The organism is Roseixanthobacter pseudopolyaromaticivorans, from assembly GCF_043195145.2.
Classification (GTDB): domain Bacteria; phylum Pseudomonadota; class Alphaproteobacteria; order Rhizobiales; family Xanthobacteraceae; genus NCEH01.
In genome coordinates this window covers 2825060-2882730 of sequence record NZ_CM195539.1, presented here as the reverse complement: position 1 = coordinate 2882730, position 57671 = coordinate 2825060, and the positions used below count along the sequence as shown (strand labels likewise).

The window sequence follows — 57671 nt, the reverse complement described above, 5'->3', positions numbered from 1 at the left end:
TTCCGCCTTGGCGAAAGCTTCCACCCCGCGCCGCCCGCATGCGCGGTGGCTTATCGTCGGCGCAGGCCGGCTTTGCTGTCCGCGGAATCCCAGGCGCGATGCCGCACGGCGCGGTTGCTCGCCGCCGCGTTCGTCCATGTGCAGCCGCAGGATTTGGATGGGCCGCGCGGCTGCGCGCCGGTGACGTTGGGGCGGCACGTGGCGCTCTATGTCGCGCACGTCACGCTCGGGGTACCGCGCGGTGCGGTGGCCGTCCATTTCGGGCGCGATCGCACCTCCATCGGCTATGCCTGCGCGCGCATGGAACAACGCCGCGACGTGCCGGAGTTCGACCGCGCCTTGTCCGCGCTGGAGGCCTGCGCCGCCCATGCGGTCGCGCATGGCCTGGCCGGTCCGGCTCCGTCCGCCGGCCGTGCCGGCGCTTTCATTGCGGGAGGTCTGGCATGAGCGCGCATGTCCAATCCCGGCCGCAAGGCCCCGCCGCTTCGCGCCGCGATGGGTCTCCGCGTGTGGCGGTCCATCGCGTGCTGGTGGACGGGCGCGAGCAGGAGGTGGCGCTCGATCTCGCGGAGAGCCCGCTCGGATGGCTGGCGCGCCGCAAGGGCAAGGACGGGCGGCCGCTGATCGACCCGGTGCAGGCCCTCGCGGGCGAGCGGTTGCGGGCGGATTTTACCCGCGCCCAGCTCACCCCGCGCGTCACCACGGACTGGAGCGCGAACGGAAGCGGCGGTGGCGCGGGACGGGAGGGCTTCAACGATGCGGTGATTGAGGCCAAGTGCCGCGTGGATCGCGCGGTTGAGGCCGTCGGGCCGGAGCTTTCTGGCGTGCTGCTGGATGTGTGCTGCTTCCTAAAGGGGCTGGAGAGCGTGGAAAGCGAACGCGGCTGGCCGTTGCGCACCGCCAAGGTGGTGCTGGCGCTCGCGCTCGATCGCCTCGCCGCCCATTACGGGCTCGCCTCCGCCGCCCAGGGCCGCGCCCATGCGCCGAGCCGGGCCTGGCGCGCGCCACCCGTCGAGCCTGAGCGATGCGGCAAGGGGGGCAGGCGCACCGGCTGAAAGGCGATGGCAGACCCATGCGTCCGGCGGGGGCCGGGCGCCTCCGCCGGTTGCTTGCCTCGCCCTTGACCCGGCGCCGGCATCCCCTCAAATGGCTGGGGCGATGCAGGCGCGCCGGGGCAATGGGGTGGCGGGATGATCAATTCCTATCTGAAGGCGATGCGCCAATACGCGACCTTCACCGGACGCACCAGCCGCAAGGATTTCTGGTTCTATGTGCTGGCCGTCATCCTGCTGAGCCTCGTGGCGCAGGTGCTGGATCTGGTGCTGTTCGGCGGCGAGATTGCGAGCGGCGACGGCATGGTCGAATTCGAGAGCTACGGCATTCTCATCGGCATCGTGCATCTGGTGCATTTCGTGCCGGGGCTCGCAGTCAGTGTGCGTCGGCTTCACGACACGGACCGCACCGGCTGGTGGCTGTTGTTGGAGCTCACCGGCATCGGCGCACTGGTGATCCTGATCTTCAACCTGCTCGCCGGCACGCGCGGCCCGAACCGCTTCGGGCCCGACCCGCTCGCTTATGGCGCGCCCGCAGCGCCGACGCCCACGGGCACGATCCTGCCCGGCCGGTAAGCGGGCGGGCGCTTGCGCTCAGGCCTCGGCGAGCGCGGCGCGCGCATCGGCGCGGATGCGTTCCACCATGGAGCGTAGGCCGTTGGAGCGTTGCGGCGTGAGATGGCCTTCCAGGCCGATGCGACGGAAAACCGCCAGCGGATCGGCTTCCAGGATTTCGCGCGCGCCCTTGCCGGAGAGGATGGTGAGCAGCACCGCCACCAGCCCGCGCACGATATGCGCGTCGGAATCGCCCTTGAACTCCAGCACCGGCCCGTCCGGTCCGTCGCGGCGCCCGCTCACCAGCCACACTTGGCTGGTGCAGCCCTGCACCTTGTTCGCCTCGGTGCGCTCGGCCTCGGGGAAGGGCGGCAGGGCGCGGCCCAGCTCGATGACAAAGCGGTAGCGGTCTTCCCAATCGTCGAGAAGTTCGAAATCGGCCACCAGGGCCTCGATATCCTGATCCGCTGCCATCGCACCTGCCCGTAAGACGCCGCCGACGCCGCATCGGCGTCGCTGGTTGGTCGGTTCTGCGCCATATAGGCTGCGCGCAGCCCCGGCAAAAGTCGAGACAAGCAAAAAATGCGCCGCACGCGGTGCGGCGGCGCGCCTTTTCTTCCGAAAGGGGGGCGCGCTCAGGCGGGGCGCTTGAGTGGCGTGGGGACGCCGGGTGCGGACGCGGGGATGGCGGAAGGCTCGCCGCCCCAGCCGGGAACCAGATCCTGCGGGGTCAGGCCGTGGCTTGAGGCCGTTCCAGCGGGCGCGGCGGCGTCGGTGCGGGCATGGCCGAGGGCGTCGGCTACCCATTTGATGCCGACCTGGGCCTTTTCCGTCAGGTTCACCAGCATGTCGCCGCCCACGGCGCAGGCGTCGGGCTGGCGCTGGCAGAAGCCGCGCGCGTCCGCCACCGCCGACTGCACCGCGACGAAGGCCTGCCACGGGCCGACCTCGCGCCCGTCGACGGACGTGCCGATGGGCAGCAGAAGCAGGATCAGTCCCAGCCAGAACGTCATGCGGATCAAAAAGAACATGGAGCGCCTCGCTTCAAGCTCCCCCGGGCGGCCCCCGAACCGGCGGGCCTGGAACCATTCCCCGGCTGAAACCGGCCCTCGCCAGCCTCAACCTTTGGATAACCATAGATACCAGAACCGGGGGCCTGCCGCAGCGCCCGCGCCGCCCCGCGCCCCCCGACTTTTCAAGACATCGTTAACGCTGGGCGGGCTGGCGGAGCGGCCTTAGCAGTTCGTTTAAGGGCGCCGTGCAAGCTTGCGTGGGATGAACGAGGGGGCGCCGAAAGGCGCTGTGGGCAGCCATTGCGTGTCGCGAATGTGATGAGACACAAGCTTGGGCCGGATGAAAGACCGCCCTATGCGTCCGATCCTCGGGGCAGCCTTGCCGATATCGGCACCCTGGCGTGGCGCAGCACCCAGGCGCTGGGCGCGCTGTCGCTGCTCTGCGCTGGCGCGGGCGGCGCGGTATTGCTGGTGGAAGCGGCGGGCTTGGCCTCCGGTGCCGCGTCCGACGGGCTGTGGCTGCTGGCCTGCGGCCTCGTTTCGGCCGCGCTGGCCGGGGTTTCCGGTGGACTGTCGCGCACTGCGGTGCGCCTGCGCGGCGCCGGGCCGGCGGCCGACATGGCCTTGATCACGCATCACCTGCGCTCCGGCGAAGTCATCACCATCGCCCATGCGCAATCTCCCTTCGCCGCCCTTCCGGGCGCGCAACTGGTGGGGCACGGCCTGTTCGAGCGCATCCTGGTGGCGGACCGGCCGGCCTTCCTTGCCGCCGTGTCGGGGGCGGCCGGACTGGCGCACGATGCCCACGACCTGCGGTGCGAACTGCGGCTGCGCTGCGAGGCGGACGGCCTCTCGCCGGAATTCGTGTGGATGGAGATGCGCGCGTTTCCGCTGGAAGGCGGGCGCGTGCGGGCCTGCTGGCGCGATATCGGCGCGCAGAAGGCCCGCGCCGAGGAGGAAGCCGCCGCCCGCCAGGAGGCCGAGCGCGCCAATGCGGCGAAGAGCCAGTTCCTCGCCGCCATGAGCCACGAGCTTCGCACACCGCTCAACACCATCCTCGGCTTCTCGGAAATGCTGCTGGGCGACGCGGCCGGCCGCATGGACGGCGAGAAGCGCGCCGAATACGCCCGCATCATCCATGACAGCGGCCAGCATCTGCTGGGCGTGGTGAACGATATTCTCGACCTCTCGCGGGTCGAGGCCGGCGCCTATGAACTCCTGGTCGAGCCGGTGGACGTGCGCCGCCTCGCCCAGACCTGCCACGACATGATGGCGATCGAGGCGGTGCGGCGCGACGTGCGCATCACGCTCGGCCTGTCGAACCGGGTGCCGCCGATCCTCGCCGACCAGCGCGCATTGAAGCAGATGCTGCTCAACCTGCTGTCCAACGCCCTCAAGGTCAGCGCGGCGGGCACGCGGGTGGACGTGTCCGCGCGGGCCGAGGGCGGCAATCTGCTGATCGCCGTCGCCGACCAGGGGCCTGGCATGTCGGCGGCCGACGTGGCGCGGCTCGGCGAACCCTTCTTCCAGACCGGCGACATGGAGCGCCGGCGCACCGGCAGCGGGCTCGGCCTCGCGGTGGTGCGGGCCCTGGTGCGCCTGCACGACGGCACGTTCGAGGTGGCGAGCGTGCCCGGGCGCGGCACGACGGTGACGCTGAGCCTGCCGCTGACCCGCCCAGCGGTCGTGGTCGCGCCGTTCACGCGCGCCGGTGCTGCCGCTCAAACGGACGGGGAGCGTCTGCGCGCATGAGGATAGATTATGGCGAAAGCCCCGTCTCCGTCGGCGGGCCGGACGATACGCTATTCGCGCAAGCCCCGCGCGGACGGCTCGGGCTGCGGTTCGCCGACGGGCTGGCGGCGCTGGTCGCCCTGGCCATGACCGGAGCCGTGCTGGCCAATGTGTTCGTGATGCAGAGCGGCACGCGCCCCGGGCCGCTGCCGGGCGGCACCGCAGTGCCCATCGCCCCGGTGCCAATGCCGAAGCCCCAGGCCGCCAATGGCGGGGCCGGCAGCACCCATGTGCCGGCGGCTGCGCTTTCGCCCACGCCCATGGCGAGCACGGCGGTGCCCATCACCACCGCTCCGGCCGGCGGCATCCTCGGCACGGTCAATATTTCCGGCGCCACCAATGCGCCCGCCACACCCGCCGGGGCCGGCGCGCCCATGAACATCGCCCCGACCCGCGCCGCCGCCCCTGCCGCCCCCGCCCAGAGCGCGGCCGCAGCCGCCGCAGCCGCCATTCTCATGCCGCCGGCTGCCGTGCCGGGCGGAGCGGGCACGGCCAAAACCGGCGCCGCCGCCGTCCGCCCGCCCGCCCGATTGCCCGGTGTCGCCGTATCCGGAACCGACGCCGTCACCGGCTCGGTGCGCCCGCCGGCGGAATTGGCGCCGTCGCCGCGCATCCTCGGCGTGCAGAAGACACTGGCGAAGCTCGGCTACGGCCCGTTGAAGCCGGACGGCAAGCCGGGCCTGGAAACGCGGCTCGCCATCCAGCGCTTCGAACGCGACCGCAACCTGCCGCCCGACGGCGAGATTTCCGACCGGGTGGTGAAGGAGCTGATCGCGGTCTCCGGTACGGTGATCGACTGACATGCGCCTGAAGAGCGCCATTTTCGCCGCCGCCATCGTGCGCACCGCCAATGGCGCGGGCGCATTCGCGGCGGTGCGCCGGCGCGGCTCCGAGGAGGCCGGTGCGGTGTTTGTGAAAGTGACGACGCTGGACGGGTGCGCGGCGCTCTATGGGCCGGCGCCGCAGAGCGCCTTCGATGCGGAAAATTCCGGCGCGCGCCTGTTTGCCGTCCTCGTGCCGCCCGGCTCGCCGGAGGAGGCGAGCGAGGCGCGGATGGTCAAGGAAATGCGCTTCGACCCCGATTTGTGGCTGCTGGAAATCGAGGACAAGGCCGGGCGCTCCTTCATCGATGTGGTGCCGGCCGACCGGGATCAGATGTAGCCGAGCCGCGCGAGATCCGGCCGGAGCAGCGCTTCGATTCCCGGCGGCAGGCCGGGACGCTCGTCCGCCTTTTCCGTCATGATTCGGCCGTGGCGATAGTCCTGCGGCATGATCGGGCTGAGCGCGCCTTCCAGCATCCGCGGATCGAACGCGACGCCGATGCTCTCCGCCACCTTGCGGAGCGTGGCTTCGGGGTCGGCCACCAAATCCTCATAGCGAAACGTGCCGATCAGCGCGCCGCGTGCTTCCAGCTCTTCCAGCATCCATACCGAGGCGCGCCAGCGCCGGGCCGCCTCCACATGGGTCAGCCCGGCGCGCCGCACCTTGGAATCCACGCAGCTGCGGCCATCGCGCACGATGAACAGGAATCGATAGCCCGCCATGGCGGTGACGAACCGGTCCAGGACCGGTTCCTCGTCTAGATTGTAAAGATCGTCGTGCTCGCTGAACCCCAGCACCTGCTCGGTGGTGATCTTGTTGCCCCAGATGCACTCCGGATGCGCCCGGCGATCCGCCTCGCAGGCCGCGCGGAAGCGGGCGAGGCGATAGTCCAGCGGCCGCGTCTTGGAGGGGGGCGGCGTCTGCGCCTCGTCGCCGCCCATCAGATGGGTGACGCTGCCGAATTCGGCGCGGATCATCAGCGCGGGGTGGCGCTCCAGGCAGCCGGCCAGCAGCGAGGTTCCCCCTCGGCCCGGTCCGAGCAGCAGAAAGGGAGAGGGGGCGCCGATCGCACGAGGGGGCATTCCGCTTTATCCGCATCGCGCCGGGAAACAGGGGTCAGAGCGGGCAATGCCCTGACGATAAGTTGCGCATATTTAGGTGTGCAATCGCGCAAGCGCAATCAATCTATTTGCACAGCCCCAAGAAACTTCCGGAGCCTATCTGCGTTGTAGGGGTCACGGTGGCCCACGAGGAGCAGCCAAATGGGAACGGTGTTATCGTTCTCCGCAACGCGGGGAGGGCGCGCACGAAAACTGACGGCGCGTCAGCATTCGGACGAGGCGCCCACGCGCGCCGGAACTGCGCAGATCTATATTCTGCCGGTGGTGCGCATCGAGCGCCATGGCGAGACGGCGGTCGCCGCCGGCGCAAAGGCCCGGCGTCGGGAGGATGGCCCGTCCCAGTGTCAGGCGTGACGCCGACGGCCTGAGAGGACGGCACGGAAGACGCGCACCGCGCGCCCGTGCCCGTCTGATTTCTTAAATCATTGCGTGGCGGCGCAGCTCGCAGCTTCCAGCTGCTTGCGCACGGCATCGCGCACATCGCCATAGCGGGCGAACGCGCGGATCAGGACAATGCCCGTCGTCGTCGGAGATTCCACCACGAGGCGGTCCGCCGCCGTGATTTCCTCATCTTCCGGCAACGCCGCGCGCTGGGCCTGCGAGAGCAGATCGAGCTCGATCACGCGCCCGGCCGCCTGGTCGTTCAGGGCGTAAAAGGCGAGGCCCCGGTTCGTATAAAACGAGACCGAGGTGTAGTCGCCGGTCTGCGGCACGCGCACCTTCAGCGGCCGCTCGCGCAAATCATACCGGCAGACCGCGCTGACGAAGGCGGGATCTGTCATGGGCAGCACGGTTTCTCCGCTGTCCGGCAGCAGCACCAGCGTATTCACCGGCGCCAGCGGCACCAGCCGCTGATAGGCGGAGGCCTGGGCGAGCCGCGGCATCGCCAGCACCGACACCAGATGGACGATGCCCGCGAGCACCAGCACCATGGCAAGCGGCAGCAGCAGCAAACGCGGGGCAGCGGGCACCGCCTGGAAAATCGCGGCGAGCCGCTCCACGGGGCCCGGCGCGCGGGCGGTGGAGCGATAGGCGGGACGGGAGCGGCGGAACAGGGAAGCGAAGGTCATGGGCACCGCTCCGTGACGATGCGCGGCAACTGGCCCTCGTCCTGCGCGCCCGAGGCGAAGCTGAACGGCGCGTCGTAGAGGCGCAGCGCCACCCGCAGGCGCCCGCGAGCGCCGGTGGGCAGCCAGTTTCCCGCCCGCGCCCGCGGCGAGAGATGCACATTGATGCTGCCGTCGGGTTCATACACCAGCTCGGCGCTGGTGAAGCCGTGGCGCTCCGCCTCGTTCGGTACCAGGGCGCCCTTGTCGTCCGTGAGCGTCAGCGTCCACAGGCGCGACTGGGGCAGGGGGCCGGAAATGCGGATGTCGCACCGCCCGTCCAGTGGCGCGCCTGCGGAATCTTTGTCGGCGAGGAACAGCAGGCCGTCGGCCAGTTCCAGCGGCAGCTCGCCGGTGCGGGCGAAGGCCGCTACCGCATAGGGGTCGGCCTGGGTGGTGCCGGAGCGCGGCCAGCCCTGCCATGCGCCGAGGCGCACGATGTCCATGCCGCGCGAGTGCGTGACCGCGAAATAGGTGGCTCCAAGGCCGATCGCCGCCGCCGCGGCGAGCGTGGTCGCTAGGGTCACGAGGCGCACGGCAGGTCCAGCTTTCCGGCCAAATGTCGGGCTGCGGCCAAGGGATGGGCTCCGGTCAATTGGTGCGCGTCGGCGCCGCCGGGGCGCCGGCAGTGGGCGTTCCCATGGCGGTTGGCCCGGGCAGAGGCGGCAAGGGCGGCGCAGTGCGGAAGATCTGTTCCAGGCGGATCAGGCGTTCGGTGCTGCGCGGCGAGAGGGTGATCGGGCGCTGGATCGAATCCAGCTCCGGCACCTCGATGGGCGAGGGCTTGTCGTCAAGCTTGGGGGCGGGCTGGTCGCCCACGCCGGGAATGAATTTACGCTCCACGCCCTGGTGGGCATAGGCCATGATTTTCTGCCAGGTCATCGCCGGCAGGGTGCCGCCGGTCATCTTGTTCATGGACGTGTAATCGTCATTGCCGAACCAGACGCCGCCGACATAATTGCCGGTGAAGCCCATGAACCAGGCGTCGCGATAGGCATTGGTGGTGCCGGTCTTGCCGGCGACCTTGATGTTCTCGAGCCGCGCCCGGCGGCCGGTGCCGTTCTCCACCACGTTGTTCAACATGGGGTTGATCATGTCGATGACGTTCGGCGAGATCACTTCCACCGATTTCGGCGCGTCGCGGTCGAAGCGCCACACCACTTCGCCATTGGCGACGCGCATCTCCACCACCGCGTGCGGATAGACGCTCTTGCCCCCGTTGGCGAACACGCTGTAGGCGGTCACCATGTCCACCACCGTGACCTCGGCGGCGCCGAGCGGCAGGGGCGCGCTGGGCACGAGGTTCGAGGTGATGCCCATCTTGTGCGCGAGATCGATGATCTTGGCGCGGCCGAACTTCTCCGCGAGCCGCACCGCCACCGTATTCAACGAGTGCTGCAGCGCCACGATCAGCGGGATCGAGCCCATATAGGAGCGGCCGTAATTCTGCGGGCACCAATTGCCGAGGCAGATCGGCGCGTCCTGCACGATGGTGGTGGGCTTGTAGCCGTTCATCAGCGCGACCGTATAGACGAACGGCTTGAACGAGGAGCCGGGCTGGCGCAGGGCGTCGGTGGCGCGGTTGAACTGGCTCTCGCCATAATCGCGCCCGCCCACCATGGTGCGCAGCGTGCCGTTGGGCTCCATGATGACCACGGCGCCCTGGCTCACCTTATAGTCCTTGCCATACTGCCGCAGCGACTGGTCGAGGGCGGCTTCCGCCACCTTCTGGATATTGGGGTCGAGCCCGGTGCGCACCACGAAGCTGCGCTCGGTGACGCTCTTCGGCAGCGCATCCACCAAGCGGCGCACCTCGGCGAAGGCGTAGTCGAGATAATAGTCCGGCACCGCCATGTCGCTGCGGTCCACCGGGGTGGCGGGATTGCGGCGGGCGCCGAACACCTGACCTTCGGTCAGGAAGCCGGCATCCACGAGATTGTCCAGCACCGTGGAGGCGCGGGCGCGGGCGGCCGGCAGATTGACGTGCGGGGCATATTTGCTCGGCGCCTTGAACAGCCCGGCGAGCATGGCGGCTTCGGCGAGGTTCACCTCGCGCACGGACTTGCCGAAATAATATTGCGCCGCCGCGTCCACCCCATAGGCGCCGCCGCCCAGATAGGCGCGGTCGAGATAGAGCTTGAAGATCTGGCTCTTGGTGAGCCGGCTTTCCAGCCAGAGCGCGAGGAACGCTTCCTTGATCTTGCGCTCGATGGTGCGCTCGTTGGAGAGGAACAGGTTCTTGGCGAGCTGTTGGGTGAGCGATGAGCCGCCCTGGCGCACGCCCCCGGCCTTGGCATTGGTGACCACGGCGCGGAATGTGCCGGCGATGTCGATGCCGAAATGCTCGTAGAAGCGCCGGTCCTCGGTGGCGAGCACGGCCTTCAGTAGGTAATCGGGGAAATCGGCCAGCGGCACGGTGTCGTTCTGGCGCACGCCCCGCTCGCCCAGCACGTTGCCGTAGCGGTCCAGGAAGGTGACGGCGAGTTCGGTGCGCTTCAGCCAATCGTCGGAGGTCTCGTGGAATGCCGGCAAGGCGAGCGCCAGTACGACCACCGAGCCTGCCGCCCCGAGGGTGAAGCCCTCAGACGCCATGCCCACCAGGAAGCGTGGCACGCCGGAGAGCGAGAAATGCTCCATGAAGGCGGAATAGGAGCTGGCAACACGGCGGGTGAAGGTGCCCAGCCGGAACAGGGTGCTGTCGATGCGCGCGTCGAAATCCAGCAGCGCATTGCGCAGCCGGGTCTTGAAGGAGGGTTTTGAACCTTCGCTCACCGCTTGATGCTTCTCATCGCCAGTCTGTCCAAAGGCGTGTCGCGCCCCGCGCGCCTCTGCCAAACGTCGCCATTGCCAAACGCCGCCACAGTCTTCTGCTCGTGCACCCGCGTGTCAAAAACACGGCGGCGTGCCCCTGCCTGTCTATAACCCGCGGCGCGGATTGCCGCGAGTGCCACGTGACGCGGCGCAAGCAGACGTGAGGATGGGGTAAATTTTCGCCGCGCGGTTCAAGCCGCGGGAGGCTTCGTGGTAAGGAGGTCCATGCCCGACCGCGCGCCCTCCGATCAAAAGCCCGTCGCCTTGCCCGATATGGCGCCGGATGCCGGCGGTACGGCGGCCGAGGTTCCGTTCTGGCGCGCGAAGGCGCTGGCGCAGATGAACCCGGCCGAGTGGGAAAGCCTGTGCGACGGCTGCGGGCGCTGCTGCCTGGTGAAGCTGGAGGACGAGGACAGCGGCGACATCGCCTATACCGATGTGGTGTGTCGGCTGTTTGAGACCCATTCCTGCCATTGCTCGGACTATCCCAACCGGCAGGAGCAGGTGACCGACTGCGTGCGCCTGACGCCGGAGGCGGTGGCCGAACTCTCCTGGCTGCCGCCCACCTGCGCCTATCGCCTGCTGGATGAGGGCAAGGACCTGCCCTGGTGGCATCCGCTCGTGTCCGGCTCGGCGGAGACGGTGCACGAGGCGGGCATTTCCGTGCGCGGCAAAGTGGCGGGCGGGGAACAGATGTTCGGCCTGTTCGAACTGGTGGACCATGTGGTGTCCTGGCCGCTGCGTTGGCCCAAAGGGTCGCGCGGAAGCGGTCTGGCGGGGCGGCGCGCGCGCGCCGCTGCAGCCCCGCGCAAGCCGCGCGCCGGCGCCTGACGCCGGCCGGTTCTACGCCGGTGCCGGCCCGAGGCGACGCGCAAGATCGCAGTCGCGCGCCAGCACCGTCCAGCCGAGCCCCAGCAGGGCCAGCCCCACGAGGCTGCTGATGCTCCAGCACACCCAGGCATCGAGCGGCACGTTCTGCCAGCTGAACGATTTCTCAAGCACGAAACCGGTGAATTCCACCCAGCGCCCTTCCAGATAGATGCCGGCGAGTCCGATCAGCCACACCGGGCCGGCCTTCGCTTGTGCCGCGCACAGCACGATCACCAGCGGGACCAGCGGCTCCAACGAATTGCGTCCGAGGCCGTCGCGGCTGTAGCCCCAGACCAGGAGCATGAGGGCAAAGGTCGTGACCGTCACGGTGAGCAGCTGGCGCAAGCGCGGGTCCGCCCCGGGGCGCGCCATGGCGATATAGGCCGGGGCGAACAGGAAGAGCCCGAGGCCGCCGGGCAGGGTCTTGGCGTATTGAACGGTCCAGCGCAGGGCATCGCTGACCGGACCGTCGGTCCACACACGCATGTGGCCGGAATAATAATAAGCGGCGGGGCTGAGGGTGAGCCAGAAATTGTCCCATCGGGTGCCGAGCCAGGCCCACACGGATAGCGCGGGCGCGGTGCCCCGGCCGTCGCCGAGCAGATAATCCATGAACAGGTCGTGGGCACCGAGCCAGGTCTTGTAGGCAAGCCAGGGCACCATCAGCACCGCCGCGCTGACCGTGAACACCAGGACCGCGCGGACCGCCGCGATGCCTCCCTCCCGCGTCGATTTGGCGGCGGCGAATGCGGTCCAGATGGCGACCAGCCCGAGCGGCGGCAGGAACAGCAGGCCCACCGGATGGCTCAGCCAGGCGAGGACGCCACAGCCCGCCGCCAGGATCCAGCGCTGCTGGATCAGCGAGGCGAAGCTGAGCAGGATGAAGAAGCCGGCCAGCACCTTCGGCCACAGGAAGACGGTATTGATCAGCATGGAAGGCGCGAGCGCCACCCAGAGGCAGCCGAGCATCCAGGGGCGGCTCGCGGGCCTGATGCCGAGGACCAGCAGCAGATGGCCGGCGCCGAGCACGACCATGCCGTTCGCGATCCATCCGAGCAGGCGGGCGAGATAGGCCCCGTCCGCGGTGCCGGGCCAGGGTTTGCGTTCCAGGTTCGGCGTGTCCTGTGTGGTTGAGCCGAACACATAAAGCAGCGTGTTGGTGGCCAGTGGGATCAACGGGCCGCGCGACGCCACCGACCATTCGCCGAAATAATCCTTGCTGCGCTCGATGCCGTCCTTGCCATGGAACATGTAGGCGGCGGTGATGTAGGGAATGATGTGGTCCGGCGGCGAGGCCACCATACGGGCGGGGATCACCGTCTCCGCATGGGTTTCCTGGGCGATGGGCAAGGGATTGAGGCCGACCGCCATGGCCATGGCGATCATCGCGCCCCAAAGGACGAATACGCCCGGCCCCTGGTCCCCGAGCGAGGCCCGTGCGGTGCCGCGCCGCCACCACAACCGTGCGAGATCCAAAGCGAGCGCCACCGTCGCGCCGCCGTAGAGCAGCGCCACCAGCAGGTGGTTCGCGGGGTGGAGAACCCATAGCAGCAGACCGGTGGCGGCGAGGGCGAGCAGGCCGGGCAGCGGCACGAAGGCCGAGGGCAGGCGGCGGGGAGCCCCGACGCGCGCATTCCACCACAGGCCCGGAACCAACAGCAAAGCGAGGAGGATCAGCGCGGAGAGACACACCCAGCCGTAATTCGTGCCCATCTGCGGGAACCCTCTGGTGCTCTGGAATGGCGCGGCGCCCCGGGCGTGTCGGGCCTGCCCCTTCGTCTATATCTGTCCGCGCGCTCCGCTTGAAGCCGCTTGGGGCGCCCCGGCGCCGTGCGGCTTTGAGCGGCGCGCGCAGATGTCATCGCCTGGGGCTTGATCTTGACGCGCCGAAGCGGTACCGAGCGCGCCCTTCTGCGCTATGTTGCAGCGCACGCACCATCGCTCCGTTTCGGGAACCCCATCATGGCGGCCTGCGGCCTGGATTTCGGCACGTCCAACACCACGCTCGGCCTCAACGGGGCGAAGGGGCCGCATCTGGCGCCGGTGGAGGGCGATGCGGTGACGGTGCCGAGCGCGATCTTCTATCCGCGCACGGGTGCGCCGGTGATCGGCCGCGCGGCCATGGCCGCTTATGTCAGCGGCGAGCAGGGGCGCCTGATGCGGGCGCTGAAATCCGTGCTCGGCAGCGCGCTGGTGGACGAGACCACGGCGGTCGGCCGCTCCCGCGTGACCTTCCGCAAGGTAATCGGCGCCTATATCGCCGAGGTGAAGCGGCGCGGCGAAATCGACGCCGATGCGCCGCTGGACCAGGTGGTGCTCGGGCGGCCGGTGCATTTCGTCGATGGCGACGCGGCGGGCGACGCGCGCGCCCAGGACGTGCTGGGCGACGTGGCGCGAGAGATCGGCTTTTCACACATCTCGTTCCAGTTCGAGCCGATCGCCGCCGCGCTCGATTACGAGCGGCAGGTGAATGGGGAAGAGCTGGCGCTGATCGCCGATATCGGCGGCGGCACCTCGGATTTTTCCATCGTGCGCATCGGCCCCGATCGGCGCGATAAGCCGGATCGGGCGGACGACATCCTCGCCAATGACGGCGTGCGCATCGGCGGCACGGATTTCGACCGCGCGCTGAGCCTCGGCATGGTGATGCCCCTGCTCGGCCACGGCAGCCCCATGAAGCGCGCCGGCCTTTCCGCGCCGGCGAGCCTGTTTCAGGATCTCGCGACCTGGTCCTCCATCAACCGCCTGTACGATCCGCGCGTGCATCGCTCGATCCGCGAGATGGAGCGCGAATCCGCGCGCCCCGAGCTGATCCGCCGGCTCGCCCATGTGGTGAGCGAGGAGCGCGGCCACACGCTCGCCATGGCCGCCGAGGATGCGAAGATCGCGGTCTCCGAGGACGGGCGCACCGCAATCGATCTTGCCTGGCTGGAGCCCGCGCTCGCGGTCGGTATCGTGCATGACGATCTCGTCGCCCATACGGACACGCTGTCCGGGCGGATCGCGCGGCGCATCACCCATTGCCTGAAGGAGGCGGGGGTGAAGGCGAGCGACATCGACGCGCTGTTCCTCACCGGCGGTTCGACCCGCCTCGCCCATGTGCGCTCTGCCATCGTCGCCATGGCGCCGCAGGCGCGGATCGTGGCGGGCGACACGTTCGGTTCCGTGGGCACCGGGCTCGCGGTGGAAGCCGGGCGGCGCTACGGGCGATAGCGCGCGTCGTCCTTCACGGGCGGCGCCTTGAAGCTGGTGCGCGGCTTTACCTTCGCCTATCGTTCGTCGTGCTCATGTCACGCCCCTGTCAGGCCCATGCATGAGGATGATCCGCCGCGATGGCGCGGAGCCCTTTTCCAGGCGGGCGGGCCGTTTTCTTCCGCCGCAAACCCGCGCGGCGCAGACGGACCTTGAGATGCAGGCCAAGCGCGTCACCTTTCCACGCTCCCTGACGCCCTATCTGCTGCTGGCGCCGCAGCTGGCCATCACGCTCGTGTTTTTTGTCTGGCCGGCGGGGCAGGCGGTGGTCTCCTCGCTGTTCGCGGAAGATGCCTTCGGCCTCTCGCGCGCCTTCGTCGGCCTCGCCAATTTCGCGACCCTGTTTCGCGACCCTACCTATCTCAACGCATTCCAGGTCACGGCCGTGTTCTCCGCCAGCGTGACGCTGCTCGCCATGGTGCTCGCGCTGGTCCTTGCGCTCGCGGCGGACCGGATCGGCAAGCGGGCCGGGCCCTATCGCGTGTTGCTGGTGTGGCCCTATGCGGTGGCGCCGGCGGTGGCGGGCATCCTGTGGTGGTTCATGTTCAACCCCTCCATCGGCATTCTCGCCCGCGCCCTCGGCGCCCTGGGCATCACCTGGAACCACTTTCTCAATGGCGAGCAGGCGCTGTTGATGGTGATCCTGGCCGCCGCCTGGAAGCAGGTCAGTTATAATTTTCTGTTCTTCCTCGCCGGCCTCCAGGCCATTCCCGCCAGCCTGATGGAAGCCGCGGCCCTGGATGGCGCCGGGCCGGTGCGGCGGTTTCGCTTCGTGGTCTGGCCACTGCTCGCGCCGACCACCTTCTTCCTGCTGGTGGTGAACCTCACCTATGCCTTCTTCGACACCTTTGGCATCATCCACGCCACCACCGGCGGCGGGCCGGGGCAGGCGACCACGATCCTGGTCTACAAGGTGTTCCGCGACGGCTTCGGCGGGCTCGATCTCGGCGGGTCGGCGGCGCAATCGGTGGTGCTTCTGGTGATCGTCATCGCGCTCACCGCCATGCAGTTCCGCCATATCGAACGGCGGGTGCAATATTGATGGCCGGCTCCGGACGCCTACTCGGCCTGCTGGCCCATCTCGCGCTGATCCTCGGCGTGGTGGTGATGGTGCTGCCGGTCTATCTCGCCTTCATCGCCTCCACCCATTCGGGGGGCGATTTCCTGTCCGGCCGCATCGGGCTGCTGCCGGGAAGCCTGTTTCTGGAGAATTACCGCACCGCTTTGTTCACGGGCTCCAGCACCCAGGGCTTTCCGCCCGTCGGGGGCATGCTGCTGAACAGCTTCATCATGGCCATGGCGATCGCGCTCGGGAAGATCGCCATCTCGCTGCTCTCCGCCTTCGCGGTCTGCTATTTCCGTTTCCCGCTGCGCCAGACGGCATTCTGGCTCATCTTCATCACGCTGATGCTGCCGGTGGAGGTGCGCATCCTACCCACCTTCCAGGTGGTGGCCGACCTCTCGCTGCTGAACTCCTATGGCGGCCTCACATTGCCGCTGATCGCCAGCGCGACGGCGACCTTCCTGTTCCGCCAGGTGTTCATGACCATTCCCGACGAATTGACGGAGGCCGCGCTGATCGACGGCGCCGGGCCGCTGCGGTTTTTCTGGCACGTGCTGCTGCCGCTTTCGCGCACTAATATCGCGGCGCTGTTCGTCATCCTCTTCATCTATGGCTGGAACCAGTATCTCTGGCCGCTGCTGGTGACCACGGACACGGGCTATTACACCATCGTCATGGGCATCCAGCGGCTCGCGGCGGCGGCGGTGGAGTCCGATCCCGTGTGGCATCTGGTGATGGCCACCGCCATCCTCGCCATGCTGCCGCCGATCCTGGTGATCGCCTTGATGCAGAATTTGTTCGTGCGCGGGCTGACAGAAACCGAGAAATAACCCGCCGCTCAGGGCCGGCCCTTGTCCGCCAGCGCCTCGCGCAGCCGGCCGGTGGCGGCGCGGCCGAGGATGAGGGGCGTCGGCAGGCCTTCCAGCGCCACGTGCGCCCGGTCGCGCGAGGGGGTCTCGATGCTGCGCAGCCGGTCGCAATTCACCATCAGCGAGCGGCCGAGGCGCAGGAACGGCGGGCGCGGCAGCAAGGTTTCGAAGGTGCCGAGCGTGCGCAGCATCATCAAGGGCGGCTGGCCGGCGAGGAACACGCGGGTGAAATCGCCATCCGCCCGCAGCGCCACGATATCAGACGGCGGCGCAAAGACCGTGCGGTTGGGCGTGCGCAATTCCAGCGTCGCGCCCGAGGCGAGCGGCTGGGCGGGCAGGGGCTCGGGAGCGGGTGGGGAACCGATCTGGCGCATGGCGCGGCGCAGGGCGTCAGCCAAGCGCTCGGGGGACACCGGCTTCAGCAGATAGTCCACCGCATCCACCGCAAAGGCTTCCACCGCGTGCTGGGCATGGGCGGTGACGAAGATCACGCGCGGCGGGTCTTCCAGCGCCTGCAGCAGCTCGAAGCCGCTACCGTCGCCCAGCTCGATATCGAGGAACACCAGGTCCGGCTGCTCGCGCACCAGCAGGTCGAGCGCATCTTCCACGCCATCGGCCTCGCCGGCGATGCGCACCTGCGGATGCGCCTCCAGCAGGCGGGCGATGGCGCGGCGGGCGCGCGCCTCGTCGTCCACGATCACGGCGCTCAGCACGGCGCGCCCTCCAGGATCAGCTCTGCCACCACACGGCGTGCGGCGGGGCCGGTACTGCCCGTGGGCGCGGCCTCGTGCAAGGTGAAATAATGCCGTTCGGGATAATGCAAGGCGAGGCGCCGCCGCACATTGGCGAGGCCCACCCCGCTCCGGCGCGGCCGCTTGGGGGAGGGGGAGAGCGTGCCGGTATTGCCGATGCGGATGCGTAGTCCCTCACCCTCGGTCTGGATCGCGATGTCGATGCGCAGACCGTGGCGGCGGGTGCCGTGCTTGATGGCGTTTTCCACCAGGGGCTGCAGCAGGTAGCTGGCGATGGGGCGGACTGCGGCGTCGGGCGCCACGTCGAGGGTCGCGACCAGCTGGTCGCCGAAGCGCGCCTCCTGGATGCGCAGATAGGCGGCAAGGCTGGCCGCCTCGGCCGCCACGCTCGCCACCGGCTGGTCGTGGGTGGCGAGCGAAAGGCGCAGATAATCGGAGAGCTCGCGCACCATCACGAGCGCCGTCGCGGGGTCGTCCTGCACCTCCTCAGCGACGCCGTTGAGCGCGTTGAACAGGAAGTGCGGATCGAGCTGGAGGCGCAGTTCGCGCAATTCGGCGCGCAAGGCCTCGGCCTGGGCGAGGGCGGCGCGCTGGCGATCGCTGCGCGCGCCGATCTCCGCCCGCACCCAGAAGAAGGCGAGGCTCCAGCCCATCATGGTGAAGAAATAATAGATCAGCGGCGCCAGCACCTGCTGTTCCGGCCGCCAGTTGGGGATCGGCCAACCGAAATAATCGCGCACCACGCTGATGCAGCTCACCAGGAAGGCCGCCGCCGCGAACGAGAGAATAGCGATCCACACCAGGGCGCGCAGGTTGATCGCGGCATCCAGGCCCACCTTCAGATAGGCCGCGCGCATGGCGGTGGTGACCAGGATCAGCAACGGCAGCGCGATCAGCGTCAGCCCCAGAGAAATGCCGAAATTCTCATAGGAGACCCAGCGATTGGTCAAATCGACGATGGAGAACAGGCTCCAGCCCATCACCTGGGCGCGCAGGAACGCGGGCCGCCGCGCCCACCAGGCGGCGAGCGGATTGCGCGCCAAGACCGCGTCCTGCCTCGTCAAGATGCCGGCTCCCCACCCAACGCCGCCCGTGTGCGGGCAAACGTCCCCGCCAGCAGGAAAGGCGATTTGCGCCCGCGCGGCAAGGCGCTGCGGGGTGCTTGGCTGTGTGCGCCGCAGAAGTCGTCGGCATGATCGATTTTTCCGCCCGGTTCATCGACTTCAAAAAGCGCAGCGTGACGCTTCGTGAGATCCAGATGCGGTGTCCCAGATGGACTCGCAATTCTGGAGCAATGACAGATGGCGAACGTGAATTACGCTGTTGCCGACAATTGGGGTTCGGGCTTCGTCGGCGCCATGACGGTGCCCGCCGGGTCGGCAGGTCTCAACGGGTGGACGGTGGAATTCGATGCCGCCTTCGACATCTCCAACATCTGGGGCGCCGAGATCGTCAGCCACGTGGGCGATCATTATGTGATCCGCAACATGCCCTGGAACGCCACCGTGCCGGCGAACGCGAGCGCCTCGTTCGGCTTCCAGGCTGGGCCGGGCAGCGCCGCCACCAGCGCCAGCGGCTTCACGCTGAACGGAGTGGGCGGAGATCCGGCGCCGGTCCTGCCTGCCCTGTCGGTGGCGGATGCGGCGGTGGCGGAAGGCGACAGCGGCACCAGCGATCTCGCCTTCACGGTAAGCCTCTCCGCGCCCTCCACGACGCCGGTGACGGTGAGCTATTCCACCGCCAACGGCACCGCGACCGCCGGCAGCGATTTCACTTCTGCCACGGGCTCCCTCACCTTCGCGCCGGGCGAGACCTCCAAGGTGGTCCATGTGGCGGTTGCCGGCGACACGGCGGTGGAGGCGAACGAGACCCTCTCGCTGGTCCTCTCGGCGCCCGCGGGCGCGACGCTCGCCCATGCCAGCGCCACCGGCACGATCCAGAACAACGACACGGCCTCCGGGGGCGGCGGCACCGGCGGCGGGGGAACCGGCACCGGGGCGGGCCGCGTGTTCAGCATCACCACCGACGGGCCGGACATCGTCGGCTTCGATCCGGCGAAGGACAAGCTCGACCTCGGCGGGGTGAGCGTCCACAATTTCATTGTGGTGGATACGCCGGCCGGCGTCGGCTTCATGAATCCCTGGTCCGGGGAAACCGCCATCGTTCAGGGCGTGTCGCTGGGCCAGCTCACCATCGACAGCTTCATGCCGATTGAGAACAACCATCTGCGGCAGGATCTCTCCGGCGCGCTGGCGTGGGAGCAGGGCATCACGCCCGAGCCCCACACGGTCTATGCGCGCTCGCACGAGATCGGCCAGATCGACAAGGTGGCGTTCGATCCCGCGACCGATGTGGTGGACTTCCGCTATTTCGGCACCCGCGAGCAGATCTACATGGTGGATAGCGCGGAAGGTGTGGTGATCTCCAATTCCGGCACCGGCCAGGCGCTGATCCTGCTGGGCGTGAAGGTCGCGGACCTCACCATCGATAATTTCGAATTCCACTTCGCCCAGGTGCGCGAGGATCGGGTGGCGCTGCAGCTCGGCTTTTCCTCGGTGCCGGATTCCCAGGTCCTGCCGCAGGGCGTGCCGATCGCCGGTACGGACGCATGGCCCTCCCACACCGGCAGCGGCACTCCGCCCAGCGGCGTCCAGGGCGAGACCTTCACCATCGCCTGGAACTATGGCTCGGACGCGGTGCTGGATTTCAACCCGGCCTCGGACAAGCTCGATTTCGGCTGGTTCAAGGCCTATGAATTCTCCATCGCCGAGACGCCCGCCGGCCTCGTCATCTCCATCGAGGGCAACCACCAGACCTACACCTTGCCCGGCGTGACGCTGTCGCAGATCGAGATGAGCAACATCATCGCGCTCGACACCACGACCCGCGCGGAATGGCAGGCGGCGATCGATTCCGCGCCGCCCGCCCCGGTGCTGCCGGTGCTCAATGTGGCGGACGCCAGTATCGCCGAGGGCGATGCCGGCACGGCGAGCCTGATGTTCGCCGTCACCCTCTCGGCGGCCTCCGCGAGCCAGGTGAGCGTGAGCTATTCCACCTTGAACGGCACCGCGACGGCAGGCTCGGACTATGCCTCCAGTGTCGGCACCATCGTCTTCGCGCCCGGCGAAACCTCCAAGATGATCCATGTGCCGGTGACCGGCGACACGCTCACCGAGCTGAACGAGAGCTTCAGCCTGCACCTGTCCGCCCCGGTAGGTGCCACCATCAACGATGGGTCGGCGGTGGGCACCATTCTCAACGACGATGTGGACGCCAACCCCTCCGCCCCGCCGGTGATCTCGATTGCCGACGCCCAGGTGGCCGAGGGCGATGCGGGGGAGGCGCATTTCATGTTCATGGTGACGCTGGACAAAGCGTCGGCCACCCCCGTCACCGTGCATTACGCCACCGCCAACGGCACCGCCACCGACGGCTCGGACTATAGCGGCGACAGCGGCACCCTCACCTTCGCACCCGGCGAGACCTCGCAGATGGTGCATGTGCACGTCATGGGCGACACGGTGGTGGAGGCGAACGAGACTTTCACCGTCACCCTGTCGGACGCCACCGGCGCCACCCTCGGCGATGCGGTCGCGACCGGCACCATCCTCAATGAGGACAGCGCCCCCGGCACGCCGCCGGCGCTCTCCATCGGCGATCTCGCGGTCACCGAGGGCAATGGCGAGCACAGCCATTTCGTCTTCACCGTGACGCTCGACAAGCCGGCGACCGGCCCGGTGAGCGTGCAATATGCCACCGCCAACGGCACAGCGAGCGCGGGGGCGGACTATGTGGCGGGCACCGGCACGGTGACCTTCGCGGCCGGGGAAACCTCGAAGACCGTGCATGTGGATATCGTCGGCGACACGGCGGTGGAGGGGAACGAGACCTTCTCGGTCACCCTCTCCAATCCCTCCGGCGCGACCATCGCCGACGGCACGGCCATCGGCACCATCCTCGACGACGACAGCGCGCCGGTGGTGCTGCCGGCGATTTCCATCGGCGATCTCTCGGTCGCCGAGGGCAATGGCGAGCACGCCCACTTCATGTTCACCGTCACGCTGGACAAGCCGGCGCTCGGCCCCGTCACGGTGCAATACGCCACCGCCGACGGCACGGCGGTTGCCGGCGCGGACTATGTGGCCGGCACGGGCACGATCACCTTCGCGGCGGGGGAAACCTCGAAGACCGTGCATGTGGACATCGTCGGCGACACGGCGGTGGAGGCGAACGAGACCTTCTCGGTGAAGCTCTCCAGCCCCTCGGGCGCGACCCTGGCCGATGACACGGCGGTGGGCACCATTCTGAACGACGACGTGGCCCCCGTGGTGCCGCCTGCCGTCTCCATCGCCGACGCGACGCTCGCGGAAGGCAATAGCGGCACCGGGCAGATGAGCTTCACCGTGACCCTGGACAAGGCCGCGACCGGCCCGGTGAGCGTGCAATATGCCACCGCCAACGGCACCGCGACGGGCGGCTCGGACTATGCATCCAAGACCGGCACCGTCACCTTCGCGGCCGGCGAGACCACGAACACGATCCAGATCGCGGTCACCGGCGACACGGTGGTGGAGGCGAACGAGAGCTTCACCGTGAAGCTCTCAAACCCCACCGGCCTCACCATCGCCGACGGCATCGCCACCGGCACGATCACCAACGACGATGTCGCCACTCCGCCGGCGGGGTCTTCCGGCCTCGATTATGTGGTGAACGACAATTGGGGTGCCGGCTTCGTCGCCAGCATGACGGTGGAAGCCGGCCCTTCCGCGCTCAACGGCTGGACGGTGGAATTCGACTCCGCCTTCACCATCACCAACATCTGGAACGCGGAGATCGTCAGCCACGTCGGCTCCCATTACGTGGTGCGCAATGCGGCGTGGAACGGCACCGTCGGCGCCGGCAAGGAGGTCGCGTTCGGCTTCCAGGCAACCGCCTGGGCGGGCGGTACGGCGGCGACGGGCTTCCTGGTGAATGGCGCGCCGGTCGGCGGCGATCCGGTGCCGGTGCTGCCCACGCTCGCGGTGGCGGACGCCAGTGTGGCCGAGGGCCATGCCGGCACCAGCGACCTTGCCTTCACCGTTTCGCTCTCGGCGGCCTCCAGCACGCCGGTGACGGTGGCCTATGCCACCGCGAACGGCACGGCGACCGCCGGCTCCGACTATGCCGCGCTCGCCGGCACGCTCACCTTCGCCCCCGGCGAAACCACCAAGGTGGTGCATGTGCAGGTGACCGGCGACATGGTGGTGGAAGCCAACGAGACGGTCACGTTGACCCTGACCAATCCCACCGGCGCGACGCTTGCCGACGCCAGTGCCACCGGCACCATTCTCAATGACGACGTGGCCCCGGTGCCGCCCGTCGTGTCGATCGCCGACGGCACGCTGACGGAGGGCAATGCCGGCACCAGCGACTTCGCTTTCACCGTGACCCTGGACAAGGCGGCCACCGGCGCGGTGAGCGTGCAATATGCGACCGCCAACGGCACCGCGACGGCGGGCTCCGACTATGCCGCCAAGAGCGGCACGGTCACCTTCGCGGCCGGCGAGACCTCAAAGGTCGTGCATATCCAGGTGACCGGCGACACGGCGGTGGAGGCCAACGAGACCTTTACCGTGAAGCTCTCCGCTCCCACGGGCGCGACCCTCGGCCATGCCACCGCCACCGGCACCATCGTGAACGACGACACCGCCCCGCCGGCCCATGTGCCGGAAATCTCGGTGAGCGATGCCTCGGTGGTGGAGGGCAACCCCGGTTCTGGCGGCGGCGGGCTGGACGGGTGGCTCTCCACCTCCGGCAATCAGATCGTCGATGCCAACGGCAATTCGGTGCAGATCGGCGGCGTGAACTGGTTCGGATTTGAATCCGACACCATGTCGCCGCACGGCCTGTGGACGCGCGGCTACAAGGACATGATGAACCAGATGGAGGATCTGGGCTTCAACACCATCCGCCTGCCGTTCTCCACCGACATGCTGCATGCGACCTCTCAGGCGAACGGCATCGACTATTCCAAGAACCCGGACCTCGCGGGCCTGACCCCGCTGCAGGTGATGGACAAGATCGTCGATTATGCCGACGAGATCGGCATGAAGATCATCCTCGATCATCATCGCAGCGATGCCGGCGCCGGCACCTCTGCCAACGGGCTCTGGTACGATTCGACCCATAGCGAGGCGCAATGGGTTTCCGACTGGCAGATGCTGGCGCAGCGCTATGCCGGCGACACCGCGGTGATCGGCGCCGACCTCCACAACGAGCCCTATAACGGCACCTGGGGCGGCGGCGGCGCGAACGATTGGGCGGCGGCCGCCGAGCGCGCCGGCAATGCCATCGGCGACGTCAATTCCAATTGGCTGATCTTCGTCGAAGGCATCGGCACGTACGAGGGCAACAATTATTGGTGGGGCGGCAATCTGATGGGCGTGCGCGACCGCCCCATCGAGCTCGATGTGGACAACAAGCTGGTCTATTCGGCCCACGATTATCCGAACTCGATCTATCCCCAGCCCTGGTTCAGCGATCCGTCCTATCCGGCCAACCTGCCGGAGAAGTTCGACCAGATGTGGGGCTATATCTACAAGGAGAACATCGCCCCGGTGTACATCGGCGAGTTCGGCACCAAGCTGACCGACCCGAAGGATGCCCCCTGGCTGGAGGCGATCACCTCCTATCTCGGCGGCGACCTGGACAATAACGGCACCCACGACATCGCGGCGGGCGACAAGGGCGTGAGCTGGACCTATTGGTCGTGGAACCCCAATTCCGGCGATACCGGCGGCATCCTGAAGGATGACTGGACGAGCGTGAACACCAACAAGATGTCGTATCTGGAAGGCATCGAATACGATTTCGGCGAAGCGGGCAGCGGCGGCACGGGGGCGGGCGCGCAGGCGCATGCCCTCTTCACCGTCACGCTCAGCGAGGCGGCAACCGGGCCGGTGACGCTCGACTTCCACACCGTGGCGGATACCGCCGGCGCGGCGGATTTCACCGCGGTCAGCGGCACGCTCACCTTCGCCGCGGGGGAGCAGACCAAGATCATCGCCGTCCCCATCACCGCCGACCGGGTGGCGGAGGCCGACGAGCATTTCTCGCTGGTGCTCTCCAACCCCACCGGCGCGACGCTGGCCCATGCCACCGGCATCGGCACCATCGTCAATGACGACGGCGCGACTTCGACGCCGCCCACGACCCCCACCGACCCGACGACGCCGAGCGAGCCGGTGCACGATACCGACCTCCAGGCGCTGTTCTCCAGCGTGGATTCCTGGGGCGGCGGCTTCAACGCCTCGATCCAGATCCACAATGACGGCGCCACCGCCGCCCATGGCTGGCAGCTCGAGATCAATATGCCGTACCAGATCGAGAACATCTGGAACGCGGAAATCGTGTCCCACGATGCCGACGGCTATGTGATCCGCAACGCCGCCTGGAACGGCGACATCGCCCACGACGGCACGGTTAGCTTCGGCTTCATCGGCAAGGGCCAGCTCGATGCCGCGCACATCGACCTGCTGATCTGAGGCGGGTCCCACGGCTGCGGCGGGGCCGGGGTGGACCAGATCCGCTCCGGCGCCGCTGTCAGATGGGTGCGCCGAACCCGCTCGGCGCACCCGTTTTCATTTCCTTTGCGTATCGCCCCACGCGCCCTCTTCCCGCTTGCGGGGGAGGGGCGGGAGGGGTGTGCGGCCGGAGCAATAGCCGCGCGCGTCCGGCCTGTGGCCGAGCCTGATCCTCTCCCGCAAGCCGAGACGGGGATCAAGCAACAGGAGATGCGATGGTCTCAGCTAGCCTTCCCCTGGCCGGAATCGCGCAGTGCGAGGCCGCCGACGGCGGACCAATCCAGATCCTCGCCCCCTTGCGCCAGCAGCGAGAGGAAGCGGTCGCGCAGAAGGCTCGCGAGCGGCAGCGGCACGCGCAGCGCTTCGCCCGCCGCGAGCGCGAGGCTCACGTCCTTCAGCCCCAGCGGCGCCGCAAACCCCGCGGGGGAGAAACGCTCTTCGGCAATGAGCGCGCCATAGGTGCGATAGACCGGCGCGCCGAACAGGGTAGAGGTGAGAAGCTCCAGATACTCGCTCTTGTCGATGCCGGCCTTGCCCACCAAGGCCATGGCTTCGCCCAGCGCCTCGATGACCGAGGCGATGAGGAAATTGCCGCTGAGCTTTACCACATTGGCGGCTTCGGGCTTTTCGGACAGCGCGAAGGTGCGCTGGCCCATGGCTTCGAACAGGGGCGCGCAGCGCGCGACCGCCTCGGGCGCACCGGCGGCCACCACGAACAGCTTCGCCGCCGCCGCCGCTTCCGGCCGGCCGAACACGGGCGCCGCCACATAATCCTGGCCGGCCTGGGCGTGCGCCTTGGCGAGGCGTTCCGACAGAGCGACGGAGATGGTGCTGTGGGAGATGTGCAGCGCGCCCTTGGGCAGGCTTTCGAGCACCGCGCCGTCGCCGAGCACCACGTGCTCCACCGCCTTGTCGTCGGCGAGCATGGTCAGCACCGCTTCGCCCTGGCAGGCTTCCGCGATGCTCGCGGCCCGCACGGCGCCGGCCGCCACCAGCGCATCGGCCTTGCCCGGCGAACGATTATAGACGCTGACCGCATGGCCGGCCTTGAGCAGGTTCGCGGCCATGGCTTCGCCCATGCGGCCGAGCCCGATGAAACCGATTTTCATGACATTGGTCCCTTGCATCCCACCTGCCGCGCGGGGCGCGGCCAGGTCCCTTCCACGATCCCCGGCCGCGCGGCGTGCGCGGCCGGCAGGGCGCTCGCCTCAGGCGGGGCGCACCGGGCCGGTGCCGGCGCCGGTCGCCTCGATGGCGGCTGCGATGGTTTCGAGATCGGCGGCGGTCAGTTCGAGGCGCGCGGCGTCGAGCCAGCCGTCCACCTGGGCCGGGCTGCGCGCGCCGACGATGGCGCCGGTGACGCCGGGCCACGCGAGCGTCCAGGCCACCGCCACGGCGGCAACGCTGGTCCTGTGCGCGTCCGCGATGGGTTTCAGCGCATCGGCCAGCTTGAGGTTGCGGGTGAGATTTTCGCCCGTGTACTCGGGATTGCGCGAGCGCCAGTCGTCCTTCGGCAGAGCGGCGGCGCGTTCCACCGTGAAGCGGCCGCTCAGCAGGCCGGACTGCATGGGGCTGTAGACGATGACGCCCGTGTCGTGCGCTGCGCACCAGGGCAGCTCGGCCTTCGCCACGTCGCGGCGGATGGCGGAGAAGGGCGGCTGGAGCGTGTCCACATGGCCGAGCGCCTCGGCCCGCGCCAATTGCGCGGCATTGTGGTTCGAAAGGCCGACGGCGCGCACCTTGCCCTGCGCCTTCAGGTCCAGCAGGGCCTGCCAATAGATCTCGATCTCGGTGCCGTCCTGGGCCGGCCAGTGCATCTGATAGAGGTCGATGCGCTCCACGCCGAGGCGCTTCAGGGAGGCTTCCACCTCGCGCTTGATGCTGTCCGGCGCGCCGATGCGCTTGGGCAAAGCGGCGCGGTCTGCCTCGTCCCAGATCAGGCCGCACTTGGTGAAGACATAGGGCCGGTCGGCGGCCGGAATGTCCTTCAGCGCCGCGCGGACGATCTCCTCGGAATGGCCGAGGCCGTAGACGGCGGCGGTGTCGATCCAGTTGATGCCGCGCTCCACCGCATGGCGGATGGCCGCGACAGATTCGCTGTCGTCCTGGCTGCCCCAGCCCACCGCCCAGTCCGGGCCGCCGATGGCCCAGGCGCCGAAGCCGACGCGGGTGATGTCCATGCCGGTGCGGCCGAAGGGACGGGTGGGCAGGCTTGTCTTTGGCATGATGCGCTCCATTGGCAGGCAGACGGTGTGTGCGTAGATGGGTCGCGTCGTTCAATCATTCCAATGGATTTTTGAGATGCGATATATCTGTTGGATCGCTTAATCGGGACCCGCCATGGAATTGCGCCAGCTTCAGCACTTCATCGCCGTGGCCGAGGAAGGCCATTTTACCCGCGCGGCGGGGCGCGTGAACATCGTTCAGTCCGCCTTGTCGGCCTCGATCCGCGCCCTGGAAGGGGAATTGGGCGCGCAACTCTTCGTGAGGAGCACGCGCCAGGTGCGCCTGACGGCGGCCGGCAGCGTGCTGCTGGACAAGGCGCGGCTGATCCTGGAGGCGGTGGGCGCGGCGCGCGCGGCGGTCGTCGAAGTGCAGAGCCTCCAACGCGGCAAGCTCTCCGTCGGCACCATGCAGAGCCTGCCGCCGTTTCTGGACCTGCCGGCGCTGCTCGCCCGCTTCCACGCCCAGCATCCCGCCATCGAGATCCGCCTCACCCAGGGCGGCGCCGACCATATGCTCGACTGCCTGCGCGAGGGGCGGCTCGACCTTGCCTTCTTCCCGCTCGGCGAGGATGCGGGCGATGTGGTCACGCGCATGATCGCGTGCGAGGAAATGGTGCTCGCCTGCGGGCCCGGCCACCCGCTCGCGGGGCGGGCGGATGTGCAGCCTTTGGAACTGGCGCGGGTGCCGTTCGTGGATTTCGAACGCGGCTGGGGCACCCGGCGGCAGGTGGACCAGATCTTCGCCCAGGCCAATATCCAGCGGCGCATCGCCTTCGAGGTAAACGAGCTCGGCACGCTGCTGGATCTGGTGGCGCAGGGGCTCGGCGTGGCGCTGGTGCCGGAGGCGATCGCCCGCGGGCATCACCCCGCCGTCGGGATCGCCCATCTGGCGGGGCCGGAAATCTGCTGGGAACTGGTGGTCGCCCATGTGGGGACGCCCGGCCAGGCCCATGCCAATCCGGCGGCGCACGCCTTCCTCGATCTGCTCGGCGCCTCCGGCGACGGTTCCGCGCCGTGCGAACCGCGCCCGGTGCCGGCTCTCGCGACTGCGTCCTGAGGTTTTATGCTCCCTCTCCCGCTTGCGGGGGAGGGGATGAAGGCCCCGCGCAAGCGGGAGGGGGAAAAAGCGTGTGTGCTTATTTCTGCCGGCGCATCGCCTCGGCCAAGGCGGCGGCGAGGGCGCCTTCCGCGGGCTTGGCGGACTTGGGGGGCTGCTGGGTGGCACGGCGCACGTCGGCCGGCGAGGCGCTGGATTGCGGCGGGCGCGGGCCGGAGGGGCGGGCGGCGCCGTCGTCCTTGCGCATGGTGAGGGCGATGCGCTTGCGCTTCACATCCACCTCCACCACCCGCACCTTCACCACGTCGCCGGCTTTGACCACCTCGTGCGGGTCCTTCACGAACCGGTCGGCGAGCGCCGAGACGTGCACCAGCCCGTCCTGGTGGACGCCGATGTCCACGAACGCGCCGAAGGCGGCCACATTGGTCACCACGCCTTCCAGCAGCATGCCGGGCACGAGGTCCTTCATGTCGTTGACGCCGTCCGCGAAGGTGGCGGTCTTGAATTCCGGGCGCGGGTCGCGGGCCGGCTTCTCCAGCTCGGCGAGAATGTCCTTCACGGTCGGCAGACCGAAGCGCTCGTCCACGAACACCTTGGGATCGAGCGCTTTGAGCGCCGCGCTATCGCCCATGAGTGAACGCACGTCGCGCCCGCAAGAGGCGATAATCTTCTTTGCCAGCCCATAGGCCTCGGGATGCACCGAGGAAGCATCCAGCGGCTCGGTGCCGTTGGTGATGCGCAGGAACCCGGCCGAAAGCTCGAACGTGCGCGGGCCGAGCCGCGCCACGTCCAGCAATTGCTTGCGGCTCTTGAACGCGCCCACCGCGTTCCGGTGCGCGACGATGGCTTCGGCGAGCGAGGTGCCGAGCCCTGAGATGCGCGCCAGCAGGGACGGGGAGGCGGTGTTGAGATCGACGCCGACCGCGTTCACCGCGTCTTCCACCACCGCGTCCAGGGCCTTGGCGAGGCGGCTCTGGTCCACGTCGTGCTGGTATTGGCCGACCCCGATGGATTTCGGCTCGATCTTCACCAGTTCCGCCAGCGGGTCCTGCAGGCGGCGGGCGATGGAGACCGCGCCGCGCAGCGAGACGTCCACATCCGGCATCTCGGCGGCGGCCGTGGCCGAGGCGGAATAGACCGAGGCGCCGGCCTCGCTCACCACCACCGTCTTGGGCTTCGGCGCGGGCAAAGCGGAAATCACGTCGGCGGCCAGCTTCTCGGTCTCGCGGCTCGCCGTGCCGTTGCCGATGGCGATCAGCTCCACATTATGCTTGCGGATGAGGTGGGCCAGTTCCGCGCTGGCGCCGGTAATGTCGTTGCGCGGCTGGAACGGATAGACGGTGGAGGTGGCGATCAGCTTGCCGGTCTGGTCCACCACCGCCACCTTCACGCCGGTGCGGATCCCGGGGTCGAGCCCCATGGTGGCGCGCGCGCCGGCCGGGGCGGCGAGCAGCAAATCCTTCAGGTTGCGGGCGAACACGCGGATCGCCTCTTCCTCCGCCCGCTCGGTCATGGAGGTCATGAGATCGATGGAGAGATGCAGCGAAAGCTTCACCCGCCAGGCCCAGCGCGCCACATCGCGCAGGAAGGCATCGCCCGGCCCGCCGGCGGCGGAAATGCCGTAAGCTTGCGCGATCATGCGCTCCACCGGCTTGACGGGGGCGGGATCGTCCGCATCCACGTCGAGGTCGAGCGAAAGCACCTCTTCGTTGCGCCCGCGCAGCATGGCGAGCGCCCGGTGGCTCGGCACAGTGGCCCAGCGCTCGGAATGGTCGAAATAATCGCGGAACTTGGCGCCCGCCTCCTCCTTGCCGTCGATCACCTTGGCGCGCAGCACCGCATTGGCCTGCATATGGGCGCGCAGGCGGCCGATGAGCTCGGCATTTTCGGCGAAGGTCTCCACCAATATGTCGCGCGCGCCATCCAGCGCCGCCTTGGTGTCGGGCACGTCGGCGCTCAGGAAGCGCGCCGCAAGCTCGGCGGGAACGCTGGCGCGGTCGGCGAGGATCGCCTCCGCCAGAGGCCCGAGGCCGCGCTCGCGGGCGATTTCCGCCTTGGTGCGGCGCTTGGTCTTGTAGGGGAGGTAGAGGTCCTCCAGCTCCGCCTTGGTGGCGGCGGCGGCGATCTTCGCCGACAGCTCATCGGTGAGCTTGCCCTGGGCGGAGATGGATTTCAGCACGCTCTCGCGCCGCTGCTCCAGCTCGCGCAGATAGGAGAGGCGCTCTTCCAGCGTGCGCAGTTGGGTGTCGTCGAGGCCGCCCGTGGCCTCCTTGCGATAGCGCGCGATGAAGGGAACGGTCGCGCCTTCGTCCAGCAGCCCAACCGCCGCGTTCACCTGCGCGGGCCGCGCCGCGATCTCGCGGGCGATGATCTGGGCGATCTGGTCGGAGGTGGCGGCCATGGGGTCTCCTGCGGCGCTTTTCGGGGGCGCCCTTGTGGGCTGATTCTGAACTGCACGCCAAATCGGGCCGGCCTATGGTCGCAGAGCCGAGCCGTCTTGCGAAGCGGGCGGGACGGGGCGCGGCGGAGCCTGCGGCGGATTCATGTTGGGCGAATATTCGGCAGAAAAGCAGGTTTCATCAGCCGGAAAGGCGCGGAGAACCTTCACGAAACCACTGTTCGTCCGCGCTAAGTCATTGTTTCACGTGAAACATTTCTACAAGGCAGCGGGCCCTGGGGCAACGCCGGCGCGAAATCTTCCGCCCACGAAAAAGGGCGCGGCCCCCGTGTGGCCGCGCCCTCGACGATCTACGGATGGCGCACGCCTAGTTGCGCGGCGGGCGATGGCGGCGCACCCAGCGGGCGCGCAAAATCAGGAAGATGAACATCAGGATGGAAATCACCGCCAGGACGGTGCCCCAATTGCTGGCGATGCGCAGCACCCGGCCGAGCGTATCGGTGCGCTCGCCCACCTCCTGGGTGATCGGCGTGCGGGTATCGAGCTGGACGATCGGGCCGTCGGAGGTCAGCACCGTGAGATCGCCGCGGCCGAACTGGAACGGCCGGTCGAGGTCCGGCGCGTCGGTGCCGAGGGTGCGATACATGATGCCCCGCTGGCCGTTGGCGGCCACCGCTTGGGCCACGCCCGCGCCGGTGACGCCGCTGACATTGAGCAGCACCTCGCTCGGACGCTCCCGTAGGATCAGCCGGTCATCGGCGATGGTCACCTTGCTGGCGGCGCCGGCCACATTGGTATCGAGGGCGAGGAAAGTGCCTTCCGGCCGCACTTCCGTGTCGTTGGCCACCACCGTGAGCTTGGCGCGCTCCGGCGAGATGCCGGCGGCGGCGGCGATCGCGACCATCTGCGGCAGGCGCGACGCACCGGCCTGCAGATAGGACTGGGGCACGAAAATCTCGGCCTTTTCAGCCAGATACGGCACGATGCCGACGAAATCCTCGGTCTTCGGCGCCGGCTCCAGCATGACGCGGCTGGAGGGCAGCACCGCCACCGGGAAGGATTGCGGCGTCTCGCGGCACCGGTCGCTCATGGGCTGGCGCTGGAACGAGACGCGCAGCACGTTGCGGGCGGTCAGCGCATAGTCAGGAACCGCCACCTTGATGGTTTCCGGCTGGCCGTTGGCCGTCAGGTTGCGGGCGCCGAGCAGATAGTCGTTGAGGAAGACCGAGGCGATGGGCGCGGTATCCCCGGCGCCGGGGGCGGCCGAGACGTCCACCGCGAAGGACGAGGGCACGCGCCCGCCGGTGACGACGGTGGCAAGGTCGAAGCCGGCGCTCCAGTCGCCGCGCGCCAGCACGTCGAACGAGCCGGGGGTTCCGCCAAGACGCGACAGCGGCACTTCGGCGGCGTTGACCAGGTCTGGGCTCGCGGCCGTGACAGCTCGCACCCGTGGCACCACCAGCATCCGCCGCCACAGATCGGCCAGGATGCCCGCCGCGGGCGCGCCGGCATTGGCGGCCACGGTGATCACCGGCCGCCCGGCCAGCATGGCGAGGCTGACGTTCTGGTCCGCGCCCGGTTCTGAAACCGCAGCGCGCGCGTTGGTCCACTTGTCGTAGATCTCCGTCGCACTCGGGCTTGCGGTGCGGATCTGGTCCCGCAGGGCCGCAAGGGCGTTGGAGACCGCGCCGGAGAGATTTTCGTCCACGATCGCGATGTCGGCACCGATGGCGCCGGGGCCGCTCACCACCAGCAGCGCGCCGATCTCCGCCTCGTTGGCGATGCGGTGCTTGTCCTTGCCGGAGATGGCGGCGAAGGCCGGCACGCCGGCAAAGCCCGGTGGCACCTCGAGGGCGGTCAGGTCCACCTCGTCGCCCACCTGGGGCAAGGACACCATGCGGGCCCGCCGGCCCGCCCGCTCCAGCACGCTGGCGATGCGCCAGGCGGCGTCGAAGGCGTTGCGAGAGAGCGGGGCCGGCGGCATCAGCAGGATCGGATGCGGCGGCAGGGCGCTCCAGGCGGTGGTGATGTCGGTCACCGCATTGCGGTCGTAGGTGTAGGTGAGGCGGGTATCGGGGCCGATCTCGAAGATGTTGCCGATGGCGCGTTCGTCCGCGCACAATTGCTCGGCCACCACGGAGGCCCAGGCCACGTTGAGATCGAGGAAGCCGGTGCGCCGGGCATTGGTCGCCACCGGGATTTCAAACAGCACCGCGCTTTTCTCGCCCTTCACCTGCTGGGCCACTTGGGGCGTGCCGTCGATTGAGACGAGATAGGTCGTGCGCCCGCCGTCGCCGCGCAGATAGCGGCCCTGGAAATTCAGCCGGGCGCTGTTCAGCGGCAGGTTGGCCGGAACCGGAAAGAACACGGAGCGGCGCGCGTCCAGCCCCGAGAGGCCGATGGGCTGGAGGATGCCGAGATCGGCAAGGGTCAGGGAAACCGTGACGGCGCCGTCCCCGGCGACACGCTGCATGGCATAGGCGACCGGGTCGGCCGGCAGGGGTGTCAGCGCCGCCGGGGCGCTATCCTGCGCCAGGGCCGGTAGGCCAAGGGCCGAGACGCCGCATAAGGGCATGGCCAGAGCCAGGACAAACCTCCAGGCCCTCGTCGCGAGGTATCCCTTTGCGCCTCGTCCCCCCATTCCTGCGTCCCTCACCCTAATCGCCACGCACGCGCTTGCACACGTGTTACCTAATTGCCGCCTCTCGGTCACCAAAGTGATAACACACCGCCGTTTCAGCGATAGTCCTTGCAATAAATCGCCCCTGCGGTGGAAGAAACCCCGCCGCTTGGAGGGTCACGCAGCGAAAGTCGAGGTGGGACGGCCGCACAGCGTATCGACGATGCGCCCGGCCGCCTTGCCATCGCCATAGGGGTTCAGGCGTTGCGCGAACTGGGCGTAATGGGCCGGATCGTCCAGCAGCCGCGCCACTGCCGAAACGATACGGGTCGCATCGGTGCCCACCAGTTCCACCGTGCCGGCGATCACGGCTTCCGGCCGCTCGGTGACGTCGCGCATCACCAGCACCGGCTTGCCGAGGGAAGGCGCTTCCTCCTGCACGCCGCCGGAATCCGTCAGCACCAGGGTGGCGCGGCGCATGAGGTATAGGAAGGGCACGTAATCGAGCGGGGCAATGAGGTGAATGTTCGGGCAATCGCCCAGCCGCTCCATCACCGGGTCGCGCACGTTGGGGTTCAGGTGGACGGGGTAGACGATGTCCACGTCGCCTCGCCCGTCAAGGCGCGCCAGGGCATCGCAGATGGCGATGAAGCCCGCGCCGAAATTCTCGCGCCGATGGCCGGTGACAAGGACAAGCCGGCGCGCGGTGCCGATGTTCGCAAATCGCGCCTCCAGCCCCTGACGCAGGACGGCATCGGAATCGATGCGCGCCAGGGTCAGGAACAGGGCGTCGATGCCGGTATTGCCGGTGATGGTGACATTTCCCTGCACATGCTCGGAGGCGAGATTGGCAGCGGCGGTGGGGGTGGGTGCGAAGAGCTGGTCGCACAGGCGATCCACGACCTGCCGGTTCATCTCCTCGGGCCATGGCCGGGTGAGGTCATAGGTGCGCAGGCCGGCTTCAACATGCCCCACCTTGATGCCCCGGTTGAATGCCGCCAGCGCGGCAGCAAGCGCCGTGGTGGTATCTCCATGAACCAGCACGCGATCGGGCCGGGCCTCCTCCAGCACCGCGTCGAGCTTTGACATCACGCGAGCACACAGGGCGTTCAGCGTCTGGTCTGGCTCCATCACGTCGAGATCGTAATCAGGGGAGATGCGGAACAGGCCCAGCACCTGGTCGAGCATGGCGCGGTGCTGCCCGGTGACGCAGACAAGCGAAGTCAGCGTCGGTTCCGCTGCCATGGCGGAGACAAGGGGCGCCATCTTGATGGCTTCCGGCCGGGTTCCGAAAACGCTCAATATCCGCATCTTCTGCCTTACGTTCTCGAACTCGGTCGGCGGATCGGGGCGGAAGGCCGTGTCAGACACGTCGCATACCGCTACAAGGAAGCGAAGGTCGAACTCACATTTCTGCTGGAAATGGTCGGTACCGCTCCAGCCCCGAGGCGCAGAACGCAATTCGCATGAAAAAGACTACTCAATTCTTTACGCGCCGTACGGCATTATATGTGCTGCTCGGCGGAGCGGCGATCCCGCTGGTCTCTTCCGCTTTGCTTTTGCGGAAGGCGCCCACGCGTCTTGATGGCAGTTTCCTACAAATCTGGAAAGACGATCTCAAGCTCTCCCAAACGCAATGGGCCGAGAGGGTAGCTACACTGCGCGCATTGCAATGCCATGACGTGGTTCTGCAATGGACGAGCTTCGGTGAGGAATACCGAATGTCCGATGAAAGCGTGCTCGCTTTCATGGATCTCGCATATGCAGCAGGCTTAAGCGTCACCGTAGGACTGCCTTACGATCATCGCTATTGGAAAGTGCTGATGGGCCAGGAGCAAATCAGCCTTCCCGCATTCATGTCAGAAATGGCCGAGGCCGGGGCTCGTTTTATTTCAAGTACGACGTATTCGGCGCACCCGGCCTTCGCCGGATGGTATGTGCCTTATGAGATAGATCAATATAGCTGGAGAAAAGCGGAAGATCGGCGGCATCTGAAAAGCTATCTTCTGCGGCTGCGTGACACTTTGGGTACGAAAGGGGCTCCCCTCTCCATCTCGACTTTCTTTAGTCAACTGGAGGGAGCAGGCTACCTCACTGACGTATGGTCCGACGTGCTGGACGCCGGTGCGATCCGCCTGATGGTGCAGGACGGCGTCGGTATCTACGGCATGGTCAATTACGAGCGGCTTGCTCCCTTGTTCGCGCTCCTGAAGCAGCGGAAGGCCGAATTCGATCTGGTTCTGGAAGTTTTCAGCCAGGTGCCGGGCGAGCGGCCGGAGGACATGCGGCTTGTTCCGGCTGGGTTTGAGCGGGTGCAGGCGCAGCTTGAGGCCGCAGCGCGGATCGCGCCTGCGCGTATCCTCGCTTTCGCGGTCTATCCCTACATGGCCGGTGCGGACCCGAAGGCCCAGGCGCTTGGCGCGGCCTATGAGCGCACGGTGTTGGGCTGACGTCCTTGATGTCGATATCGCTCGGGCGCTCGACAGATTAAGAATGATTTAATACTTTAGGCTGTGTCGCTTTTTCAGATGACCTCATTGCTGCGGGAAAGTTTTTTATTAGTTGGCTTTGGAGTTTGCCTAAAGCCCCACGACTTGCTGAGAATCGTCGAGGTTTCTTGCCGCGCGCACGAGGTGCGGGGCATTCCGGTGCACCGCGGTTTCTGGTGCTTCGCACCCGCATCGCCCCTTGCTCCGGCACGCAAATTGGAAGAGACCGCTTGCGGGCGGTTTTAGCGCGCGCTTTCGCGCGCGGCGCCCGTGAGGGTGTGGCATGAGCGATGAACTGGTGGTCAAGGACAGCAACGGCACGCGCCTGAAGGATGGCGACAGCGTTCACGTCATCAAGGACCTGAAAGTGAAGGGCTCGTCCTCGGTGCTGAAGCGCGGCACGTTGATCAAGAACATCCGCCTGACCGACAATGCCGAGGAAATCGAGTGCCATGCGGAAAAGATCAAGGATCTGGTGCTGAAAACCTGTTTCCTGAAGAAAGCCTGACGCGCGGTGCGACCGGGCTCTTCCGCAAGGGCGGTCTTGTGCTTAGAATCCCAGCATGATTCTGCATAATTTCGCCGCCCGGCATTGGATCCTCGTCGCGATCATCCTGGTCGTCTGTGTCATGGCCTATCTGATGAGCTTCGCATGAGGCCGCGTGCCGCATGAGCCTGCCGGCTGATTGTGCGCCCGGTGATCTCGCCGCAGCGCGCGCTTTCACAATTGCCTGCGCGCGACCGTGGCTGGTGGCTCGGTTCGCCGCGCCCCGGCGCATGGTGAGCTGGTCACTCAACCGGCCGGGTTTCGTGGATGCGCATGAGGTCGCCTGGCTGGAAGTGCGCAATGCCGACCTGACGCCGGGCCTTGATCCCGCGCGCTGGTTTGCGGATCGCCTTGCCGAAGCGGGGCATGCAAATGCGGTGGGCATGATGACCGCCCGCAATGTCGCCTGCCATCATCACGCATGCGCCAGTGTGGACGGGGTGCAGGCGGAATGCCTCATTACGCTTGGCCTCAATAATGGCGAGCGGATCGGCCAGCGGGTCACGACGCCCTGGGTCGGCCCGGGGACCATCAACATTCTGTGTGATGTCTCGGTGCCCCTGCACGATGCCGCACTTCTGGAAGCGGCAAGCCTCGTTACGCAGGCTCGCACGGTGGCGATAATTGGTGCAGGATACCGGCGGGCAGGGATGCGCGAGAGCGTAACCGGGACGGGGACCGATTGCGTGGTCCTCAGTTCGCCGCCCGGGCGCTCTTCCGAACGGTTCGCGGGTATGCACACTGCCGTGGGCGAGGCCGTGGGCGCGGCGATTCTTCGAGCGATGGATGCCGCCCTGAACCAATGGCTTGCGCAGAACAGCGTGACCACGGACGCTTGAAGCGATCATGGGAGTTTTGAGATGACGGCAGCAATGAAGGGCTCTTCGTCCCGCGCGCAAGCCGAGAAGACATTTGAAAAGTTGCAGGGGCGCCCGGCGGAGCCGGAAGCGAACGCGCCCGAATATGAGAAAGACGCCGACGCCGCCCGTGCCAAGATGGCCAAGCTGAAGGCCCTGCGAGAAGCCCGTGAGGCCGCCGAGGCGGCCCAGCGCAGCACCATCCGCGAAAAGGCCCGCCGAACCGTGCGCGCCAAGGAACAGGCGTGAACTGGATTCTCTATTGAGAAGCCGGCGTCGCGCTGTCCTGTGGTAAATCGAGAAGGTTGATGCTCGCCATGGCGACGCCGCGCTTTCCGGCCTGCTTCACCTGATACATCGCCCGATCCGCCGAGCGCATCAGATCAATGCCGGTCATGCTGTGGTCCGGGTAAAGGGCGACGCCGATGCTGGCGCTCACTTCCACCGTCACGGTCGCCTCATGGTCCGCCAGGAGATAGGGTTGCTGGAGCGCCGCGCAGAGGCGGTTGGCCTGAGAGAGCGCGACTTCCGCGTCTGCGATGCCGTCCATGATGACGGCGAATTCATCGCCGCTGAGGCGGGCGGCGATATCCTCCCGGCGCACCCCGTTGCGCAGCCGGTCGGCGATGGCGCAGAGCAGGCGGTCGCCCACCCCATGGCCATAGCTGTCGTTCACCCCCTTGAACCCGTCGATGTCGAGATAGAGCAAAGCAAACTGCGCGTGCCGCATGGCCGCCTGGGCGAGTGCGCGATCCAGCCGGTCTAGGAAGAGAATGCGATTGCCGAGGCCCGTCAGCGCATCGTGGGTCGCCATGTGGCGGACCTGTTTTTCGACGCGCCGACGCTCGTCTATTTCTTCTTCCAGCTGCCGGTTGCGCTGTGCCAGTTCGTTCAAGGCCGCCTTAAGCTTGAGCTTGCTGACATGCAGATCAAGGAACACCGTCACCTTAGATAGAAGGATGGCATCGTTGATCGGCTTGGCGATGTAATCGACCGCGCCGAACGTGTAGCCCTTCAGGCGATTGATGTCGTCGAGATAGGTCGCGGTGACGAACACGACCGGAATGTCGCAGGTCGTCGGGTCGTTGCTGAGATGGGATGCGACCTCGAAGCCGTCCATGTCCGGCATCTGAACGTCGAGCAGGATCAGCGCGAACGTATGCTCCAGGCACAGCGCCAGGGCCTCATTGCCCGAATGGGCCTCGAAAATATCCGCCCGGACCGAATAGAGCAGGTGGCGCATGGCCACCAAATTGGCGGTCACGTCATCGACGACGAGGATCTTCGGGCGGGCGATATCGTTCATGTCCGGCACATCCGGTTGAGTGCGGCGACGAGCTCAGGCAGCGGGGCACAAAGGTCGGCGCCAGCCATATCGAGGGCGGCTTGCGGCATGATGGGAACGTCCGCGTCGGCAGGATCCTGTATGAAAGCTGCTCCGCCGGCTTGCCGAATACGCTTCATCCCGGCGGCGCCGTCGGCATTGGCCCCTGTGAGCAGCACGCCGACGAGGTTCGCGCCATAGGCGTCGGCCGCGCTTTCGAACAGCACGTCGATCGATGGGCGGGAGAAGCAGATGCGCTTATCCACAGATAAGGAGAAGTGGCGATCCCGTTCAATCAGAAGGTGGTAGCCAGGTGGGGCGACATATGCATGCCCAGGCTCGATGCTGATGCGCTCCCGCGCCGTTGTCACCGGCCACTTGCCGGCGCCATCCAGCAAAGGCGACATCAGATCCTCCGCGTCCGCGCCGACATGAACCACTATGATGACGGCGACATGAATATCTGCATGTAAGCCCGCCATGATCACCTTCAGCGCAGCGGGACCTCCCGCCGACGCGCCGATCACTATGGCCTCCATCGCTCCCCTCAATAGCCCGGTTTCAAGCGATACAGCTGCGCCGCAGCATTTACAATTTGGAAGCGCTCGCGCGCAGGTGAGAATTCCAGATTTTCGCGCGCGCCGAGACATAGAAAGCCGGAGCGCACGAGGCTGTCCGCAAACATTTCTATTGCTCGATTTTGCAGGGGATTGGTGAAATAGATCAGGACATTCCGGCACAGGATAAGGTGTGCTTCGCAAAACACCCCGTCGGTCACGAGATTATGTTCGGCGAAAGTGATGTTGCGCATAAGTTGTGAATCAACTTTCGAAAACTCATAGCGCGAATGAAAATAATCCGACAAGCTATGTGTGCCACCCGCGTTCCGATACCTTTCAGCGGAGTCCCGCACGTCGCGCGTGGGGAAGATCCCAGCTGCCGCGCGGCTGAGCGAGTCCGGTGAAATGTCGGTGGCGTAGATCCGTGTGCGGTCGTAGAGACCGGCCTCGGTGAGCAGGATGGCGAGGCTATAGACTTCCTCCCCTCGCGCGCAGCCCGCCTGCCAGATGTTCACTTGAGGATAGGACACCAGGGCGGGGAAGACCTCGCGGCACAGGCAGGCGAAGCTTCCCGGATCCCGGAAGAATTCGGACACCGGCACCGACAGGCCCGAGATCGCCTCCGGCAGGCGGGTAGCGTCATGCAGCAAGGTGTCGGTCAGCTGTCCGATGGTGCCGGAACCGAAGGTCGTGACAAGATTGCGGATTCTCCGGGTCAGCGACGCCCGGTTATATTCGCGGAAGTCATATCCATAGCGTCGACGCAGCGCCTCGACGAACAGATCGACCTCGATGGCCTCGACTTCTTCGACACGCTCGGCATTCATGACGGTGTCAGCCAGATGCGGATCATCGACAGCAGCTTCGGCACGTCGATGGGCTTGGAGAGATAATCGCTGGCGCCCGCGGCGATGCATTTCTCCCGGTCGCCGGTCATCGCCTTCGCGGTCAGGGCGATGATGGGCAGCTTGGTAAAGGCCGGATTCTTGCGGATCTCGCCCATGGCTTCATAGCCGTCCATCACGGGCATCATGATGTCCATCAGCACGATTTCCGTGTCCGGATGGTCGGCGAGCTGCGTCAATGCTTTGGCGCCGTCGGAGGCGAGGATCACGTTGAGCCCCTTGCCGCGCAGCACCTTGGAGAGGGCGAAGATGTTGCGCATGTCGTCGTCCACGAGCAGCAGCTTGCGGCCGGCAAGATCGCCGTCGGGTTCGGCGGGGATCGCGCTCGGCGCATGGTGCACGCTGTGCAGGAAAAGGCTCACCTCATCCAGCAGCCGCTCGGGTGAGCGGGCGCCCTTGATGACGATGCTGTCGGTATAAGCCCGCAGCCGCAAGCTCTCCTCGGGCGTCAAATCGCGGGCGGAATAGATCACGACAGGTACGATGCTGCCGCGCGCGGCCAGCTCTTCCACCAACTGGAAGCCGGACATGCCCGGCAGGCCGAGATCGAGCACGATGCAATCCACCTCATGCTGCTCGAGGAAGGTCAGCGCGGCCTCGGCGGATTCGGCTTCGCGAACCTCGATGCCGGCGCTGGCGACCAGCTTGCGCACCGAAAAGCGCGCTGCCGAGTCATCATCCACAACCAGCACCTGCCGCTGCCGGTCGGCGGCGAAATGCATGAGCCGATCCAGCGCGCCGTTGAGGTCTGTCTGGTTGACCGGCTTGGTGAGGAAGCCGACGGCGCCAGCTTCGCGCGCGCGGGGAGCCTCTTCCAGCGCCGAAACGAAATGAACCGGAATGTGACGGGTGGCCGGGTCCTTCTTCAAGGTCTCGATCACCTGCCAGCCGTCCATGCCGGGCAGCATGACATCCAGCAAGATGCCGGAAGGATTGTAGGTCCGTGCGAAGGCCAGCCCGGTTTCTCCGTCTCCGGCGGCAACGACCCGATATCCCTTGCGCCGCACGATGCCCATCAACGAGCGGCAGAAGGCGGCATCGTCCTCGACAATCAGCACTACCTTGTCGCCGGCTGCGATCACGTTGCGGTCGTCGGCGAGAAACGGCTGGTTGCGTGGCGTATAAGCCGGCCGCTCGGGCGCGCCGACGATCGCTGGGCCGGCGGGCATCGCGGGTTTGGGAGTGCTGGCCTCGCGCGCTGCGGCGGCCTGGCCCTCGGCATCGGCGGCAACGGGCAGGGTCAGGCGGAACGTGCTGCCGGCTCCCTCTGTGCTGCGGACTGTGACATCGCCCCCCAGCAGGACCGCGAGACGGCGGGAAATGGCGAGGCCGAGGCCAGTGCCGCCATATTGCCGGCGGGTGCTGGCGTCGACCTGCTCGAATGCCTCGAAGATGGTGTCGAGCTTATGGGGCGGAATGCCGATGCCGGAATCAGTGACTTCAATCGCCACCCCGCCGCCGGGCAGATCCGCGCAAGGCGTGAATTTCACGCTCACGCTGCCGTTGGCGGTAAATTTGAAGGCATTGCCAAGCAGGTTGTTGGTGATCTGTTCAAGCTTGCCGTCGTCGGTGACGATGACAGGGGGGATGTCGGGCGCCAACTCGATGGTGAATGCAACGCCCTTCTCGTCGGCCATGTGGCGGAAGTTGCGCTCCATCCGGTGGGCGAAATCGGCCAGACGGAGCGGCTCGCGTACCACTTCCATCTTGCCGGCCTCGACCTTGGAAAGATCGAGAATTTCGTTGATGAGCCGCAGCAGGTTGGCGCCACTGTCGTGAATGATGGAGACCGCCTCGATCTGGTCCTCGTCCAGATTGCCGCTGCGGTTTTCGGACAGGTCGTGCGCGAGGATCAGCAGGGAATTCAGCGGCGTGCGCAGCTCATGCGACATGTTGGCCAGGAATTGCGACTTGTATTGATTGGCGCGCGCCAGATCGTCCGCCTTGGTCTGGGTTTCTTCCTGAAGTTTGGCGAGGTGCGCCTTTTGCTTTTCGAGCGCCTCGGCATTGTGGCGCAACACATCATTGGCCTGCTGCAATTCCTGCGCCTGGACCCGCAGCTCCTCTTCGGAGGCGACGAGGCGCTGGGACTGATCGTGCAATTGTTCGTTGGTGGTGCGCAATTCTTCCTGCTGGCTGCGCAATTCCTCCTCGGCGGCCCGCAGTTCGGCGGTCTGCTCCTGGGTCTGCTTCAGGAGGGCGAGGGTGCGGCGGGCCCGCATCAGATTATCGAGGCTGACCGCTGCGAGCGGCGCCAGTTCCTCCACGAGCGCGAGGCACCGGCCTTCCAAGGCCTCGAAGGTGGCAAGCTCCAGCACGCCCAGCAATTGGTCCTTGGAGACGATGGGCAACACGATCACCGCACGCGGCGAGGCCTCGCCCGTGCCGGAGTGAATGCGCACATAATCTTCCGGCACGGGGCTGAGGACGATGGTGCTGCGCTCCAGCGCGCACTGACCCACCAGGCCTTCGCCGAGGCGATATTCGGGACTGACGTGGCGGCGTTCCTTATAGCCATAGCTGCCGCGAAGCTCGAGTAAGCCGGTGTCCGGATCGAAGCTGTAGAACACGCCGACGCCGGCACCGACCAATCCCGAAAGTTCCCGCACCATGGTCTGCGCGAACTCCCGCGACTCATTGGTCTCCTGCAGCTTGCGCGAAATGTTGGCGAGTTCCGTCTTGACCCAATTGTTGTTGTACGTCTCGATCGCCATGCCCTTGAAGACCTGAAGGGCCCGGCTGATGGTTCCGACCTCGTCACGGCGGTCGAGATTCGTGACGATGATTGAATGATCGTGGGCGGCGAGGCGCTCCATAAGCTGCGCCACGTGTCGAAGGGGGGCCGACACCAGGCGCGACATCATGAAGATGGCCCCCGCAGCCATGCAGAGCGCGGCCAGGAGGGCTGAAAGATTGATGATCCCCAGCAACCGCTCACCATTCTCAAGGTCGTCCTGTGCGGCTTCCAAGCGGGCGGAGGAGGTTGCCAGCATCTGGTCGAGCCCGGTCGCGATGGCTCGGCTGCCGACCTCGGTAACTTCAGTCGACAGGAAGCTTCCGAGCGCAGCGTTCAGGTCCTCACCGGGCTGGGCTGAGCCGAAGGAGCGCGAGACGATAGCCACCACGGGACCCGCCACCTGCTCTTTCCAGGAGGCGTTAAGGAGGCGTACGCGCTCGAACTGGCCGATGAGGACCGCGTCCTTGCCTGCCAGCTTCTTCACCTGCTCCAGCTGTTCGCTGAATGCCTCGTCGGTGGTGTTGTAATGCCGGAGATTGAGCTCGCTGGGCGAGAAGGCGGCGCGCATCAGCGCGATCTGACGGCGATTGATGGCCCGGGCGCTGGCGTTGACCGCCTTGATGAAGTCGCTCAGCTGTTCAGCGCTGGCCCGCTGCTCATCGATGCGCCACACGGTCATGCGGGTCACGCCGAGCGAGACCAGGAAGCACGTCAGCAGCAGGGCTATGATGCCGACGATTTTACTTTGGACGGACAGATTTTGAAGCCATCCGCTTTTTGATTGCGCCCCGCCCATGGGCTCCCCCTGCACACCATCCCAATGGTGAAATACATAGAGGCAATTGATGAATTTTCATATTCGGGCCTTCGGCGCCGGGCCTGCGCCGACATCGGATTCGGACAATTCGCGGATAAATTGCCGTGCCGGCTTCGCGTCGTGCTGCGCAGGTGGCGTTTTGCCTATATGAGGGAGGCGTTGGACCGCAAGACGATGGATGGGACATGAAGGGTGTGAAGAAGGCCGGGTTGAACGATCGGTTGGAGGCGCAGGCGAAGGCGCGCGCCGCAATGCTTGAGAAGTTCGCTGCCCGTGCGAAGGAAGACGACCCCGAAGCGGTGGCGCGACGCGCGGCCCGCGCGGAGCAGGCTGCGGCCCGTGCGACCCGCGCCGCGGAGCGCGAGCGGGAGCAGGCGGCGCGTGCCGAACAGGAGGCACGTGAAAAGGAACTGCGTGAGGCCGAGCGCATTCGCTCCGAAGCGGAAGCCGCAGCGGAAGCTGAACGCCTGAAGGCGGAAGCGGAAGCGGAGGAAGAGCGTCTGCGTGCCGAACAGAAGGCGGCCCGCGATGCGCGCTATGCGGCGCGAAAGGCCAAGAAGCGCTGAGGCGCTGGAAGAAAGACTGTCGCGCCGAGCGGGGAAGCTCGCCCGCCTTCAACAAAACGACACGAGAGCTCGTGTTCAGGAGGCCCTCTCGGAGGGCCTCCCTCGGCACGCTTTTCTACGCCTGAGCTTTGCGGATGCCCGAAAGGCACCCACTCCCTCAGCGGGAACTGAGCGGCATCCCCCTGCATCAAGGCTTGGTTGATCCGGGAGGACATACCTCCTCAGGCGACGCATCATCGGCGCCCCGCTTTACCGTTTGTGAGGGAGGATCGCTTGCGGGAAAGCTCTCCTCCAGCGCCTCATCGAGCGCATCGGACTCCGCACGGCATTCCTCCTCTGCCGTTTTCTTCGCGGCGGCGGCTTCTGGCCCGGTGATGCCGCCAGGACGTGTGGCGGCCGGTGGATCGCTCGCCGGGAAGCTGTCCTCGAGCGCTTGATCGAGAACCTCTTCGGCCCCCGGGCCCGAGCCGCCTTGCTTACCCATGTTCGCCTCCATCGCTCGCCAATGTCGCGCCTTAGAGATGCTAACCTAGACACATCTTCCGGCGACACGGAAACCCGCGCCTCGCGGTTACGCTCAAGCACAACGCGAGACGCATATTTTTGGTTCCTCAAGGCGCCGCGAGCAACACCGCAACCGGCATGCGCTCGAGAAGCGTCGCGAGAGGTGTCGTCTCGGCAAGCGAGAACGCGCGCCCGCTTGCGAGGTCAGAATACGTGCCTGCAAGCTGCGCCGGCAATTGCAGATCGGTTTCTTGAAGCGCTTCATTCGGGACCAGCGGACGCTCGGAAGTCCCCAGAAGTCCGGCGCACAAACGGTTCGCGACCATCACCAGGGTCAGCTCCCCATGCTGGCGCGCGAAGGCGATCGCCTGATTGGTGGCGGGACCAGCCACGTCCAGCGGCAAATAGCTGCCCTTCAAAAACAGGTCCGGATGGGCCGCCCGCGCGCGCAGCAGGGTCGCGATCAGGCTCTGCTTCACCCGTCCGTCCCGCCAGTGAGGCAGGCAGGCGGCCGGCGATTCGAGCCGCCCGAGGGCAGTCGCACGGGCGCGGTAATCGACCGGCCGCCGGTTGTCGGGGTCGACCAGGCTGAAATCCCAGAATTCTGTTCCCTGATAGAGGTCCGGTACGCCTGGGACGGTATATTTGAGAGCGATTTGGGCAAGGCCGTTGAGCGCGCCGGCAGGCGCGAGGCGCTGCACGATCGCGGCCAGCGAAGCCCGCACCGCCTTGCCCCGTCCGTCGGTCAGGATCAGGCGCAGAAAGTTATCGCATCCCGCCTCATAGTCGGTGTTAGGAAACACCCAGTTGGTATGGCGCTTCGCTTCCCGCAACGCCTTGATCTGCCAGGAGGCCATGCGTTCCAGCAGGCCGTGCAGGCGCCCGCCATCCTCGGGACCGAGATCGAGCGGCCACGCGCCGATCAACGCCTGATAGAGCATCACTTCATCCACCGGGCTAGGCTCGGGAAGGGGCGCCAAGGCCTCGCGCAGCGGCAGCGCCGCCGCCTGGAGATCGGCCAGCGCCAGGGACCATTCCTGCGGGATTTCGCTCAGCACCGCGAGGCGCATGCGGCTGTCCTCGCCGCGCTTGTGGTCGTGCGTGGCGGTGGCGAGCATGGCGTCGGGGAAGTGCGTGCCGCGCGCCTGCGCCAGCTCGTGGAAGGCCCGAACCGGCAAAGCGAGTTGGCCGGGATCTGAGCCCACTTCGTTGCGCGAGAGCAGGCGGCCGTAGCGGTAGAAGACCGTATCCTCCACGGCTTTGGCGGCGATCGGCGCGGTGAGCTGCTGGAATTTGGCGATAGCATAGGCGCGGGTGCCCGCCTGCTCCATGTCGCCACCGAGCGCACGGGGCGCTTCCCCGCCGAGCCAGCGGTCCAGAAGATCGAGGACGGGATGATCGATGGGCGCGAGGCGCCGCCGCGCCTGGGTGAGAGCTTGTGAAAAATAGGTCCAATCCTGGGCCGAACGCCCGCTCGCATCGGCATAGGTGCGATAGACCGGAAACGCCACTACCAGCTCCCTGAGGGACCGCCGGATGGAGGCGAGGGTGATGTCGCGCGTATCGAGGTCCTGCTGGGCCACTTCGTGCAGGGCGCGTGCGGCGGTATCCATTTCGGTCCCGAAGCCCTCGCGCAGGATCTGGCGCCGGGCCGCTTCCATCTGGGCGGCATAGGTGCCGGAATCCTGCGCGGCTTGGCTCCACACCTTTTCCAGCGCATCGTCGGAACTGCCGTCGTGCAGCACCGCCGAAACCTCGTCCATGAAGTCGTATCCGGTGGTCCCGTCCATCCGCCAGGAGGCGGGCATCGCCTCGCCCGTATGGAGGATCTTCTCGACGATCACATAGCCTCCGGCGGGCGTGTCATGCGGTCGTTGAGCCTCCAGCGCGTCGAGCTTGCGCTTCAGCTGCCGACAATAGGCTCCGGGATCGGCGATGCCGTCCACATGATCGATGCGCAGACCGTCGATCAGGCCGTCAGCGTAAAGCTGGAACACCAGAGCATGGACGATCTCGAACACCTCGCCCCGCTCAACCTTCACGCCTGCCAGCCCGGTGATATCGAAGAAACGGCGCCAGTTGAGCTCGTCGTTCGCCACGCGCCACCAGGCGAGGCGAAAATTCTGTTTTTCCAGCAGTGCGTGCAGCCGCGCCTGACCGGCTTCCGTGGTGGAATCGAACGCTTCGAGCGCGGCGGCGACGATCTGTGGACCTTCACGCGTCAAAGCAAGCGCGAGACGCTCCTTCGTGGCCTGGACGTCGCGTTTCGGAGCCACGGGATCGGCCAACGTTGCGAGATCGACATCGAGCACGCTCTGCGGTTCAGCGCCCGAGGCGCTGAGTACGTCACCATAGGTGCGGGGGCACACGGGGAAGACGTGGTCGTGGTGGCGAAAATGGAAGGTCCCGCGCGCGCTGTCGTGGGCGAGGCGGATCGCTCCGGCCTTCAACGCCTCGCCATAGGACCGGTCCAGGAAGGGCGCCACGACCTTTCCCTTGAACCGCGTGTCCGGCGGGCTCCAGTCGATATCGAAGAAGTCGCGATATGTGCTCTCGAGGCCCCATTCGAGGACGTCGAGCCACACCGGGTTGTCGGCACCTCCCACCCCCATATGGTTGGGTACGATATCGAGGATCAGCCCCATCCCGCGGGCCCGCAGCGCCGCCACCAGCCGGCGCAGGGCAGCTTCCCCACCCAATTCGGGGTCGAGCGTGCCGTGGTCCACGGTGTCATAGCCGTGGCGCGATCCCGGCCGTGAGGTCAGCAGCGGGGAGGAATAAATGTGGCTGATGCCAAGATCGGCGAAATAATCCACAAGCGGGATCGCCGCATCGAGGGGAAAATCGCGGTGGAACTGGAGGCGCACGGTGGCGCGGGGCGCTGTCATGCTTTGGTCCTCGCGCGGTCGAGTAAACTGAGGCGCCGCTGGACAGCCGGGTCTTCCAGCACGTGCGCGGCCTGAACCGCGAGACGCCGGCGCCAGTTGGGATGTTCCTCAACGGTTCCGGGCAGGTTGGGCTGCTCCGGCAGGGCAAGCGCATCCTCCATCGGCACCACCACGAGCGGACTCGGCGTTTCCGCGAGGAACTGAAAAGCAGCGTCCAAAACGGCCTCGCCCTGTTCGGCGGCGGGCAGCCCGTTGTCGCCGATGGCGGCCCACAGATGCGCCCTGTCGTCGTTGCGGCCGATGCGCTCGGCCTCCTCGCTATTGCCTTCCGCAAGCAGGCCCGCCGGGCTGCGCCAGTCGATGTCGCGCCCGCTCCACCAACCGGTGACCGTCGGAAGATCATGGGTGCCCGTGACGGCGATGGCGTCGGGTGAATATTCGCCTGATCCCTTGAAGTGCGGGCCCTCGCGCTCAAACCACAGCACCCGCATGCCGAGAATGCCGCGCGAGGCCAGACGCTCGCGGAATCCCTCGGGGACCGTGCCGAGATCCTCTCCGATGACAATGGCGCGGCGGCGATGGGATTCCAGCGTGACGAGGCGGGCGAGATCGTCGAACGGATAGGCGAGGTAGGCGCCGTCCGCCGGCGGCGCGCCATCGGGGATCATCCAGAGGCGCGACAGCCCCATGATATGATCGATGCGCACGCCGCCCGCGTGCGCCATGGCCGCGCGGAGCATGTCGAGGAAGCTCGCAAAGCCGCTGGCGGCAAAGGCGCGCGGCGAGAAGGCGGTGAGCCCCCACGTCTGGCCGATCGAGTTCAAGAGGTCCGGCGGCGCACCCACGGAGCAGCCGATGAGCATCTCCGCCTGCCGACTCCATGCTTGGCTCCCGCCTCCGTCCGCCCCGACCGCCAGATCGGAGATGAGCCCCACAGGCATGCCAGAAGAACGGGCGGAGTCCTGCGCCTGCGCCAGTCCCTTGTCGGCAACCCATTGCAGGAAGGCGTGGAAGCTCACCTCCTGCGCGTGGCGGCGCGCGAAGCCGGCGACTGCGGCGCCGCGAGGATCGCGGAACCCTTCCGGCCAGCCGCGCCAGTGCCATTGTCCGCGTCCGTCGCCAAACTGACGTTGGTGCAGTGCCTCGAACACCGCATGGTCGGCCAGATTCTGCCCCCCCGCCGCGCGAAACGCCTCGAACTCGGCCATCAGGGCCGGTTCGCGCGGCATTCCTGTCTCGAACAGGTGGCGCAGGAGGTTAATCTTGGCCGTGCCGGCCTTATCCCATTGCACCAGCTCGGACGCTTCAAGGGAGGTGCGCAAGGGCCCGAGATCCAGGGCCGCCACGGCCGCGTCAACCGCCGGGCCGCCGAAGATCAGCGCCGGGTCGGCATAAAGGGGATTAAGGAACAGCCGGCTCGAGGGCGAATAAGGGCTGTAATGGGCGGGATCGGCGGCGAACGGCGCGTGAACCGGGCTCAACACCAAGGCCGAGGCACCGGCATTGGCCGCCTTGACCGACAATTGTGCGAGGGCGGAGAAATCGCCGATGCCGCCGTCGCCGTCACGACGCAAAGCGTAGAGTTGCACCGCGAGGCCCCACAGACGGGGGTCTTCTCGTCCCGCCGCATCGGCGAGGGCAAATGCGCGGGCAGGGGCGACCGCGAGGGTCGTATGCGTATTCCCCAGCTCCAGCCGGTGGTAGCCCGGCAACTCGATGGCTGGCAGGACGATGGCGCCATCGTTCACGTCTGCCTCGCCTTCCACCAGGCCGCCGCCTTCGAGCGTCACGCGATACCGCATGCGCAGCGCGCCATTGGCGACGGGAACGCGAATGGTGCTGCCAGCATCCAACGTCATCAGGGGCGGAAGACCATCCACCGTACCGCCGCGCAGGCGCATGCGGCTGTCAGCAATGTCGCTGGGGGTTTCCGCGGGGAGATCGAGCGCCCGCAGCAGGGCGCGCAAAACCTCGTGTGGCACCGCCTGTGGCCTGCCGAAGGCGTCGGTCCAGAAAGGTGAGAGTCCGGCAAGCCGGGCAAGATCAAGCAGAGCATCGTCCATGGGAAACGGCCTTCAGGAAGACGTATGCGCGGGAGCCCGCGCGGAATGGTTCGGCAGGCTCATGGCTGCGGGTCCAGATGGGCGGCAAGCAGGCGAATGCTGAGAGCAGAAACCAGCGTCTCGTGTTCGATGGGGCGCTGTTCGGAGACGAGGCCGGCGGCGCTGTCCACAAGCACGCGCCACGTCACAGCAGGCGCAGGCAGGCGGAACATGACCGGGCGGTCTTGCGCATTCACCAGAAGGAGCAGCACGTCGAGCCGGCCCGGTGGCACATCACCGACCACCGCCGCCAGCCCAGCGCGCCGCAAAGCGAGCGTGTGGCCGCCATCGGCGTGCCAAGCATCGCCGTGCAGTTCGGCTCCGCTCTCGTCGAACCAGCCGATGTCCCGAAGGCCGGGGGCCAGTTCCACGTGCCCGTGCAGAAAATGGGGCGCGCGCAGAATCGCGAAGCGGCGGCGCACTTCCGCAAGACGGGCAAAGAAGGCGGTCAGCGCGCGGCCGTCCGGCGTGCGGGCGCGCTCCCAGTCGATCCAGGACACGTCGTTATCCTGGCAATAGGCATTGTTATTGCCCTTTTGCGTGCGGCCAAATTCGTCGCCGGCAAGCAACATGGGCGTGCCTTGGGCGAACATCACCGTGGCCAGCATGGCCCGTGTCACATGCGCCCGGGTTTCCAGCACCCAGGGGTCGCCGGTCGGTCCCTCCACGCCCCAATTGGCGCTGTGGTTGCCATCGTGTCCGTCCCGGCCGTCCTCGCCGTTCGCCGCGTTGTGCTTGCGTTCGTAGGAAACCAGATCCGCCAGGGTGAAGCCGTCGTGGGAGGCCACATAATTGACGGAAGCCCAGGGTTTGCGGAAACGCCGGTCGAACTTGTCGCCGGAGCCCGAGAGGCGTGCCGCAAGATCGCCGCGCCGGCCCGGCTCGCGCTTCCAGAATCTGCGCACCCCATCGCGGAAGCTGTCGTTCCATTCCGCAAATCCGGGCGGCATGCAGCCAAGCTGATAGCCGTCCGGCCCGAGATCCCAGGGTTCGGCGATCAGCTTGCAGCGCGCCAGCACCGGATCCTGACGCACCGCGTCGAAGAAGCCGGAGCCGACGTCGAACCCCGTGCCTTCGCGCCCCAGTGTCACCCCAAGGTCAAAGCGGAAGCCGTCGACGCGGAACGCCGTGGCCCAATAGCGCAAAGAATCCATGACCATCTGCAGCACACGCGGATGGGAGAGGTTGACCGTGTTTCCGCACCCGGTCTCGTTGATGTAATAGCGCTCGTCGCCCGGCACGAGGCGGTAGTAGCTCGCATTGTCGATGCCGCGAAACGAGAGGGTCGGACCAAGCTCGTTGCCCTCGCAGGTGTGGTTATAGACCACGTCGAGGATTACCTCGATGCCAGCGGCATGCAGGCGGCGAATGGCGGCGCGCATCTCATGCAACGACCCGGTGGAGAGGAAGCTCGGCTCCGGCGCAAAAAAGGCGAGGGTGGAATAGCCCCAGTAATTGCGGAGCCCGCGCTCGAGCAGAAAGCGGTCCTGCAGGAACGCATGCACCGGCATGAGTTCAATTGCGGTGATGCCGAGCCTTTGCAGGTGCTCGATGAAGCGGGGATGGGTGAGGGCCGCGAAGGTGCCGCGTTCATGGGCGCGCACGTCGGTGCGCCCCATGGAGAGGCCGCGCACATGGCCCTCGTATATGACGGTATCTTCCCAAGACACATTGGGCGCGCGCTCATCGCCCCAATCGGTTGCCTCGCCCACGACCACAGCTTTCGGCATGGCGGCGGCGCTGTCGCGGCGGTCTAGCGAAAGGTCCGCGCGCCCACCGTGGATGCGATAGCCGAACAGCGTGTCCGACCAGCGCAATGGGCCGGTAATCTGCCGTGCATAGGGGTCAAGCAGCAGCTTGGCGGGATTGAATCGGTGCCCGCGCGCGGGGTCGAACGGCCCATGGACGCGATAGCCGTAAACAAGCCCCTCGAACGCACCGGGCAAATAACCGTGCCAGACCTCGTCGGTGCATTCCGGCAGCGCGAGGCGCGCCACCTCGCGCCGGCCGGAGGGCTCGAACAGACACAACTCCACCTTCTCCGCATTGGCGGAGAAGAGGGCGAAATTCGTACCCAGGCCGTTCGTGACCGCGCCAAGGGGATAGGGCCGCCCCGCATCCAGACGATCAGGAAGCGGCGGGAGCGTCATGGCGTTTCCTTCGGCCGCAGGAACAGCGCGCCCAGGGGCGGAAGGCTGAGACGGACCGAAAACGGCTGGCCGTGGCTTTCCTCGCCAGTCGCCGCGACGGCGCCGAGGTTGCCGATGCCGGAACCGCCATATTCGGTGGCGTCGGTGTTCAGCACTTCCTCCCATTGCCCGCCGTGGGGCACGCCGATCTGATACCCATGGCGCGGCACAGGCGTCATGTTCGCGACCACCAGCACCGGCGCGCCCGCATCGGCAAAGCGAAAGAAGGCAAATACCGAATTGTCCACGTCGTCGCCGACGATCCAGGCGAAGCCATCCGGCGTCGTGTCGCGAACGTGCAGGGCGGGGGCGTTCCGATAGAGGCTGTTCAGATCGCGCACCAGCTTCTGCACGCCGCGGTGGAGCGGATCGTCCAGGAGATGCCAGGGCAGTTCCGCATCGTGGTTCCACTCGCCCGGCTGTGCGAATTCGCACCCCATGAACAGGAGCTTCTTGCCGGGGTGGCCATACATGAACCCGAGATAGGCCCGCAGGTTGGCCATGCGCTGCCAGGTGTCGCCGGGCATGCGCCCAAGCAGGGAGCCCTTGCCGTGCACCACTTCATCATGGGAAATCGGCAGGACGAAGCGCTCAGAGAAGGCGTAGACGAGCGCGAACGTCATGTCGTGATGATGGTAGCGCCGGTGGATCGGTTCGTGGCCGATGTAGCGCAGGGTGTCGTGCATCCACCCCATGTTCCATTTGAAATCGAACCCGAGCCCGCCCAACGCCACCGGCGCCGTCACGCCTGGCCAGGCGGTGGATTCCTCCGCCACCATGATGGCGCCGGGGGCCTGGGCGTGGACCGTATCGTTCAGCCGCCGCAGGAACGAGACGGCCTCCAGATTTTCCCGCCCGCCATGGATGTTTGGCACCCATTCGCCGGGCTTTCGAGAATAATCGCGGTACAGCATGGAGGCGACCGCATCCACGCGCAGTCCATCCACGTGGAAATGCCGCAGCCATTCCAGTGCGCTCGCAATGAGGAAGCCGGAGACTTCCGCGCGGCCGAAATTGTAGATCAGCGTGTTCCAGTCGTGGTGGAACCCTTCGCGCGGGTCGGCATGCTCATAGAGCGCTGTGCCGTCGAATTGCACGAGGCCGTGGGCGTCGCTTGGAAAATGCGCGGGCACCCAGTCCAGCAGCACGCCGATTCCGGCAGCGTGGCAGCGATCCACGAAGCGGGCGAAGGCATGCGGCGGGCCGAAGCGTGCGGTGGGCGCGAACAGCCCCAAAGGCTGGTATCCCCATGAGCCGCCAAAGGGATGCTCCATCACCGGCATCAGTTCGATGTGGGAAAAGCCCATATCAACGACATAGGGAATGAGGCGATCGCCCAACTCCTCCCAATTTAGACTGCGCCCGTCGTCGAGGTGGCGCATCCAAGAGCCGGGATGCAGCTCATAGATGGAGATCGGCGCCTGTGCACTCTGGCGACCGCGACGCTCTTCCATCCAGCGGGCATCGGTCCAATGGAATGGAGCAGGATCGGCGACGATTGAGGCGGTGGCAGGCGCCAGCTCCGCCGCCCGGGCCAGCGGGTCCGCCTTCAGCGGCAACAGGTTGCCGTCCGCACCCAGCAGTTCGAACTTGTACCGCACGCCCGCGCCTATGCGCGGGATGAAAATCTCCCAGACGCCAACAGAATGACGCAACCGCATCGGATTGCGGCGTCCGTCCCAATGGTTGAAGTCGCCGACGACGGAGACCCGCCGGGCGTTGGGGCCCCATACTGCGAAGCGCACGCCGGTTATGCCGTCGACGGTCGCAACGTGGGCGCCCAGCATTTCGGACAAGTTGTGATGCGTCCCTTCACCCAGCAGGTAAAGGTCGAGATCGCCGAGCAAGGGCGGGAAGGAATAGGGATCCTCGCTTTCCTGCACGCTTCCGTCATCCCAGCGGATCCGCAAACGGTAGCGTGGCGCCACGGCGCCCGGACGCACATTTGTCGGCGCAAGCTTGCCGGCGAAAAATCCGGCGGGATGCATCCGCACCAGGGTTGCGAGGCGCGCGCCGGAGACCGGATCCAGGGCCTCGACTTCACGCGCCCCGGGCTGGAAGGTGCGCAGCACGAAATCGTGCTCCACCCTATGGGGGCCAAGGAGGCCGAACGGGTCACCATGGCGCCCCTCAACCAGGGCCGAAACCGCCCCGGGATCGAGCAGCAGGTCGGTTTCGGTGCGATCGGCGATGCTCATGGGCGGCTCTCCAGGCGGGCGCGGGAGACTGTTCAATGGGCATCCTCCAGGCTTGACTCGCGTTCCACTTCCGCCGCGCCGGCGAGCCGCACGGCCAGGTCGTGCAGACCGCGTATCGCGAAGTCGATCCAGGCCGGCCGGTTGGCCGCTTCATACGCGACCTCGTAGGCGGCCTTTTCCAGCAGGAAGAGATCAAGCAGACGCCGGTCGATGCTGGCATACGGACCGCCGCCCTCGGTGTACCCGCTCAGGAAGCTGCGTTCCGCGCGGTTGCGAAACCGCTCCAGCAGCGCCTGGCGCTCTGTCGCCGTTTCCCACGCGCGAATTTCGCTTGCGGGTGAATCGATGGCCGCTCGCAGATAATCCAGCGAGCGCATCAGCCCGGCCACATCGCGCCATGGACTGGCCTTGGCACGGCGTTCGGCGATGGTGCGGCGCGGCTCGCCCTCAAAATCGATGATGTAGGCGTCGCCACCGGACACCAGAATCTGTCCGAGGTGGAAATCGCCGTGGATGCGCGTCATCAGCGCTCCCACAGTGGTCTCGGCGAGGGCGTCCACCGTGCGCAACAGCGCAGCGCGCGCGTCCACAAGTGCGCGGGCGCGTGCCTCTGTTTCCGCGCTCTCGAAGGGGCCATGCGCCGCGAGAACGTCCAAGGCGCGAGATAGTTCGGCCTTCACCTCCTCACCCCAGACGGCCGCATCCTTCGCCTCAGCGATGGTCGGCGCGAACGCGGGGTCTTTGCTCGGGCGCGCCAGCACCGCATGCAGTTCGGCCAGCCTGCGCCCCGTGGCTCGGATAAAGGGCGTCAAGCCGTTGATCTGCTCATCGAATGCAGCGCCCTTTTCTTCGTCGACGGGGGTGGTTGCGCCGAGCGCGCGGCGCAGTTGCTCGACCATCCAAGTCCAGCCATCGCCCTGATTACGCACGTGGCCCAGCAAGAGCGCGACCACGGCGGGCCGGCTTTCGCCATCGAAACGCACGACTTCACCAAGCAATGGCGCGGTGTTCGCGTATTCCTGCTCGGTCAGGTGGCGCACCATCTCGGATTCCGGGTGAATGCCGAACACGGTCCGGCGCACCACTTTCAACACCGCAAGATCTTCGATGATGATGGTCGAATTCGATTGTTCCGCGGCGATGCGGTGCACCGGCGTGTCGGCCGGGATATCCGTCGTGGCCAAGCGGGAGGTCGGCACGAAGCGCAAGTCTCCGCCATCCGGAATGGGCAGGGCGACGCTCTTGCGAAGGGCGGCGATCACCGCATGCGGCATGGCATCGAGCGTCAGCGCGTCGGTCAGGTAGCCGACCCGCCGGCCCTGCCGCACCCGCGACAGCGCAAGCTGGATCACGAGCGGGGCAGGCTGCTGGTCTTCCCAGGCGATGGCCAGGGGCATCATGTATTGCTCGGTGCGCCCGCCCACCTCGACATCGACGGCCGCGAGGAGCACTTCCGAACGGTCAGCGCCGGCCGGCAGCGGGAGCGACCAGGCGATATGGACCGCCCCCAGCTTCTCATTCTTGGAGGCGAACCACCGGCGACGGCCGATATAAGCGGGCAAAGCCTCGCTCTCCAGAAGCGCCTTGTGGCGATCGCGCGCGACTTCCGGCAGGCCTGAGCGCAGAACCAGCGTAATGAATTCCGGCAATTGCTCGGGTGGCGGCGCATGCCAGCTGGGCTCGGCGATCTCCTTGGAAAGATAGAAAGCGTAAAAGCCATAGGCCGGTAGCGTCAGCAGATAGGGCAGGCGACCGACGGGAGGAAAAGGTGTCCCACCCACCATCTCCACGGGGACGCGGTGCTCGAATTCAACGATGTCCAGCTCTACAGCCTGCAGGGTCTGAGACAGATTTGCGACGCACAATATGGTTTCGTCCTGGTATTCCCGGAGATAGGCAAGGATCTTGCGGTTCCCCGGATAAAGCAGGCGGAAGGTGCCGCGGCCAAACGCGCTATGTCGTTTGCGGATTGCCAACACGCGCCGCGTCCAATTCAGCAAGGAGTGCGGATCACGCAGCTGTGCTTCCACATTCAGCGCATAATAACCATACAACGGGTCTTGAATGGGCGGCAGTACAAGGCTTTCCGGGTCGGCGCGGGAGAAGCCGCCGTTGCGGTCCGGCGACCATTGCATCGGGGTCCGCACGCCGTCGCGGTCGCCCAGATGAATATTGTCGCCCATACCGATCTCGTCGCCATAGTAAATCACTGGCGTTCCGGGCATGGTGAACAATAAGGCGTTCATCAGTTCAATTCGACGACGATCTCGCTCAAGCAAAGGCGCAAGACGGCGGCGAATGCCCAGATTGATGCGGGCGCGGCGATCAGCGGCATATACGCTCCACAGATAGTCTCGCTCGGAATCCGTGACCATTTCGAGCGTCAGTTCGTCGTGGTTGCGCAGGAAAATCGCCCATTGGCAGTTTTCCGGAATCGCCGGAGTCTGGCGTAGAATATCTGTGATGGGAAAGCGGTCTTCCTTGGCAATCGCCATGTACATGCGCGGCATCAGGGGGAAGTGGAAAGCCATGTGGCATTCGTCTCCCTCCGATCCAAAATATTGCTGCGTGTCTTCAGGCCACATATTGGCCTCGGCCAACAGCATACGCCCGGTGTAATTCTGATCGAGGTGCGCGCGGATCTTCTTGAGAATGGTATGGGTCTCGTCCAGATTTTCGTTGGACGTGCCTTCGCGCTCGATGAGATAGGGCACGGCATCGAGCCGCAGCCCGTCGACCCCCATGTCCAGCCAGAAGCGCATGACGGACAAGACCCGCTCTAACACTTCCGGATTGTCGAAGTTCAAATCGGGTTGATGCGAATAAAAGCGGTGCCAAAAATATTGGCCCGCGACCGGATCGTAAGTCCAGTTTGATTTTTCCGTGTCGAGGAAGATGATGCGTGTGCCGGAATATCCATGATCATCATCCGCCCATACGTAATAATTACGCTCGGGCGATCCCTTTGGGGCCGCGCGGGCCGCTTGGAACCAGGGGTGTTGGTCCGACGTATGGTTGATAACGAGTTCGGTGATGACGCGGATACCACGGGCATGGGCTGCCTCTATGAAGCGGCGCGCATCCTCCATGGTGCCGTAATCGGGCGAGACGCCTTCGTAAAGCGAGATATCATAGCCGTCGTCGCGGCGCGGAGACGGATAAAATGGCAAAAGCCAGATCGTATCCACGCCCAAGTCGGAAATATAATCTAGCTTGGAGAGCAAGCCGGGGAAATCGCCGATCCCATCATTGTTAGAATCGAAGAATGATTTTACATGGACCTGATAGATAACCGCGTCCTTATACCAATAAGGATTTGCGCTTGGGGCCGTTTCGCTCATTCAGACCTCCCCGGAGAGACGGTAGATGGCGAACGGGAGGGCGAGATCGAGATGCTGGTGCTGGATTTTGCCGGTCCAGCTAAAAGATTGATCATGAATGAGATTTTCCACATGGACGGTGGCGTGATCCGGCAGGCCGAGTTCCCACAAAGGAATCTCGAAATCGCAGGCCTGGGCCGCATGCGGATCGAGATTCACAAGGATCACCAAGAGGTTGTCGCGCTCTGGCGTGAATTTGGAGAACGCCAGCACCTGGTCGTTCCAGGCATTAAGGAACAGGATGTCGCGATGGGTGCGCAACGCCGGATTCTCCCGACGAATGCGATTGAGAAGCGTGATTTCGGCGCTTATCGCGCCCTCTGAACCGTAATTTCGGGCGCGAATTTCATATTTGTCGGAGGACTTGTATTCCTCCTTGCCGGGAACCGGCTCCGCCTCGCACAATTCGAAGCCGGAGAACATGCCCCACAGCCCGGACAGAGTGGCGGCGAGCGCCGCGCGCACGAGGAAGCCGGGGCGCCCCGAGGTCTGGAGATAATAGGGATTGATGTCGGGCGTATTGACGAAGAAATGCGGCCGGTAAAAATCGCTCACGGGCGGGGCGGCGAGTTCCGTCATGTATTGGGTCAATTCCGCCTTCGTGTTCCGCCAAGTGAAGTAGGTATAGGATTGGGAAAAGCCGATCTTCGCCAGCCGGTGCATGATCTT

Annotated in this window: 43 protein-coding genes (2 of these 43 running past the window's edge); 18 read left to right on the top strand and 25 right to left on the bottom strand. The window is 66.5% G+C overall.

The window, feature by feature from the left end:
- From V5F68_RS13850 to V5F68_RS13840, 3 genes are all read left to right on the top strand, one after another.
- Window positions 1-447: the 3' portion of a hypothetical protein gene (locus V5F68_RS13850; RefSeq protein ID WP_394013120.1), read on the top strand. It extends 12 nt beyond the left edge of the window; the window shows 447 of its 459 coding nt (coding positions 13-459); its start codon lies off the left edge, out of view; the stop codon is at window positions 445-447.
- Window positions 444-1055 (top strand): DUF6456 domain-containing protein, encoded by a 612-nt coding sequence (locus V5F68_RS13845; protein ID WP_394013119.1) that lies wholly within the window; start codon window positions 444-446, stop codon window positions 1053-1055. The genes V5F68_RS13850 and V5F68_RS13845 overlap by 4 nt, the downstream gene beginning before the upstream one ends.
- Before the next feature lie 135 nt (window positions 1056-1190).
- Window positions 1191-1628, top strand: a complete 438-nt coding sequence (locus tag V5F68_RS13840) for a DUF805 domain-containing protein (protein ID WP_394013118.1) — start codon at window positions 1191-1193, stop codon at window positions 1626-1628.
- Window positions 1629-1646: 18 nt separating this feature from the next.
- On the opposite strand, the gene V5F68_RS13835 is transcribed toward V5F68_RS13840, so the two are convergent.
- Both V5F68_RS13835 and V5F68_RS13830 read right to left on the bottom strand, forming a co-directional pair.
- The gene (locus V5F68_RS13835) at window positions 1647-2081 is read right to left on the bottom strand and encodes a SufE family protein (protein ID WP_394013117.1); all 435 of its coding nucleotides are present in this window, start codon (window positions 2079-2081) and stop codon (window positions 1647-1649) included.
- 161 nt (window positions 2082-2242) lie between these two features.
- Window positions 2243-2638 carry a DUF5330 domain-containing protein gene (locus tag V5F68_RS13830; RefSeq protein WP_394013116.1) on the bottom strand — a complete coding sequence of 132 codons (396 nt, stop codon included), beginning with the start codon at window positions 2636-2638 and terminating at the stop codon, window positions 2243-2245.
- 300 nt (window positions 2639-2938) lie between these two features.
- On the opposite strand from V5F68_RS13830, the gene V5F68_RS13825 reads away from it, so the two are divergent.
- From V5F68_RS13825 to V5F68_RS13815, 3 genes are read left to right on the top strand one after another with little or no spacing between them, the layout of a single operon-like run.
- Window positions 2939-4372, top strand: a complete 1434-nt coding sequence (locus tag V5F68_RS13825; RefSeq protein WP_394013115.1) for a sensor histidine kinase — start codon at window positions 2939-2941, stop codon at window positions 4370-4372.
- Window positions 4369-5211: a peptidoglycan-binding domain-containing protein gene (locus V5F68_RS13820; RefSeq protein WP_394013114.1), complete on the top strand. Its 843-nt coding sequence runs from the start codon at window positions 4369-4371 to the stop codon at window positions 5209-5211. Before V5F68_RS13825 ends, V5F68_RS13820 begins: the two co-directional genes overlap by 4 nt.
- A 1-nt stretch (window position 5212) precedes the next feature.
- Window positions 5213-5572, top strand: coding sequence for a DUF1491 family protein (locus V5F68_RS13815; protein ID WP_394013113.1), 360 nt, complete (start codon window positions 5213-5215; stop codon window positions 5570-5572).
- On the opposite strand, the gene V5F68_RS13810 is transcribed toward V5F68_RS13815, so the two are convergent.
- The gene (locus tag V5F68_RS13810; protein WP_394013112.1) at window positions 5563-6315 is read right to left on the bottom strand and encodes a sulfotransferase; all 753 of its coding nucleotides are present in this window, start codon (window positions 6313-6315) and stop codon (window positions 5563-5565) included. The genes V5F68_RS13815 and V5F68_RS13810 overlap by 10 nt on opposite strands.
- A gap of 180 nt (window positions 6316-6495) precedes the next feature.
- Between V5F68_RS13810 and V5F68_RS13805 the strand changes: the two genes are divergently transcribed.
- Entirely contained in the window at window positions 6496-6708 is a 213-nt protein-coding gene (locus V5F68_RS13805; protein WP_394013111.1) for a hypothetical protein, read from the top strand.
- Between the two features lie 68 nt (window positions 6709-6776).
- Here the strand turns inward: V5F68_RS13805 and V5F68_RS13800 are convergent, their stop codons facing one another.
- The 3 genes from V5F68_RS13800 to V5F68_RS13790 all read right to left on the bottom strand — a co-directional run bounded on the left by V5F68_RS13800 (window position 6777) and on the right by V5F68_RS13790 (window position 10232).
- A complete protein-coding gene (locus tag V5F68_RS13800; protein ID WP_394013478.1) occupies window positions 6777-7286 on the bottom strand; it encodes a DUF1254 domain-containing protein in 510 nt (169 codons plus the stop codon).
- Between the two features lie 134 nt (window positions 7287-7420).
- Window positions 7421-7996, bottom strand: a complete 576-nt coding sequence (locus tag V5F68_RS13795; RefSeq protein WP_394013110.1) for a DUF1214 domain-containing protein — start codon at window positions 7994-7996, stop codon at window positions 7421-7423.
- Window positions 7997-8051: 55 nt separating this feature from the next.
- On the bottom strand, window positions 8052-10232 hold the full coding sequence (locus tag V5F68_RS13790; RefSeq protein WP_394013109.1) for a transglycosylase domain-containing protein: 2181 nt from the start codon (window positions 10230-10232) through the stop codon (window positions 8052-8054).
- A gap of 312 nt (window positions 10233-10544) precedes the next feature.
- On the opposite strand from V5F68_RS13790, the gene V5F68_RS13785 reads away from it, so the two are divergent.
- A complete protein-coding gene (locus V5F68_RS13785) occupies window positions 10545-11102 on the top strand; it encodes a YcgN family cysteine cluster protein (protein WP_394013477.1) in 558 nt (185 codons plus the stop codon).
- A gap of 12 nt (window positions 11103-11114) precedes the next feature.
- Here the strand turns inward: V5F68_RS13785 and V5F68_RS13780 are convergent, their stop codons facing one another.
- The gene (locus V5F68_RS13780) at window positions 11115-12854 is read right to left on the bottom strand and encodes a hypothetical protein (protein ID WP_394013108.1); all 1740 of its coding nucleotides are present in this window, start codon (window positions 12852-12854) and stop codon (window positions 11115-11117) included.
- Between the two features lie 249 nt (window positions 12855-13103).
- Here V5F68_RS13780 and V5F68_RS13775 point away from each other — a divergent pair, with 249 nt between their 5' ends.
- The 3 genes from V5F68_RS13775 (at window position 13104) to ugpE (ending at window position 16286) form a co-directional block, all read left to right on the top strand.
- Entirely contained in the window at window positions 13104-14354 is a 1251-nt protein-coding gene (locus V5F68_RS13775; RefSeq protein ID WP_394013107.1) for an Hsp70 family protein, read from the top strand.
- Window positions 14355-14550: 196 nt separating this feature from the next.
- The gene (gene ugpA / locus V5F68_RS13770) at window positions 14551-15435 is read left to right on the top strand and encodes a sn-glycerol-3-phosphate ABC transporter permease UgpA (RefSeq protein ID WP_394013106.1); all 885 of its coding nucleotides are present in this window, start codon (window positions 14551-14553) and stop codon (window positions 15433-15435) included.
- Window positions 15435-16286, top strand: coding sequence for a sn-glycerol-3-phosphate ABC transporter permease UgpE (gene ugpE, locus V5F68_RS13765; protein WP_394013105.1), 852 nt, complete (start codon window positions 15435-15437; stop codon window positions 16284-16286). The genes ugpA and ugpE overlap by 1 nt, the downstream gene beginning before the upstream one ends.
- A gap of 8 nt (window positions 16287-16294) precedes the next feature.
- On the opposite strand, the gene V5F68_RS13760 is transcribed toward ugpE, so the two are convergent.
- Together V5F68_RS13760 and V5F68_RS13755 are read right to left on the bottom strand one after the other, a co-directional pair.
- Window positions 16295-17038, bottom strand: coding sequence for a LytR/AlgR family response regulator transcription factor (locus V5F68_RS13760; RefSeq protein WP_394013104.1), 744 nt, complete (start codon window positions 17036-17038; stop codon window positions 16295-16297).
- Entirely contained in the window at window positions 17032-18141 is a 1110-nt protein-coding gene (locus V5F68_RS13755) for a sensor histidine kinase (protein ID WP_394013103.1), read from the bottom strand. Before V5F68_RS13755 ends, V5F68_RS13760 begins: the two co-directional genes overlap by 7 nt.
- Before the next feature lie 237 nt (window positions 18142-18378).
- On the opposite strand from V5F68_RS13755, the gene V5F68_RS13750 reads away from it, so the two are divergent.
- Window positions 18379-24600 (top strand): Calx-beta domain-containing protein, encoded by a 6222-nt coding sequence (locus V5F68_RS13750; RefSeq protein WP_394013102.1) that lies wholly within the window; start codon window positions 18379-18381, stop codon window positions 24598-24600.
- Window positions 24601-24860: 260 nt separating this feature from the next.
- Here V5F68_RS13750 and V5F68_RS13745 read toward each other — a convergent pair whose 3' ends face one another.
- Together V5F68_RS13745 and V5F68_RS13740 are read right to left on the bottom strand one after the other, a co-directional pair.
- Window positions 24861-25748 (bottom strand): NAD(P)-dependent oxidoreductase, encoded by an 888-nt coding sequence (locus V5F68_RS13745; protein ID WP_394013101.1) that lies wholly within the window; start codon window positions 25746-25748, stop codon window positions 24861-24863.
- 99 nt (window positions 25749-25847) lie between these two features.
- A complete protein-coding gene (locus V5F68_RS13740; RefSeq protein ID WP_394013100.1) occupies window positions 25848-26864 on the bottom strand; it encodes an aldo/keto reductase in 1017 nt (338 codons plus the stop codon).
- Between the two features lie 115 nt (window positions 26865-26979).
- Here V5F68_RS13740 and V5F68_RS13735 point away from each other — a divergent pair, with 115 nt between their 5' ends.
- Window positions 26980-27921 (top strand): LysR substrate-binding domain-containing protein, encoded by a 942-nt coding sequence (locus V5F68_RS13735; protein ID WP_394013099.1) that lies wholly within the window; start codon window positions 26980-26982, stop codon window positions 27919-27921.
- Window positions 27922-28000: 79 nt separating this feature from the next.
- On the opposite strand, the gene V5F68_RS13730 is transcribed toward V5F68_RS13735, so the two are convergent.
- The 3 genes from V5F68_RS13730 to wecB all read right to left on the bottom strand — a co-directional run bounded on the left by V5F68_RS13730 (window position 28001) and on the right by wecB (window position 34250).
- Window positions 28001-30322: a Tex family protein gene (locus V5F68_RS13730; protein WP_394013098.1), complete on the bottom strand. Its 2322-nt coding sequence runs from the start codon at window positions 30320-30322 to the stop codon at window positions 28001-28003.
- A 364-nt stretch (window positions 30323-30686) separates the two neighbouring features.
- Window positions 30687-32894 (bottom strand): hypothetical protein, encoded by a 2208-nt coding sequence (locus tag V5F68_RS13725; protein WP_394013097.1) that lies wholly within the window; start codon window positions 32892-32894, stop codon window positions 30687-30689.
- Window positions 32895-33116: 222 nt separating this feature from the next.
- Window positions 33117-34250, bottom strand: coding sequence for a non-hydrolyzing UDP-N-acetylglucosamine 2-epimerase (gene wecB, locus V5F68_RS13720; protein WP_394013476.1), 1134 nt, complete (start codon window positions 34248-34250; stop codon window positions 33117-33119).
- A 155-nt stretch (window positions 34251-34405) separates the two neighbouring features.
- On the opposite strand from wecB, the gene V5F68_RS13715 reads away from it, so the two are divergent.
- The 4 genes from V5F68_RS13715 to V5F68_RS13700 all read left to right on the top strand — a co-directional run bounded on the left by V5F68_RS13715 (window position 34406) and on the right by V5F68_RS13700 (window position 37081).
- Window positions 34406-35389: a DUF4434 domain-containing protein gene (locus V5F68_RS13715; protein WP_394013096.1), complete on the top strand. Its 984-nt coding sequence runs from the start codon at window positions 34406-34408 to the stop codon at window positions 35387-35389.
- Window positions 35390-35711: 322 nt separating this feature from the next.
- Window positions 35712-35936 carry an alkylphosphonate utilization protein gene (locus tag V5F68_RS13710; protein WP_394013095.1) on the top strand — a complete coding sequence of 75 codons (225 nt, stop codon included), beginning with the start codon at window positions 35712-35714 and terminating at the stop codon, window positions 35934-35936.
- A gap of 161 nt (window positions 35937-36097) precedes the next feature.
- Entirely contained in the window at window positions 36098-36814 is a 717-nt protein-coding gene (locus V5F68_RS13705) for an adenosylcobinamide amidohydrolase (protein WP_394013094.1), read from the top strand.
- Window positions 36815-36835: 21 nt separating this feature from the next.
- Window positions 36836-37081: a hypothetical protein gene (locus V5F68_RS13700; RefSeq protein ID WP_394013093.1), complete on the top strand. Its 246-nt coding sequence runs from the start codon at window positions 36836-36838 to the stop codon at window positions 37079-37081.
- A gap of 10 nt (window positions 37082-37091) precedes the next feature.
- On the opposite strand, the gene V5F68_RS13695 is transcribed toward V5F68_RS13700, so the two are convergent.
- Genes V5F68_RS13695 through V5F68_RS13680 form a run of 4 tightly spaced genes read right to left on the bottom strand, consistent with a single transcriptional unit; the run spans window position 37092 to window position 43154 of the window.
- Window positions 37092-38138: a two-component system response regulator gene (locus V5F68_RS13695; RefSeq protein ID WP_394013092.1), complete on the bottom strand. Its 1047-nt coding sequence runs from the start codon at window positions 38136-38138 to the stop codon at window positions 37092-37094.
- Entirely contained in the window at window positions 38135-38695 is a 561-nt protein-coding gene (locus V5F68_RS13690) for a chemotaxis protein CheB (protein WP_348847737.1), read from the bottom strand. Before V5F68_RS13690 ends, V5F68_RS13695 begins: the two co-directional genes overlap by 4 nt.
- A gap of 8 nt (window positions 38696-38703) precedes the next feature.
- A complete protein-coding gene (locus V5F68_RS13685) occupies window positions 38704-39543 on the bottom strand; it encodes a CheR family methyltransferase (RefSeq protein WP_394013091.1) in 840 nt (279 codons plus the stop codon).
- Window positions 39540-43154, bottom strand: a complete 3615-nt coding sequence (locus tag V5F68_RS13680) for a response regulator (RefSeq protein WP_394013090.1) — start codon at window positions 43152-43154, stop codon at window positions 39540-39542. Before V5F68_RS13680 ends, V5F68_RS13685 begins: the two co-directional genes overlap by 4 nt.
- A gap of 206 nt (window positions 43155-43360) precedes the next feature.
- On the opposite strand from V5F68_RS13680, the gene V5F68_RS13675 reads away from it, so the two are divergent.
- The gene (locus tag V5F68_RS13675) at window positions 43361-43741 is read left to right on the top strand and encodes a DUF6481 family protein (protein ID WP_394013089.1); all 381 of its coding nucleotides are present in this window, start codon (window positions 43361-43363) and stop codon (window positions 43739-43741) included.
- Between the two features lie 187 nt (window positions 43742-43928).
- Here V5F68_RS13675 and V5F68_RS13670 read toward each other — a convergent pair whose 3' ends face one another.
- The 7 genes from V5F68_RS13670 to V5F68_RS13640 all read right to left on the bottom strand — a co-directional run.
- On the bottom strand, window positions 43929-44225 hold the full coding sequence (locus V5F68_RS13670) for a hypothetical protein (RefSeq protein WP_394013088.1): 297 nt from the start codon (window positions 44223-44225) through the stop codon (window positions 43929-43931).
- Window positions 44226-44352: 127 nt separating this feature from the next.
- A complete protein-coding gene (gene treY / locus V5F68_RS13665; protein ID WP_394013087.1) occupies window positions 44353-47133 on the bottom strand; it encodes a malto-oligosyltrehalose synthase in 2781 nt (926 codons plus the stop codon).
- A complete protein-coding gene (malQ, locus tag V5F68_RS13660; protein ID WP_394013086.1) occupies window positions 47130-49196 on the bottom strand; it encodes a 4-alpha-glucanotransferase in 2067 nt (688 codons plus the stop codon). The genes treY and malQ overlap by 4 nt, the downstream gene beginning before the upstream one ends.
- Before the next feature lie 59 nt (window positions 49197-49255).
- Window positions 49256-51385 (bottom strand): glycogen debranching protein GlgX, encoded by a 2130-nt coding sequence (gene glgX, locus V5F68_RS13655; RefSeq protein WP_394013085.1) that lies wholly within the window; start codon window positions 51383-51385, stop codon window positions 49256-49258.
- The gene (gene glgB, locus V5F68_RS13650) at window positions 51382-53622 is read right to left on the bottom strand and encodes a 1,4-alpha-glucan branching protein GlgB (protein ID WP_394013084.1); all 2241 of its coding nucleotides are present in this window, start codon (window positions 53620-53622) and stop codon (window positions 51382-51384) included. The genes glgX and glgB overlap by 4 nt, the downstream gene beginning before the upstream one ends.
- Window positions 53623-53654: 32 nt before the next feature.
- A complete protein-coding gene (gene treS, locus V5F68_RS13645) occupies window positions 53655-56963 on the bottom strand; it encodes a maltose alpha-D-glucosyltransferase (RefSeq protein WP_394013083.1) in 3309 nt (1102 codons plus the stop codon).
- Window positions 56964-57671, bottom strand: the final stretch of a protein-coding gene (locus V5F68_RS13640) for a maltotransferase domain-containing protein (protein ID WP_394013082.1). It continues 2577 nt past the right edge of the window; the window shows 708 of its 3285 coding nt (coding positions 2578-3285); its start codon lies beyond the right edge, outside the window; its stop codon occupies window positions 56964-56966.

Coding starts and splice junctions, on each gene's coding strand:
- malQ (WP_394013086.1), bottom strand. CDS start 49,196: ATGGACGATGCTCTGCTTGATCTTGCCCGGCTTGCCGGACTCTCACCT.
- V5F68_RS13680 (WP_394013090.1), bottom strand. CDS start 43,154: ATGGGCGGGGCGCAATCAAAAAGCGGATGGCTTCAAAATCTGTCCGTC.
- V5F68_RS13745 (WP_394013101.1), bottom strand. CDS start 25,748: ATGAAAATCGGTTTCATCGGGCTCGGCCGCATGGGCGAAGCCATGGCC.
- V5F68_RS13700 (WP_394013093.1), top strand. CDS start 36,836: ATGACGGCAGCAATGAAGGGCTCTTCGTCCCGCGCGCAAGCCGAGAAG.
- glgX (WP_394013085.1), bottom strand. CDS start 51,385: ATGACGCTCCCGCCGCTTCCTGATCGTCTGGATGCGGGGCGGCCCTAT.
- treS (WP_394013083.1), bottom strand. CDS start 56,963: ATGAGCGAAACGGCCCCAAGCGCAAATCCTTATTGGTATAAGGACGCG.
- V5F68_RS13740 (WP_394013100.1), bottom strand. CDS start 26,864: ATGCCAAAGACAAGCCTGCCCACCCGTCCCTTCGGCCGCACCGGCATG.
- V5F68_RS13845 (WP_394013119.1), top strand. CDS start 444: ATGAGCGCGCATGTCCAATCCCGGCCGCAAGGCCCCGCCGCTTCGCGC.
- V5F68_RS13735 (WP_394013099.1), top strand. CDS start 26,980: ATGGAATTGCGCCAGCTTCAGCACTTCATCGCCGTGGCCGAGGAAGGC.
- V5F68_RS13820 (WP_394013114.1), top strand. CDS start 4,369: ATGAGGATAGATTATGGCGAAAGCCCCGTCTCCGTCGGCGGGCCGGAC.
- V5F68_RS13670 (WP_394013088.1), bottom strand. CDS start 44,225: ATGGGTAAGCAAGGCGGCTCGGGCCCGGGGGCCGAAGAGGTTCTCGAT.
- V5F68_RS13685 (WP_394013091.1), bottom strand. CDS start 39,543: ATGAATGCCGAGCGTGTCGAAGAAGTCGAGGCCATCGAGGTCGATCTG.
- V5F68_RS13815 (WP_394013113.1), top strand. CDS start 5,213: ATGCGCCTGAAGAGCGCCATTTTCGCCGCCGCCATCGTGCGCACCGCC.
- V5F68_RS13715 (WP_394013096.1), top strand. CDS start 34,406: ATGAAAAAGACTACTCAATTCTTTACGCGCCGTACGGCATTATATGTG.
- wecB (WP_394013476.1), bottom strand. CDS start 34,250: ATGCGGATATTGAGCGTTTTCGGAACCCGGCCGGAAGCCATCAAGATG.
- V5F68_RS13695 (WP_394013092.1), bottom strand. CDS start 38,138: ATGAACGATATCGCCCGCCCGAAGATCCTCGTCGTCGATGACGTGACC.
- V5F68_RS13840 (WP_394013118.1), top strand. CDS start 1,191: ATGATCAATTCCTATCTGAAGGCGATGCGCCAATACGCGACCTTCACC.
- V5F68_RS13800 (WP_394013478.1), bottom strand. CDS start 7,286: ATGGTGCTGGTGCTCGCGGGCATCGTCCATCTGGTGTCGGTGCTGGCG.
- V5F68_RS13675 (WP_394013089.1), top strand. CDS start 43,361: ATGAAGGGTGTGAAGAAGGCCGGGTTGAACGATCGGTTGGAGGCGCAG.
- V5F68_RS13830 (WP_394013116.1), bottom strand. CDS start 2,638: ATGTTCTTTTTGATCCGCATGACGTTCTGGCTGGGACTGATCCTGCTT.
- ugpE (WP_394013105.1), top strand. CDS start 15,435: ATGGCCGGCTCCGGACGCCTACTCGGCCTGCTGGCCCATCTCGCGCTG.
- V5F68_RS13725 (WP_394013097.1), bottom strand. CDS start 32,894: ATGCCCTTATGCGGCGTCTCGGCCCTTGGCCTACCGGCCCTGGCGCAG.
- V5F68_RS13710 (WP_394013095.1), top strand. CDS start 35,712: ATGAGCGATGAACTGGTGGTCAAGGACAGCAACGGCACGCGCCTGAAG.
- V5F68_RS13805 (WP_394013111.1), top strand. CDS start 6,496: ATGGGAACGGTGTTATCGTTCTCCGCAACGCGGGGAGGGCGCGCACGA.
- V5F68_RS13690 (WP_348847737.1), bottom strand. CDS start 38,695: ATGGAGGCCATAGTGATCGGCGCGTCGGCGGGAGGTCCCGCTGCGCTG.
- V5F68_RS13780 (WP_394013108.1), bottom strand. CDS start 12,854: ATGGGCACGAATTACGGCTGGGTGTGTCTCTCCGCGCTGATCCTCCTC.
- V5F68_RS13810 (WP_394013112.1), bottom strand. CDS start 6,315: ATGCCCCCTCGTGCGATCGGCGCCCCCTCTCCCTTTCTGCTGCTCGGA.
- treY (WP_394013087.1), bottom strand. CDS start 47,133: ATGACAGCGCCCCGCGCCACCGTGCGCCTCCAGTTCCACCGCGATTTT.
- V5F68_RS13835 (WP_394013117.1), bottom strand. CDS start 2,081: ATGGCAGCGGATCAGGATATCGAGGCCCTGGTGGCCGATTTCGAACTT.
- V5F68_RS13785 (WP_394013477.1), top strand. CDS start 10,545: ATGGCGCCGGATGCCGGCGGTACGGCGGCCGAGGTTCCGTTCTGGCGC.
- ugpA (WP_394013106.1), top strand. CDS start 14,551: ATGCAGGCCAAGCGCGTCACCTTTCCACGCTCCCTGACGCCCTATCTG.
- V5F68_RS13730 (WP_394013098.1), bottom strand. CDS start 30,322: ATGGCCGCCACCTCCGACCAGATCGCCCAGATCATCGCCCGCGAGATC.
- glgB (WP_394013084.1), bottom strand. CDS start 53,622: ATGAGCATCGCCGATCGCACCGAAACCGACCTGCTGCTCGATCCCGGG.
- V5F68_RS13825 (WP_394013115.1), top strand. CDS start 2,939: ATGAGACACAAGCTTGGGCCGGATGAAAGACCGCCCTATGCGTCCGAT.
- V5F68_RS13775 (WP_394013107.1), top strand. CDS start 13,104: ATGGCGGCCTGCGGCCTGGATTTCGGCACGTCCAACACCACGCTCGGC.
- V5F68_RS13705 (WP_394013094.1), top strand. CDS start 36,098: ATGAGCCTGCCGGCTGATTGTGCGCCCGGTGATCTCGCCGCAGCGCGC.
- V5F68_RS13750 (WP_394013102.1), top strand. CDS start 18,379: ATGGCGAACGTGAATTACGCTGTTGCCGACAATTGGGGTTCGGGCTTC.